Genomic DNA, 57671 nt, shown 5'->3' on the forward strand with positions numbered 1-57671 from the left:
AGGCAACAAACTCCATTGAGGGCTTTTATACCCAGGTGAAATGGAGTTGTCCTGCCCTGCCTTCATTGCTTTCAATGGGTAAAACCCATGCATATAAATTTTATAACAAAAAATTTTTCGTAGGAGGAGGAGTAAGATGAAAAAGTTATTGAGTGTATTCATATTAATAATGATGATTTTAGCGCTTTCTGCAAATTTAATATTTGCAGAGACAGAAGCACCTGCTCAACCTCAGCCAAAGCTTGACACAGGTGATACTGCATGGATGATTGTAGCAACAGCTTTGGTTATGCTTATGACAGTCCCAGGACTTGCATTATTTTATGGTGGCTTGGCAAAAAGAAAAGATGTTCTTAATACAATTGCAATGAGCTTTGTTACCTATTGCATTGTAAGCTTTTTATGGGTATTTTATGGATATAGCCTCACTTTTTCAGGAGATATCGCAGGAATAATAGGATACCTTGACAAGGCATTCTTAGAAGGAGTTAAAGTAGACTCTCTTCAGGGAACAATACCAGAAGCTCTCTTTTCTGTATTCCAGCTTACCTTTGCTGCTATCACAGTGGCATTAATAAGCGGTGCATACATTGAGAGAATGAAGTTTTCAGCATGGGCGCTTTTTTCAGTTTTGTGGATGAGTCTTGTTTATGTTCCTGTTGCTCACTGGGTATGGGGTGGAGGATTTCTTGCAAAGATGGGAGCTCTTGATTTTGCAGGGGGAACAGTTGTCCATATTAACGCTGGGATAGCTGCACTGGTTGGAGTATTAATACTTGGCAAAAGGAAAAATACATTACTTGTTCCAAATAACTTAACTTTGGTTGCAATTGGTGCTGCACTATTATGGTTTGGATGGTTTGGATTTAATGCAGGAAGTGCTGTTGCATCAAATGGACTTGCTGCACAGGCATTCATTAACACAAATACTGCTACAGCAGTTGCAGCTCTTGCTTGGATGTTTACAGAGTGGGCAGTTACTAAAAAACCTACTGTACTTGGTATCGCATCTGGAATGATTGCAGGACTTGTCGCCATTACTCCAGCTGCTGGTTTTGTAAACATTGCGGGGTCTGTTATAATTGGTGCAATTGCAGGATTTATATGCTATTTCAGTGTTACTGCAATGAAGCCAAAGCTTGGTTACGATGATGCCCTTGATGTGTTTGGAATTCACGGTGTAGCAGGAATAATTGGTGCAATTCTTACAGGAGTTTTTGCAGATCCTGCAATTAATGAAGCTGGCAAGGGGCTTATTTATGGGAATCCGGGTCAGCTATGGACTCAGACAGTTGCAGTGCTTGTAACAATAGTTTACACAGCCATAATGACTGCTATAATATTCTTAATTATAAAGATATTTATGAAAGTGCGAGTTTCAGAGGAAGAAGAAATTACAGGACTTGACTCATCACAGCACAGTGAAAGAGCATATAATCTATAATTAAGATTCCTCGGCACTTTAGCCTCGGAATGAGAAAAAGTATGAAAAGGAGGAAGCAATGAAAAAGATTGAGGCAATAATTAAGCCATTCAAATTTGAAGAAGTAAAAGAAGCCCTTGTTTTAGCAGGTATTCAGGGAATGACTATTACAGATGTAAAGGGTTTTGGAAGACAGAAAGGTCATGTTGAGATATACAGAGGTTCTGAACTTGAAGTGCTATTTGTTCCAAAAATAAAAATTGAGGTTGTTGTTCCTGATAGTCTTGTTGAAAAGGTGGTCAAAGTTATACAGGAAAAGGCTTACACAGGTAATGTAGGCGATGGAAAGATATTTATTATACCAGTTGAAGATGCAATAAGAATCAGAACAAAAGAAAAAGGTGAACAGGCTATTTAAAGAAATAAAATTCAAAAATAACTTATATTCGATTAAGAGGTTGCAGAATTTATCTGCAACCTCTTTTTTTATTTATTCTTTTATATTTTCTTCCAAGAATTTTTGAAACTTTTCTATGTCTTTTTCTATTTTTAGCCAATTTTTTATCATTTTATTCTGAATTTCAAAAACTTTCTTTGAGTCAAGTTCATATCCATAGGCGTGCCTGAATATATGTCTAAAACCTCTTAGCTCATCAAGCAACCTAAAAGTCTCACTTGACCATAATTGTGGTCTAATACCCCTGACATTAAGTAACATTTTTTTAAGAAGTTCTCTATGATATTTTGAAGTGTCATCAAGGGTATTTTCAAAAGTTTTTGCTGTCTCCTCCATTAAGTCTTCCAATGCGCAGTATAAGTTATGTAATAAAAAACCTATGTATACAGTATCTTTCTTGTCAGAGATTTTGAGGGATTTTAGTTCATTAAAAAGTTCTTTTAATATTTTGTTTTGTTCTTCAAAATATGCTAAAAGTAAAGCTATCTTTTCTTTTTTCATAAAATTTTAAAACCTCTCTGAAGGATTAATTGTTTAAAAGGACAAATCTCAAGCTCAATAAGATCAACCCTATGAGACAAAAGCTCCTCAAGTTCGCAAAGAATTTTAAAATAATCCTCCCTTAAATTTTCAACTGCGATGTCTATATCTGAAAAATCGTAAAAATCTCCTTCATTGATTAAAGAACCGGTCAGATATACAGCTTTAACTTTCTTGTTTGAAAAGTATACCTTAAGAATTTCACAGGTTTTTTTTAGCAATTTTTTTCTCTTTAGCTCTCTATTCAAATATTTTTCTTTGATTAATTTTGTCCATAAATCTATTTTTACAGCGTTTTGCATATTTTCATTATAATTAACACAAAAAAAGAATGCAATAGATTTTTCCTAAAATTGCCGATAGAGATAAAGGCAATATTTCGTTTAGCAGTCATTCCGAGGGGTTTAATACCCCGAGGAATCTCTCATTAAAGAATCTATCTGGTAAAAAAAGGAGGAGATTCCTCAGTCGCTTACGCTCCTTCGGAATGACAAAATCATTGTTTTTTCTATCGGCAATTTTGAGATTTTTACTCCAAATTGACACTAACTCTAATAAATGGTATAATTAATCATCGGCAATTATTTGCCGTATATAAGCTATATGAATAAAAGAAACAACAGAGAATTAACTGCTCTTTTTGAGGTAAGTAAGGTTTTAACCTCTTCCTTTGATCTTGAGAAAAATCTTTATTCTGTAATGGAAATTCTCTCAAAAAAGCTTGATATGACAAGAGGTTGTGTTTTTCTCCTTGATAAAAAAACAGATGAGATAAAAATTGTCACAGCCTATGGACTTACTGAAGAAGAAATCCAAAGAGGTAAGTATAAAATTGGAGAAGGCATAGTTGGTAAAGTTATTGAAACAGGATTACCTATGTTTATCCCCGATATAGAAAAAGAGCCACAATTTCTCAATAAAACAGGAAGTCGTCCTGATAAAAAGGGTATTTCTTTCCTTTGCGTTCCAATTAAGATTGAAGAAGAAATGCTCGGAGTTATCTCAGCTGATAGAATATATACACTAAGTCAGGGAGATGTTGATGATGACTTAAGAGTTCTTTCAATAGTTGCCTCTTTGATTGCCCAGTTTCTCAAATTATGGGAAAGCTATAAAGTAATGGAAGATGAAAATCTGCTATTAAGAATTCAGCTTAAGGATAGATACAATTTTCCAAATCTTGTTGGGCAGTCTCCTTCTTTTCAGGCAGTGCTTAAAACTGTTATGAAGGTAGCAGGAACTGATGCTACAGTATTGCTTTTTGGAGAATCAGGAACTGGAAAAGAATTGATTGCTAAAACAATTCATTTTCAGAGTAAAAGAGCAAAAGGTCCTTTTGTGGCAATAAACTGTGCTGCAATTCCTGAAAATCTTCTTGAAGCAGAACTTTTTGGATCAGAAAAAGGGGCTTTTACTGGTGCAGTAAAAAGAATTGGGAAGTTTGAGCAGGCAAATGAAGGAACAATATTTCTTGACGAAGTAGGTGAATTACCCCTTTCGCTTCAGCCAAAGCTTTTAAGGGTTTTACAGGAAAGAACAGTGGAGCCTCTTGGCTCATCTAAAACCGTAAAAGTTAATGTAAGAATAATCTCAGCCACAAACAAAGACCTTTCAGAGGAAATAAGAAAAGGTAGTTTCAGAGAAGACCTTTTCTGGAGACTAAATGTAATCCCAATATACATTCCACCATTAAGAGAGAGAAAGGAGGATATTCCCCTGCTAATAGAGTATTATTTAAAGAGCTTCTGTAGTATTTATAAAAAAAATGTATCAATTGATGAAGATACATTAAAAATACTAATTTCCTATGAATGGCCTGGGAATGTAAGAGAGCTTGCTAACACAATTGAAAGGCTTGTTGTTATGTCAGAAGGTAGAATCATCAAACCCTATGACCTTCCAGATACTGTTAGAGGAGTTATAAAAATGAATCCCAAGCTATCTGGTGAATTAAAGCTTCCCACAGAGGTTGAGGAAATTGAAAGAATAAGGATTGTTGATACTCTTCCAAAGTTTAATTTTAATATACGAAAAACAGCGCAGGCACTCGGTTTAACTGAACGACAGCTAAATTACAGAATAAAAAAATACGGAATTTCAATTAAAAAAGGAATTTAGCAGGATAGATACAATGATAGCGATAATAAAAAATGTTAAAGAAGAAGGTCCTGGAAACATAGAAGATTATCTTCGAGAAAATTCTATCCCCTATAAAATTTTTGAAGCTCAAGATGGTAAACTACCCTCAACACTTGATGGATACACTGGATTAATAGTCATGGGAGGACCAATGGGAGTTTATGAGATGGAACAATATCCTCAATTAAGGATTACTTCAAGACTTATAAGAGAGGCAATAAACAGAAATTTAAAAGTTCTTGGCATATGTCTTGGTGCTCAATTGATTGCTCATATACTTGGTGCAAGAGTTTATAAAGGACATGGTGAAGAAATTGGTTGGCTTGATATTGAATTAACCTCTGAAGGATTAAGAGACTCTTTAATGATTTCACTTGCAAAACATCCATCTGTTGGAGATGTATGGAGAAAATTTAAAGTCTTTCACTGGCACGGAGATACCTTTGATTTACCCTTTGGCGCGATACATCTTGCAAAATCCGCTCTTTATGAAGCTCAGGCTTTTAAATTTGGACAAAAGGTTTATGCTTTGCAGTTTCATATAGAAGTAACTGAGGAGTTACTCAGTCAATGGTTTGAAGAACATCCCCTTCGAGAGCAGATCCTTAAAGAAACTCAAAAGCTTTCTTCTGAGTACTCAGCAAGAGCAAAAAATTTTTATAAAGTTTTTTTCAGTGATTTATAGATTTTTTATCTACGTACCAATGAAACTTATCATCTACTCTTCAGCAAATTTATGTTCACATAGTTCAGATGAAACCTTTACAGATTTTGCCCAGACAGCTGTTTATAAGCCACATTTATATCCCACATGGTTCAGATGAAACTTATGAGAATAAGGGTTAAATACATTAATGAAGATGATTTATATCCCACATGGTTCAGATGAAACTCATAATTGTTAGCCCTAATCATCTGCCTAAATACAGCATTTATATCCCACATGGTTCAGATGAAACTGGTTTCTCATCTCTATCATCAGGATGTATTTCTTCATTTATATCCCACATGGTTCAGATGAAACAAACTACCGACTCCAGTCATAGCAGATTGTCCATAAATTTATATCCCACATGGTTCAGATGAAACCAAACTTGTCAAAGAGCTATTTTATAATTATGAAAACTTTTATTTACAACAATTTTATCATTTTTAACGAAATTTTCCAAAATTAGAAAAAACAATTTATACGCATCGATCCTTGCATCATTTTTTTCAACTTCTACGAAAATTCTTTAAAAATTTTTCATTATCAAACATTTTCCTATATAATTAAAAAAATCTGGTTTGATGCTAAGTTGAAGATTAAATCACTTCATAATTTTTTCCTACCTTAAAGCACATTTCCTGTCATTTCTTTTTCCACTCCGATAACTGTTTTTCTGTAATTCAATCGGTTTTCAAGGCTATAAAAATAAATGGAGTCAACTTCCTTATCTATAACTTTTTCAAGTTCAAACTTACATTTAACCAGTTTCCCCTCTGAAATTTCTCCTTCAAAAACGGAGTTTTGTACCCACATAAAATATTTTTTTAGTATTTTTCTTACTTTGTTAACCCTTTCTTCAGAAATGTCATAAGTCACTATAAGATAAGGCATTGCTACCACCATGCTTTAAAAGGCTTGTATTCTTCATCATTTATAAAATGTTTTATTAATTTATAACATTCAAGTCTGATTATTTTTCTGTAGGAAATATTTCTTTTTAATTTTCTGTGCTTTATAGTAGTAGAAAGTTTATGATCAAATTCTTTTATGAATTTTTTTCTGCCTGAGTCAGTTAAATAGCAATAGTTTACATCTTTTTCAAAATCTTCAAGTTTTATCATGTTGTTGTTTATAAGCTTAAAAATTACAGGGTCTGCTATAAGGGGTTTAAAAATCTCGGCAATATCAAGACTAAGGGAATATCTTCTTTGTCCAGGTTCATGAAGATAACTTATGGTTGGATTTAATTGGGTGTGGTATATTTCATTAAGAACTGTGGTATAAATCATGCTATTTGCAAAGGAAATCAAAGCATTGATTGGATTTGTAGGCGGTCTTTTTTCCCTTTTTTCCATTTCAAAATCTGAACGAAGAATCATATTGAAAGCCTCATAATAGGCATCTCTTGCCCTTCCTTCATTTCCCATTAAATCTGCTATTTTATTTTTCATCAGTGCAGAATCATATTCTTTTTTAATTTTTTCCTGAAAAAGCTCTGTATTTTTGTATTCTCTCAAGTTTCTCAGCATATGAAATATTGCACCTTCTACAAAACAGTAGGCAAAATAAAGTCTTTTTTCATAATCAAGATAGTGTTGAACTTGCCTTACTATAAGTTCTCCAGAAACATTCCTTTCTCTTGGCATAAAACTTCCAGAATAAAAACCATAATAATTATAAAAATGAACAGGAATGCACTGTTGAGAGAGAAAATTAAGAATTTTACTATTTAAATCTATCTCACCAAAAATATGAATGGCATCTATATCTTCAACAGGGATTGCTTTCTTGTCTCCCTGTTCATTTTCAATGTATACTGTATTTTCCTTTCTTTTTATCCTTCCATTTGAAAAGATATAGTAATTTCTTGCCATCTCATTTGTCTCCTGAAAAACAAAATTCATAGTAAGCACATTTTGTGCAATAAGGTTTTTTCTTTATAGGAGGCGGAACAGCAAAACTTGTAATCTCTTTAACTTTTAGGAGAGCCTGTTCAACCTCTTTTTCTGATTCCTCTGTAAGTTCTATTTCTTCCTTTTTCCTCATCTTAGGATAATTTATAATGCCTTTTTTGTATATGCCTAATTGTTTAAGATAGTAAAGATAATAAAGGAGTTGAATTCTATCTGCATGGGCAAGACGGTTACTGTATTTAACTTCTCTTATTTTGTCTTCTTCAGCAATATCAATGCTGATAAGGTTGTCAATCAGAATATTTTTTGTCTTTTCATAAGGATAGGAATAATCTCCAAGAATCTTTCCCATTAATACTCTATCTGAATTTGATTCCATCTGAATTCCTTTGTCAAAAAACCATAGTTTTCGTTCGCATACATAAAGATAGTTAACTTTTATACCATTGGTCTTTATAGATTGAAAGTCAAGCTCAGTCATCAGCCCTTTTTCCAGTAACTCTTTTTACCTTTACCATATTTTTCAATAATGCCTTCTTTCTCTAAATCTTTTAAAACTTTTCTGATAGTTGTTTGGGGTGCCTCAGGAAATATTTCTTTTATCATTGAAAATTGAAATTCTTCAAGAAGGTCATTCACTATCTTTTTCTTTATCTCAAAATAGATTCCTCCCTTTGCATCTGGACAGGTGCCATAATTTTCAATTAAATTTGAGATTGTCTCATGGGGAGTGTCATTTTCATGGGCATTTATAGCACAGAAAAATCTATAGGTCCATTCATTTGCAAGCTTGCGATTACCAGCAAATACAATAGTCAGTTTAGGATGGAGTGCATACAATTCAGCAATTGCCTTCGCAGTAAATGAAGGAGTGTAAAATTTGACCTTATTTGGATTTAAAAAATCTGAGTAATTTGCCTCAATCACAAGGGCTGAGTTTTTATAAGCAGAAAGCTCTCCAAGTTGTTGATGAAAGGCTTGCATTCTGCCAAATTCTGCAAGAAGGTTATCGAAGGTCTTTCTTTCTACTACAGCCAGAATTTCATTCTCACCTTTTAATGCATAGTCTCCAACAGGCAACTTTCCTTTTTCAATATTGCTCTCTGGAAATCTCCATGGATATCTTTCATTGTTATCAATTATTACATTTAATCTGTCTTTGTAATAGGTTGTAAGCTTAACTCTTGGCCTTCTTTCTATTAATGCTTTCTGTGTTCTCCAGAATATCTGCTCATATTCTCCCTCTTTGGTCTTATACTTCTTTGTAAGAAACAAAAATTCACATCGTTTATTTATAGGTCTGTCAAGGACGATTGCAAGTCTTTTCCCGTAACGCTTGAATGAAATTATCGGAACTCTCTCAATTTCTTCTACGGGAGGGTCTAATTCCTGATTAGTTTCTCTTATGCAAAAGATGTTGCCCCTTTGTCCGGGCCATCTATCCTGCACCCTTAAAGCAAGCAAAACCTTATCTCCCTGCTTTATTGTAAGGCGATAGGGAAATTTCGGATTATTGACGGATTCGAGAATGTAAAGAGTCTTGGTCATAATAATATTTGAGTTGAATTGCTAAGCATAAAATTTTCTTTCATATATCAACTATTCCTGAATCATGACTTTCTATTTTTCGGTTTTCCATGTTAAAAATAACTCCCATATCATTGGTATATTTGCCAGCAAAAACATAAATTCCACTTAACCATTTTTTTATTCTGTGTATTTGCTCCTCACTAACGCCTTTAAGTTCATAAGCGAGATAAGAGACATCATTTAGATTAAGTGAGTTGTTATAAAGATATTTTCTAATGTCAATATTAACGACATGCTTAGACAGGACTTCAGATTTAAAAAGTGTATAGCTCAAATTATTTTTTGCTAAAAAACTATTTATGATGTCATTTTTAAATTCTTCTTTTCTATCTTCCGTTATAGCTGGTACAGTGTAAATCTCTCTAAATATTTTCAATGCCTCTTGTTTTCTATCAGACATATAACCCGCATCAAGGATATCAAGGGTTTCATAAAATCTTTGTAAATAACTTGATGTTGACGGAATTGTGCTGTAAAGTTCTTCTACCAATGCATTTTTGTCAATCTCGGCTAAAGAAAAGACAAACCTTGTTTGAGTTTTGCTAGTGCCAAAATTTTTTAACAATTCTTCAAGAAACTCTTTTAATACATTTTTTACTTTTGCTTTTTTCCTTTTCTCTTTTTCTTCTGTCCAGTATTTATTCTTTAATTCTGTTATCTTATTGTCAATTTCGGGTTTTGCACCTTTAAATAGCAAGGCAAGAGAAAAAACTAATAAATCGTTTTGATAAACACTTCCTGCACCCGAAGATAGTTTTATGTTATCATCTGGTTTTTGATAAAAAATGATAATATTAGGGGATGTGGGTTCTTTAACATCTAAATATTTTTTATAAGATTCTTCATCCTTGATTCTTCTTAATACCCTGCCCATCCTTTGGACAAGAGAATCTATCGGTGCAAGCTCTGTATAAAGAATGTCTGCATCTATATCAAGAGAGGCTTCCACAACTTGAGTTGCAACGAGTATTTTTCCCTCTTTTTCACTGTCTGGTTTTGGATTAGAAAAGGTTCCTATTTTATCTTTAGTGCCAACTATTTCATCTTCAAGTCTTTTTCTATCATTAAAAGTAAATCTTGAATGAAGAAGTTTCAAATAGATATTGTCTTTGTCAGTTTCTGAAATCTTTTTATAAATCTCCTGAGCTTTTTCAACAGTATTAAGGATTACCAGCACTCGTTTTCCTTCTTTTGCCTTGCTCAATATCTCATCAATATTTTTCTCAATATCAACTTCTCGGATTTCAATTTTATGCTTACATATGTTTTCATATTGATTGTATCTATTGATGACTTTAAAATTTTCTTCCCCGATTCTTTCCTTTATTGCCTCTTTAACAAAAGTAGGAAGTGTTGCCGTCATTAGTAGGAATTTTCCACCAAGTTTTACAATATCTTCAATAAGTTTAACAATAATTGCTACTGCTCTTGGGTCATAAGCCTGCACTTCGTCAATTACAAGTTTTGAATATCCAAGTGTTGAATATATTTTTTCATAACCTGGATATTTTAATGCCGACGGGAAAACCTGGTCTCCAGTAGAAACCAATACAGGAAGAGATAAATGTCTTGCTAATTCAAGAACTCTGAATCTTTCTCCTTCATAATTTACTGATTTTTCAAAAAGATAAACATCAGCATCAGAGTGAAGCAATCCAACATTCTCTTGTCCAAAAATAATCTTTGACCTTTCATAAATAGAATTTACTGCAGATCTTAAAGGCAGAGTGATAAATAATTTATTTCCTGCTCCCCATAAGTAGGCAAATTCTGTTTTCCCAGAACCTGTTGGTGCTATGAGGATTATATTTTTGTCTCGTTTTTCTTTCATTAAATTTATCTGCCATATCTCATTATCTTTTATTGTATCTTTACTAAGTTTTTTTGAGATTTCAACTTTTATGTTTTCTTCAATTTTCATATATTCAGGAGTGGGCTTCTCTATCTCTTCTGATAATTCTTCTTCTTGTATATAAGAAGTAAAATGGTCAATTCTCATTAAAAACCCTGCAGTGTATACCCACTTCCTTTTATACTCCTCATTTAAAGTTATCCGCTGTGGTAAAAAATAATTGTAATAAGGCGGAATGATATAAGAGAACAAATCATTCCCATCATGAATTGTCTGAGCTATATCTTCATCAAAACTCAAGATATCAATATACTTCTCAAAATTTTTAACATTAAATTGAGATTTCAGATTTTCTAAAAGTTTAATCCTTAAATCTTCATTTTGCAAAACCAGATCTATAGCCCTCTTAAAGTCAGGGTCCTTACCAAGTATAATATTATGGAAATTATCGCGCCAGTGATGAAATGCTACAGCCGATAGAAGTATTTTAATGTCATCAGTATTAGATATAATTCTTGCAAGATTATCCTTATCAATCCACAATAATGAAAAAATACTATGAGGTATGTCAGGAAAAAGTATCTTGGGTGAGTAGTCCCAGTTTCCTACAGAGATTTGAAAGGCAGGAGATACTTTCCCAATATCATGGGCAAAGACTGCAAGTTTCAGCAATTTAAAATCAATATTATAATTGCATAGCATATTCTTTAATTTTTCAAGCTGTTCAAGCAGTCCTTTTGTGTGCTCCGCGAGGGTAATAACCTTTTCACTATTTATTTTACTTTTAGCCAGAATTTCTTGCATCTTTATTACCTCTTAGTATTGTAAAGATGACTGGTATGTTTTCATTAGAGTCTACATAGAATTTCATCTTTTTAAAGCTTTCACCTTCGTATAATTTAACTGTTACATATTCCTCAAATACCCGCTGATTGGTGTCAGTTATCTTATAAAATGTCGGAAGCCTGAAAATGTTTCCGTTCAGTCCGTCAAAAAAGTTATCGTAATCTCCATCAATGAAATTTTTGTCTACATATTCTTTAGCAGGTATCCATGCAAAATACTTTATGCTCATTGCAGATTTTTGTATTAATTCAACAGATTTTATTTCTTGGAAAACTAACCAATCCTCAGACCTGCCAAGATGAATTGGTGAAAGTCTCTCTGAAGGATCTTCGAAGGCTTTTTTAATACTTTTTAAAAAATTTTCCTCTGGATGGTATATGTATATTATAAGATTCACATCTTGTAAAACATCCACTGTTACAGGCATCTGCCCTCCAGGATGCTGTGGTATATTATCTATAGTTCTATTTGTTACTGAATGGAATTTATCAACATGACTATTTTTGCTCAAATTTCTAAACCAGATATATTCTTTAATTAAACTTTCATATCTCCCATAAATTGCTAAAGACAATCCCTTTATTTTTGTTAGCCTTTCATCACCTTCATCTCTTATGCCCATTAAATTGCAAATCAATCCTTTTATAGTAGAATATGGCGGTATTGGGTATGTAAATCTTCTTTGATAACTAAAAGGTATCCTGTAATGGGCACTTGGCTGATGTATTTTAATTTTGAGAACTTGTTTGGTATGTTGCATTTTTTTGTTTAACTCCTATGCTTTGTAAAAATGCATACCAATCTGTGAATAAATTAGTGGTATCAATGTTCCCAACCAAATTTTTAGGATTATAAACATAAATAAGTTTTTTATTGCTGCCATCGCTAAGTATATATTCATTATTCATAATAGAGCTTTCAAAGCTTCCCAATTCAACAAATGAGTGGAATAGAGGAACTGGAAGCTTTAACCCGGCAGCAATCATAAACTGAGGAACAATGCCACAATTCTCTCCACTACTGTGGTATATGAGTCCATTTTTTAAAACATCAAGAATTTGAGATATTCTTTTTTGTTTTTCATTTTTTTCTAATTCGAAAATGGCTTTTTTCTTGTTATTCTCTTCTTTAATTATTATTTTCCCAATTGGACAAGTTCCCTTTTTGACAATATATTCTTTCTCTTTTTCTCCCTTATCTGCTTCTATAGAATGATTTATTTGATTTGAAAAAGATAATGTAAGCTTTTTCTCCCCATCATTATAATTTATTTCATTAATCCACCACTCATCATATCCAAGCTTATCAATATCTATTGTAAAGGAAACCTTAAAAAATGATTGATGTTCTTCTTTGTTTACTGGATTAGGATTGGCTCCACATCTGGAAGCAAGGTCATGATTGGCGTTAAACTGCATATCACCTTCCCATGTCTCAAGTGCAATAGCTTTTGTAATACCAACAGGAGCTTTTCGGGTTATGCTCTGTTGACCACCTATTGTAAACATATAACCAAAGGCATCAAGTTCAGCATGTGTTAGAATATTTTGAGTTGTTAAATCAAATTGAACTACTCTATTATCACCTGCTCCAGATTCAAAACATACAGCTGAAGTCCAATCATCTTTATAAATTCTTGAGAGGGTTTCAAATAGATAATGTCTTTCTGCAACTCTTGATAGATAACTGAAGGTCTTATTTCCAAACCGTGTAAGTTTCTTAATTGACGGAATATTACCTCCAAGTTTTTCATCCCTATTTAATGCCGATGCCTCAAAAATCAATGTAAGTGTTATTGCACTTAAATCTTTCAGATTGTCATTTTTATTCATTTCTAACCTCCTCCTTTATTCTTCTGTTGTTATAAACCCACTTAAAAATGCATAAATAAAAGCCCTGAATTGGTTTATATCATACTTTGGTTTTAATGCCTCTATCAGTTCTTGAGGAATTTGAGCATTTCTTATAGTAAAAATTCTCATTAACATACCAATAACAGCTTCTCTTTTTCCAAGCCTGGCTAGCTCCAGCATACGCAATGCTTCCTTGTTTATAGCATCTTTTATTGATTTGTTATTTTGGGCAATTCCATATCCAACGCGTTTCAAATTTTCAATTAGGAAATCTGGTTCACTTTTCTGTAAGTCCTTTAATAACCCTCTTACTATCTTAATCTCACTTGTTTTTGTGCCGCCCTTTTCAAGTTCTTCTTTAACACATTCGAGTGCCTTAATAAAATCCTTCAACTTTTCAAACTTAATAAACAGTGATAGTGTCTTTTGTAAATCTTCTATCCAGCTAAAATCATCCGGGGTTATTTTCTGATAAAGTTCGTCAAGTTTGTTATTAATGTCATTGTAAATATTCATATCATCACCTCTCGACTTATTATAGAGTTTATTCTTGTATATAGTTCAGGAAGAATATTTGAAAGAATCTTTAAACTTTTAGTGTCTTTGTTTCTTAATTGTGAGAGATATTTATCATTAAATGCGTTTGTTTCTGTAATTGAATATCTTAGGATTTTATGCGAAAGGGTAAGTAGATGAGAAAATTTTCCATTAAGGATAATTTCCAAAATCAGAGGCTCTTTTGTTGCACTAATAAGGCTTGCAATATCTTTTTGAAGCAAAAGGCGCGATATCTCATAAGGCAGTGAATAATATTCTATTTCATTACCCCTTTTAATCACCATCTCAATGTTCATTATGCTCCATGCCCCTAAAGTTACAGCAACCTTCTGTGCAAGTTCTATAAAACTAATTCCTAATATCTGTCGCACCTGATAGCCTTTGCTCTTACTGAATATCTGTTCTACAAATTTATTTAGATGCCACATTATTTTGAAGGATGGTGCATTTATAAAGATTTGTCCATTTTGTGTTTGAGCACTCTCAAATGGGATATGATGATGTATTATAAGATAAGCACAAAGCGGACATATTGATATTGAATAGTTTAGATTCCAAAAGGAATTCGGAAATTCTCCTTTTGAAGGTCCTATAAGACTGTTATGTATTACTTGTATATTTGAAGTTATTCGCTCTGCAATCTTTTTTGTTTTATCATTAAACTGTGAGAAATCAATCGAAAAGTTTCGTGAACAAATACCACATGCTATGCCTTCCTCTTTTATATTGCTAAGATTTTTTGAATAATCCTCAAAGGCTGATTCCTCTCCTGATTGAAGATAGTTGGGATAACGTTTGTTTTTTCCAACAAGTGGAAGTTCTTTTTCTCCTTTATGTTTATTATACCCTTTATAAAAGGCTACACTCTCTGAAAAAATTCCCCGTTCAATTGTTACCGTTCCATTGTCACTTAACCATTTATCAATAACTTCTTCACCTTTGCCATATGCAATAACTCTCAAAAACCCAATCACTGCTGCATTATACAGCCAGTTTGCTGGATACAATGTTATAAATTTATTCATACCAACTCCCCCAATATCTCTTTCACCCACATTGGCAATTCTGGGTAGTCTTCAAAGTTTAAAAGGTTCCCAAGATAGATTTTGTAAGATTGGGTAGGAAATTTTTTTCAAAGTCATTAGCAGTGCCACTGGCAAGATAAAAATCTGTGCAAATGTTTTGAACTTTAAGGGCTAATTCAAAGAGTCTTTCCATTTCTTTATCCAAAATTTAACTCCTCTTTTTGTATCAGGATATTTAAGGGCTATTTTATATACTTTATCGGGATACATTTCATAAATCTTTCTAATCTCCTCAAAATTGCCATATTTAAGAACTCTTCTTATTAAAATCTCAAGGGGTGCTATATCTTCATATTCCCATAGATAAATTTTAAATTCTTCAGGAATTTTTACCTTTTCTTCATAATCCCATTTAATTCCCTGAATTATTCTCTCTTTCTTCATACTCCGCCTTAATTTAACTTTCCAAAATGAAACATAAAATATTTTTTTATCTTACTCCAATCGGTCTTTTTTATCATCATCAAATCAGGCTCATTATCAGCATCATCAAAAAAAACAAGTGCTTTATGAATAATGAGAGGATTGAATTTGCCATATTTTTTTGTAAAAAGTTTTATCAAATCATTTATAGATAGGTTTAATGTATTTATAATGAAATAAAGGTCTACAAAATCTTTTTTACTTCCTCTTTGAATTATAGAGAGCACTTTCATTGCCCCAATATCCTCAAGGGAGGCGACCTTTACAATTTCAAGATTATTTAGTGGTTTCAAAAGGGGATAGGGGTAGTGAAAGAATGAAACCTTTATATCTTCAATGGTGGTATAAATAGTGTTATGATTTAAATGTGAGGTCTCAAATTGGTTAAACAATTCTTTAAAGTTCCTGAAATCAAAAATCTTATTGGTAAAAAAATCAAGGTCAAGAGATTTCCTGTGTCTCAAATAATAATATACAGCAGTTCCACCCGCAAGATAAAACTCGCCTAAATTTAGAAAGTCTGAAATCTTTAGTATTACCTTTTTATGTTGAAGTTCAAGTTTTTTTAATTCCATAATAGATTTGCCAGAAATTTAAAGATTTTTTTGACAAGAGCTTTTTCGCTTTTTCACTTTTTATAAACTCTTTGATCTTTTCATCGGATACTGCATTTCTAAAAACCTCAAACTGATCGGGATCTGCAAGCTCAAGAACCCTTGAAATAACAAAAGCAGAATCAAGATGTTTTTTTACTGATTCGATTTCATAATCCCAGAAAAGAGGCTTAAGTTTGTTAAATTTGGTACGGGTAACAGTCTCTTTTTTTGTTTTCATCTCTTTATACCACCTCTACCATGCCAAATCCCTGACCTGTTCTTAATCCAATGCCAATTTGATAAAGCATTTTTAGGTCTTCGGGTTCACCTTTAAGTTTAAAACAGCCTTCAAAGCAAGTTAGCATCATATAGGGTTTGCCGGTCTTTTCTCTAAAGCCTTTTAAGGTGTGCTTAACAACTTGTTTTCTGATTTTTAGGGGCTCAAATTCTAATTCTCCTTTTACCCCTTCTCCTCTAATATCCTTTAAAATTCTACTGTGAATAGCATTAAATTGTTCATTAAAATATTCAATATCTGAGTCTATAGGAAGTATCGGGTTTTCTTTTGAGTCTTCAATAAGTATTGGTGAGTTTGTTTTAAATATTACTTCATCAGTTAGTATTCTTCTCTCATTTAGCATAAATATTCTGTTTAATTTCAAGGATATGCCGTTTCCAAAATCAAATTCTTTTATCTCAAGCAGTCCATTATAAAGGTTTACTATGAATTGATAATCAAAGGAACTTATGTAGAAATTTATATAACTGTTTTCAGGAAAGTAAAAAACTATGTCTTCAATCTCTATGCCTTCATCGATAACTATTTTTTCTTTTTTTATGGTTTTTTCTTTTGGCATAGAGATACTGAAGCAGAATGGTTTGGCTATTTTTGATCTTTTTACAGCTTCTTCAGGATAAAGACTTTTTTTATAGTTAAAATCAGATTTTCCGAGAGCCTCCTTTATGAGAGATATAAATCTGTGTCTGTAAAGAATAGGAAGTTTTGGAATTTTATAAATTATACCTAATCTCAAGATATCTCCAGTTCAATTTTAATACCTATACGTTCCCACGGGTCATCATCAATTTTAAGCCATGTAATTGTTGTAAGAAGTTTTTCTCCTCTGTCAAGCATCTGTGAAATTACAGAGTTGTCTACTCTTGGAACATATCCAAGTTTCCATTTCTTCCAGTAAATCTCTATTGCATTTTCATCATAGGGATTTGTGGGTTCCCTTTTTAAAACAAGCTTGTCATTTTCCTTAAGTTTTTGCCATACCTTTTCACCGTCATAGTAGCTAAAACCAGCTACAACTGTTTCAAGAAGGAGGACTCTTTCTTTTTCAGAAGATTTTTTAAAAAATGGAAGCGTAAATGGGAAGAATAAAAGGGATTTTATGAAACTTCGCCGTTCCATATTCCATTTTATACTTTGTTTTTTTCTATGTCAATATCTTTTACAAGAAATACCTTTAGATTACTACTTTCTTGAGAGATTTTGTCATTCTGCCCTTAGCTTTGTTCAAAACCAGTGATGGAAAAGGAGGAGCCCCTTCGGCTTCGCCTCAGGGTGACAATATGAGGGTCATTCTGAGGGAGCATAAGCGACTGAAGAATCTCCTCCTTTTTTTCCATATCCAGAGAATAATGAGACATTCCTCGAGGCATTGAACCCCTCGTCAATATGAACAAAAGTAAATTAACTAAATATTTTCAACCATTTCCCAAACACCGCAGGGGCATATTCCAACACAGAATCCACAAGCGATGCATTTGTTTTCATCAACCAAATATTCATATCTTCCATCTGACTTTTCAACTCTGATTATTGCACCCCAATAACAGGTCATCTCGCACATATGACAGTCTCTGCAAGAACCACAAGACAGACACCGCTCTGCTTCTTGTTCAAGAGATGAGACAGCACGACATCTTTCATAATAGTCAATTTTGATTTTTTCATAAGGTATTCTTGCTCTTAAATCTCTTGTAACAGGAGCATGCATCAATTCTCCATGTAAATATTGAGCAAGGATTCTTCCATGACCAACTGCATGGGTTACAAGTCCTAATCCTGTAACATCTCCGATAGCAAAAACCTTAGGATTTGATGTCTGGAAAAATTCATTTATAACAATCCATCCCTTCTCAGTATGAATCTGTGGTGGAACAAAATCTAAGTTAGGCATATCTCCAATTGCCATAATTACAAAATCAGCATCCAGAGTAGTTCCATCTTTAAAATAAATTTTCTTTTCCTCTGGAACATACTTTTCTGTGAATTTAGGCCATAGTATTTCAACACCCTTTTGCTGTGCCTGTTCGAGCTCTGATCCAAAGGCTGCTGGTTTTTGAATATCAATGGCAGTTACTTTTGATGCACCACATAAATAAGCTTCAACTGCTGCATCCATCCCAACATTTCCAGCACCAATTACAACAACCTGCTTGTCTTTAAGATTAAAAGTTTTTCCTTCGTTTATTGCTCTTAAAAATTCATAGGCTGAAATTGTGTGTTCAGAACCAGGAAATGGAATCTTCCTTGGCTTATGGGCTCCTACTGCTATTACAACAAATTCATATTCTTTACATATTTTTTCAAAAAGTTTCTTTGTCACCGGAGTATTAAGGCGAATATCTGGCACAACTTCTTTAAATCTCTCTATCTCCATGTGAAGAATTCTTTTATCAAGTCTATGTTCTGGAATACAGAGTTCTATTTTACCTCCAATTTTATCTGTTGCTTCAAATATTGTAACAGAATGACCTTTAAGTGAAAGTTGCCATGAAACAGACATTCCAGCAGGTCCTGCACCTATTACTGCAACTTTGTGCCCAGTTGTTTCTGCCTTTTTTGGAGGTGGAAGCAAAGCAGATGCTTTACCAAATTCTTTTACAGAAATTGGTTCATCAATTTTTCCACGTGTACATGCCTGCATACAGAGATTAGGACAAATCATACCACATACTGTGGCAGGAAGAGGGCTATACTCAAGCACCATTTCAAGAGCTTCTTTTACTTTGCCAAGTCTTATTAATGCTGTTCTTTTATGAGTTGGAATATGAGTAGGGCAACTATAAGCACAAGGAGGTGCATATTTTTCATTTGCCCAAATAGGTTTAAACCTACGATATTTACCAGTAACTATGTAAGGTATAACAGTTGGTTCATGGTCAATGTATTCTGCAAAAATTCCTCCCTGCCCAACTTCCTTTTCCCAGTAATTTTTCCTGAATTCTTCCATTTCTATCTTAAACCATCTTTTCCTTCTTCTCTCCTGTGGTGTATAAGGAACAAGCTTACGCCATTCATTAGGATTTTTAGTGAGTTCATGATAATGCTCCATTCTATCTATTGCTGTAAGAAAGGGATTCAAGTTTTCTGTAAGCCACTGCCAATCCTGTTCACTTAATTCAAGCAGTTTTACATCTCTTTCGGAGTAGCCATCAATTCTTCCACGAAAGTAAATAACTCCACCAACCATTCCAACACAGGGTCTGTATCCCAGCACTGTTCTTGAATTCCTTGGATTAACTCCGCAGATAACTGCAATACCGCCTGCTTTAAACTCCGCAAAAGAATCTCCCACATCACGGAAATACCATGACTGAGGGGGATCAAATCTTGGATTATGCTTAGTCATTGTATCACAACGAGCACCACCACTTCCCTGAACATAAAGAATTCCTTGTGCAGCTGCATTCCAGGCTCCGTTTGTAGCATCTCCTAAAACTGTAATCTTTGCCCCACAGTTAAGCCAGCCTACATCATCAGAAACTCCTCCCTTTACAACTATCTCTGTTCCAAACATGCCCATTGAGCCACATCTTTGTCCTACAGGTCCCTCTATTGTAATTTTTACATTTTCCCCTCTTGGATATATTCTTCCACCAATTCCATGTTGTCCATCAGCATAAATGTGAAGATTCCTTGCACCTTCACGAACAGCTTCCTGAATATACTCCTCGAGAATCCTTGAAGGAATCCTTTTTCCTTTAACATTTCCGTAAATAATAACAGATTTTTGATCAACTCTCTTTACAACCTCATCATAGGGAATGAGGGTTTCATGTAAACCAATTTTTGGTATTTCTTTTTGTATTGTTTTTTTAGCAGGCATAGCTTATCTCCAACCTTTCTGCCATTGCTTTATCATCTATACTCAATCCATCAGACATTCCAATTGGAAGCTCTGTGCTTCTTCCCATAGGTGCGAATATTTTGCGCAACTCCACATCTGCAGATTTAATTACTTCCACAAGTCTTTCAGCTACTTTATCAGGGTCAAGACGCCTGTAAAGCTTGGGGTCTTGAGTTGTTATTCCTCTTGGGCATTTTCCTGTATTACAAATATTACATCTATTATACTCATCACCAAGACAATCAGCGGTAGCTTGCATTATGTATTTTCCAACAGCCACTGCTGAAGCACCAAGCATAATAAGCGCGGCTGTATTTGCTGCAAGATTACCTTTTTTACCAATTCCACCTGCTGCAATTAAAGGAAGCTCATTCTGTTTACCCTGTTTTACAAGATCAAGATAACACTCTCTTATGTTAGATGCAATTGGATGCCCCATTTTATCAAGGGATACATTGTATGCTGCTCCTGTGCCCCCATCTTCTCCATCTATACATAAAGCTGCTGCATAGGGATTTCTTGCAAGATTATTTAAAACAGCCTTTGCTGTCTTAGTGCCTGAAATTTTAGGATAAACCGGAATTCTAAATCCAAATGCCATTGACATTGACTGAATCATTTTCATAACAGACTCTTCAATTGAGTATTTTGTTTGATGAGTTGGAGGAGATGGTAAATCAACATATTTAGGCACACCTCTGATTTCAGCAATAAGTTTTATAACCTTTGGAGCCATTAAAAGTCCTCCATCACCTGGCTTTGCTCCCTGACCGTATTTTATTTCAATTGCTGCTGGGTCTTCTGTCATATACGGTAAAGCATGAAGGATGCTGTCCCATCCAAAATATCCAGAGGCAATTTGTAAAATAAAATATTTCACATATCTTGATTTGAGCAATCTTGGCGGGAAACCTCCTTCACCAGAACACATTACAACAGGAATTCCTTCAACTTCATTTAAATAGGCAACTCCCATGGCAAGTCCTTCCCACATTGGTGGTGAAAGTGCACCAATTGACATACTCCCAATCATTATAGGAAATATTTCTCTTACAGGAGGAATAAACTTTCCAGAAGATTTATCAACAACCAATCTTCCATCTTCAACCTTCAGGGGTAACTCCTCAGGTGGAAGAATTCTTCCTATGTAAGAACGAACTCTAAATTCATGTCTTCCAGCATCCAAAGCAGGATCTGTAAGCATTGAAATTCTTGTAAATTTGAGTCTGTCAAGGGTTGATGCTCCTGGGTCATTTCTTCTTCCACCTCTTTTGTATCCCTCTCCACCACGATTTTTATAAAAAAGAAACTTATTCTGAGGATTATACTCTGGCTCTATAGCATTATTTGGACAAACAAGAGAACACATTGCACATCCTGTGCAGTAATTTTCAATATTGTCAACCTGTTCAATTACATGAATTATTCTTCTTACAGGTCTTGGTTTTGGAGTATCTCCTCCTGATTCAATAACTCTCATGTATTTTACTGCAGGCTTAATTGCACCATTAGGGCAGACTGCTGTACACTGTCCACATCTTTTGCAACGGTCTTCTCTCCAGCGAATTATATAAGGAAACTCCTTTATTGTTAATTTATGATTGAAATCAAGCCTTAACCCTGTAGCTGGTTCCATACTTTTACCTCCTTTGCACCCGGTGATACAATCACCATGTCATACTTCATTGGATATATATCTTTTGATTTATCTCTCTCGGGAATTACTTTGTCAAGTCCGCAAAGCTCTGACATTAACGCATATTTGCCTTTAACACCTCCAACAACTCCGGGTCTAAGTTTTTTAGCATCCTGAACCATAAAACATGTACCATCAGGAGTAAAACCGATTACCATATTAGGACCATCTATACAAAGTGGACGAAGAGACATCTTAACAAGAGACAATGCTTCTCTGTCAGGTCTTTGTTCAATTTCTTCCCATTTTAAAGGAGTAATTATATCTTTATAATAAGTCAATGGGAATCCTAATTGTCTTACTGAATAGTGAAGTATATGGGCAAATACCTCACTGTCTGAATTGTATCCCATATATCCCGGAAATCCTCTGCTCATGAGAAACTCTTTTATAGGCACAAAGGCAGTGTTCTCACCATTTGTCATTGTGCAGTATCCCTGAATGAAGAAGGGATGGCAGGCATAAAGATATATCTGATAATTGGTATTTTGCCTTCCCTGTGCAAAAATAATTTTTGCCTCTAAATTGTCTTTATCAAGTCCAAAAAACTCAGCAAGTTCAAGAGGATCTCCTACTTCTTTAAGGGTTATCACATCGGGATAAAAGGAAAAAACAAATATTGATTCATCCTGTTCTCCCATTCTTCTTAAATTAATTCTTATATTCATTAAGAAGTCTTCTTTTTCTCTATCTGTTTTATCTTTCCATTCATCGGGATAATCATAGACTGCTGCAAAGTAGTAATCACGTCTAAAAACTCCTTTGACAGGCTTAATTTTAGGCCTCCACTTGTGAATGAGTTTAAAACCAACCTCCTCCATATAGGCATCAAGAATTTCCCTACCTTTTCGGGAACATATACCCGACAGTATAGGATACTGTTTTAAATCCTTAAATTCCCCTCCGAGGTCTTTAAGGGTTAAGCCAAGACCAGAACCATCATGCCCTTCTTTCATTGTTTCAAGGGCAAGAATGTTTTCTATTGGCGAAAAATACTTTGATGAAGTAATCGCTGATAATCTACACATATTTTATCTCCATCGGCAAAAGGTTACCATTTACTTTTTATAATATCCATTATGTTACATTTTTGTCAATTTAATATTTATCCACAAGAAAACAATTTATAATTATTAAACTTGTTCTGGCTAACAGATTGTCTCTATGGTTTTTAACAAATCTGTTGGTTGGGTTCCAATTTTTACTGTTTTTACTTGTAGTATTTTCTCTATATCTGAAAGGGTTAGATCATCTAAAAATCTATTGTCTGTGTCTTTCATTGTAACATCTGGAATTAAAACTATATCGTTTTTTTCAATATGAGATGCGAGACCTTTTATTATATCTTCTCCAGATAAAAGACCGGTAACTGTCACGCTTTCACCAAAGAGATTATTTTTTATAGGAATTAAATTTATAGGAATATCTTTTTTTTGCATCTTTTCAATGAATTGATTTAGATAAGGAAAGAAAGATTCTCCTGTAAAAGTTACTAATCTTTTTTTTACTTTCAATTGCGGAATATTTACTTTTTTTGTCTCTTTAACAAAAAGCGGAACCATCCCAACGCCATTTTCAATCTGGAGAAAATCATCATAAATACTTGGAGAAGGAAAATTTTTCTGAGCTTTGATATAAAATTCATCGGCAAGATAAACAATTGCCATTCCGTGTTTCTTCTTAAATCTCTTTTGAAAGGCTTCAACAAGACTTATCACTTCCTCTGCTTTGCTTTTTGTAACTGGTTTTAAATTATTTTTATGATATTTTGTTAAACCCAAAGGTACAACTGCTATTGATGATACATAGGGGTAGAGTTTATATAAATCTAAAATTGTTTTTTCAAGAACATATCCGTCATTTATATCAGGGCAAAGTACAATCTGAGTGTGCATTCTAATTTTATTTTTTGCAAGCTTTTTAAGTTCCATTAAAATTGGTGGAGCTTCGAAGTTACCCAACAATAGATTTCTAACTTCAGGGTCTGTAGCATGAACAGAAATATATAAAGGAGATAAGAAAAGTTTTTTTATTCTATCGTAGTCTTCTTTTTTTAAATTTGTAAGAGTAATATAATTTCCATAAAGAAAACTTGCTCGGTAGTCTTCGTCTTTAAAATATAAAGATTTTCTTAAACCCTTTGGAAGTTGTTCTACAAAGCAGAAAAGACATTTATTCCTGCATCTTTTTATTCTAAAAGGTTCAACTTCAATTCCTAATTGTTCATCATATTTTTCAATAATCGAGGTATTTTTTTTGTTTTCTCTTAAAAATTTAACTTTTAATATATCTTCAACGGAATAATACATCAAATCGAGAACATCCTTTATCGCATGACCATTAATTGACAGTATTATGTCACCCTCTTTAAGTCCTGCCCTTTGTGCTGGACTTTGAGGTTTAATATATTCAATTCTAACTCCTCTGTGAATCATTAGATAATCTTACAATAGTATACTGAACAAATGATAATATGGATAGCAAGCTTACTCCTATGTACCATAAATTAGAGGGAAGAGACAGTTTGAAATTAACTGCTAAAATCACATATCCAAAGATAATTACCTGAGAAGCATTGTATATTTTCCCTAAAATTAGAGGTTTCATAATCTTTTTCTTTCTCAAGTAAGCTTCAAGCCATCCAAGAGCTACCAAAACATCTCTTATAAAAACAATTGAGACAAACCACCTCGGAACTAATTCCTGGATATAAAATATTGCCATAATGCTCAAAATAAGAAATTTATCTGCTAAAGGATCAAGAAATGTCCCAAACTTTGAAATTTGATTAAATTTTCTTGCTATTATTCCATCAAGACTGTCTGTTATGCCTGCAATGATAATTATTTTTAATGCCAAGGAATAATCTTTTGCATTCATTGCAAAGACAAGAAAGGGAACAAGAAAAATTCTAAGTGTTGTTAACATATTTGGAACTGTTATAATTTTATTGTTTGCCATCATAAATTATACTCTATGGAATGTTATAGGGCATTAAAAATTTTCTATTTAGTAGTCTCTCAATATATTTTTTTTCTAAGGCAAAATCAAAAATTTTTGTCTTCTCATAAGCTTTTTTGAATATTTTCTTTCCTATGCTCCTTTTTCCTTTAAGATAGTTTATCATGCCTCTTAAGAGAATACAATAAATAAGTCCTCGGGGATCATTACATTTTTTAAAATTTTTCTCTGCCTTATGAATGTAGTTAATTGCATTAGTGTAGTCTTTTTTATTTTTTTTACTTCTGTAAGTTTTTAATATCTCTAACATTGCCATGCTCCACAAGGTATAGGAAGAACTTACAATATCACCTATTTCTTCGTAGATTTTTAAAGCTTTTTTGAAATTTTTCTCTGCCCCTTTTATATCATCAAGCATTCTATAAGCATTCCCTACTCCGCAGTAAGAGTATGCAGAACCAAATTTATCATCTATTTTATTGAATATTTGATTAGCTTTTTTATAAAATTTTAATGAAATTAGAAAATCACCATTTACTCTTGAACTACCACCTAACCCACAATAGGTATAACCAATAGCGGATTTATCTTTTAATTTTCTGAAAATTGCCAAAGCCTCCTTAAAACTTTTTAAGGATTTTTTAATCCTTCCACCAAATCTCCATATTGTTCCTTCAGCCCAGAAAGTAAAAGCAATGCCTCTTTTATCCCCATGAGATTCGTAGAGTTTTCTTGCCTTTTTTATAATTTTTAGACCTTCCTTCCATTGACCTGTTGCTTTATAACATAAAGCTAAACCACTTAAACTGTCTGCCAAAGAAGTTTCTTCTTCCAATGCTTCAGCAAGCGCTATTGCTTCTTCATAAAATTGGATTGATTTTTCAAAATTACCAATTATTCTATTTAAATCGCCAAGAGCTATCAGACAGTCAAGAGTAAGTTGGAGGGCATTCTCCTTGATAGCCTTTTTATAGATTCTATTCCATAGAGCTATTGATTTTCTAAAAAATCCGTTACTTCTAAATTTTTCAGCTTTTTCAATAAGTTTTTCAGTTCTCACTTAATATTTTCCTTAATTTTTGCATAAATTTTTTATAATCTTTTTGCCCAAAAAATTCTGAGCCTATTACCAAAATATCAGCTCCTGCCCTGACAACTGTAGAGGAATTGTTAAGTTTAATCCCTCCGTCAACTTCAATTAAAACTTTTTTATTTCTATTTTCGATTAAATTCCTTGCCTTTTTAATTTTCTCCATACAGGAAGGAATAAAGGATTGCCCACCAAAACCAGGGTTAACAGACATTATAAGAAGAAGATCAATATCATTAACAATTTCTTCAATTGTATGTAAAGTTGTTGCAGGATTAAGAGATACTCCTGCTTTTGATCCCTTTTCTTTAATGTTTCCTATTGTTCTATGTAAATGAACAGAAGCTTCTACATGAACAGTCAATATATCAGCACCTGCTTTAATAAAATCATTAATGTATTTTTCTGGATTTACTATCATTAAGTGAACATCAAGGGGAACCGTTGCAACTTTTTTGATTGCTTCAACTATAAGAGGACCAACTGTTATATTAGGAACAAACAGTCCATCCATTACATCAATGTGAATCAGATCTGCTCCAGCTTCTTGAGCAAGTTTTATTTCTTCAGCAAGTCTTCCAAAATCTGCAGATAAAATTGAAGGCGCAATTAATACCACCTTTAATCCTCCCTTCTCCCTTTACTTACAAGTAATTTGATAGATTTTCCACCTTCCTGGGGTTCAGGTCTCTGAGCAATTACAATTTTTTCAGGATAAATCTCTGAATGAATATAAATAATTTGTTCTATCGGAATTCCCTTTTCATTTAATATTTTCTCAGCTTCCTCATAATTAATTCCTGTAACATCAGGAAGTATATTGAATCTTAAGCCTTTACTTACAATCACTCCAATTTCTCTGCCACTTTTTATTTTTGCTCCTGCAGGAGGATTCTGTTTTGATACTGTTCCAGTAGGTGCTTCAGAATATTCATAACCTTCTATTCGAATATAAAATCCTTTTTCCTTCAATATCTGATTAGCAACTACGATATCCTTACCTATTAAATCAGGAACTTCTGTGGTTCCTCCTAATACAATAAATGTTAAAAGTAGATACCCGCTTAAAAAACCTCCAGCAATGGCAATAATAATATACAAAAATTTTTTTAGCATCGCAAAATCCTTGCCATGAAAAAACCATCCATATCATGTATGTGTGGATAGGTTCTTATCATCCCTTTGTCAATATAAAGATCTTTAAAAAAAGAAATCTCACTATTTATAGTATAAAATTCTTCATGATTATGTAAAAACTTTTCAACTACTCTTTCACCTTCCTCTGGTTCTGTTGAACAAACACAATAAAGAAGTGTACCTCCTTTGGTCAAATACTTGGAAACATGATCAAGCATAAGAAATTGCATTTCTGAAAGTCTTGCTATTTCTGACTCACTACATCGATATCTTACATCGGGATTTCTTCTAATGACTCCAAGGGAGGAACAGGGAGCATCGAGAATAATTTTATTAAAATTATTTTTATCCCTGAATTCAAATATATCCATAAGTAAAGATTCAATTTTTATGTTAGGAAGAAACTTTTTTACTCTTTTAATGTTCTGGTTTAAAATTTTTAATCTTTCTTTATTTTTCTCAAGACAGAGTATTCTACCCTTTTCCATCAAAGCAGCAGAAAGCAGAGCTTTACCTCCTGGAGATGAACAAACATCTAAAATTGTATCATTTTCATATACTTCAAGAAAAAAACAGGCAAGTTGAGATGCTTCATCCTGAATTAGCCAAAAAAAGGGTAATTTTTGAAGAGCTTTTCTAATTTCATATCCTTTACCTTCTATCTTTAAACCTGATGGAGCATATTTTGTTGGATAAACTAAGAATCCTTTTTTATTCAAGTATTCGGCAATTTCATTTCTTTCTTTAGGTTTTACAGCTATTGTGAACGGAGGTTTATCATTGTTTGCCTTTAAAAAAGGTTCTATCTCTTCTTGAGTGAATCTTTTCAAATATCTTTTAACAAGCCATAGGGGATAAGAATATTTTATTGAAAGATATTTTTCAATATCAGTAAATTTTTCAGATAAAGGCAAAGGATACTCTCCAGATGGATATTCTCTTAAAAAATTTCTTAATATTGCATTCACAAGGGAAGGAAAACCCCTTAATGATTTTTCCACTTTAACAGATTCATTCGTTACCGCATAAGATGGGAGTTTCATAAAAATTAATTGATATATTGCACATCTTAGATTATTGATTGTTTTTGGAAGCAATCTTTTTTTATTTCTATAAAATTTAGCAAGAATCCAGTCAATAAAATAAAGGTTTCGCAAAACACCATGTACAATTTCTTTTAAAAATGCTCTATCATTTTCATTAAACTTGTTGAGAAGATTTTCAGTTAAAAGAATTTTTAAAGGTTTTCTTTTTTCAAAAAGATAAGTAAGAATTTCTACAGCTTCTTTTCTTGGATTTTGCTGTTCATAAACCATTTGAGAGCATCCTCAACTTTTTTTAAATTTACTGTAGTATCTATACAAGGACCAAAGGGTCTTTCGTTCAAAATTCCAATGACTGGTATTGGGTAAGTATCTACAATTCCACTTGAAAGGTCTCTTTCACAGGCAACTGCAATAATCGCATCGGGACGGAGTTCTTTAACAACCTTTCTTGCAATAGTTCCTCCAGTAGCAATTGATATGGCTACATCGTATTGCTCAGCAAGTTCGATAAGATCTTTTATTTTACATTGCCCACATCTTTTACATTTGAAAACATCAAAGGTAAGTCTTACATCACATTTTGAATTTTGAAGACAGTGAGGAAGAAGAAGTAAAATTTTATTAATTTTATAATTTAACTGCTTTACAAGAAAATTATTAACATTGACTATATGAGACTGAAAAATCACTTTTTTACTCTTTAAAAAAGCTCCAATCAACATTAACAAAGGATAGTAAATTTTAAGAACAAAACCCCTAAGAAAAATAATCCACACCCTCATTTATTTTTCTTCCACAAATAAATTCCTTTGCTGTCATTATTTTTTTTCCTTCAGGTTGTATAAGTAAAATTTTAATTGTACCTAAGCCTGTTCCTATTATCAACTCATCTTTTGCTTTAATAATTAAACCAGGGGGAGCTTTCTCTTCTAATGGTTGAGCTTTAATTATTTTTAATCTTTCCTTTTTAAAATAGCAGTATGCACAGGGCCAAGGATAGGTGCCACGGATAAGATTAAAAATTTCAATTGCTGATTTTTGCCAGTCTATTTTCCCATCTTCTTTTTTTAAAAGAGGAGCATAGCTAATCTGTCCTGTCTGCGGAGTTGGAGTAATAAGCCCCCTTCTCATTTTATCAATAGTCTCGATTACTAAATCTGCTCCAATTACTGCAAGTTTTTCTGAAAGACTCTGAGCATTGTCATCATCATCTATAGGGACTTCTTTTTGTAAAAGTATAGGTCCTGTATCCAAACCTTCATCAATAAGCATGGTTGTAACTCCTGTAATTTTTTCCCCTTTTATTAATGCCCACTGAATGGGGGCTGCACCTCTGTATTTTGGCAAAAGGGAAGCATGAAGATTAATGCACCCAAGTGCTGGTATTTCTAAGACCTCTCTTGGAAGTATTTTACCATAGGCTACAACAATTGCAATCTCAGGATTAAGCTTTTTCAGTGTTTCTATAAACTTTTCATCCTTTATTTTTTCAGGTTGTAAAACTTTTAATCCCTGCTTAATAGCTATTTCTTTTACAGGTGGTGGCTGAACATTTTTTCCCCTTCCCTTTGGTTTGTCTGGTTGGGTTATTACGAGTAAAATATTTTCATTATTTGCTATTAAATATTTTAAAGTAGGAACTGCAAAATCTGGTGTACCAAAAAATACAATTCCTTTTTTTATATCAGGCATGAGGATTTTATTTTCTTATTTTCTTATATTTTCTTCTGAAAAGTTCTCTTTTAAGGGGGCTTATTCGGTCAATAAGTAGAATTCCATCGAGGTGATCTATTTCATGTTGAAGGGCTCTTGCTAAAAGACCTTCTGCCTCAATTTCTATTTCTTTACCATTTTTATCTAATCCCTTTACAAAAACTTTTTGTTTTCTCTGTAATCTTGTAATAAAGCCCGGAATGCTAAGACAACCTTCTTCTGAAATGATTTCACCATCGGAGTTCACTATTTCAGGATTTACTAAAACAATAAGTGATTGATTTTCTTCTCTTGGTGATGTATCAACTACAATTATTCTCTTTGATACTCCAACCTGTGGTGCAGATAAACCAACTCCATTTGCCTTATACATTGTTTCAATCATATCATCAATCAATTTCTGGATATTTCCATTAATTTCATCCACAAAGGAAGCTTTTACCTTGAGAATGTCATCGGGGTATTTTTTGATTTCTAAAATTGCCATAAAAAATTATAACCTAAAAAACACTAAATTTGAAAAATTTTTTAGGATTTTTTTTAATTTCTTCAATCAGTTCCTTGATTTCTCTTACACTTTGTTTTAAATCTTCTGCTGTTTGTTTGTCTCTTAAAAGAAGAGAGAGAGTCCCTTGAGATTTCTCTATTTCATTGAGGAGGTTATCAAGTCTTTGTGATATATTAACCAAACTATTATATAACTCCGGTTCATTGATTAATTTACCAAGACTACCATGTGAGGAAGAGATTTTGTTGGAAAATTCTTCTAAGTTTTTTACTGTATTTGTAATGCTTGAGTAAAGTTCTTTATCTCGAGAAAGCTTTCCTAAACTTCCTTGTTTAATTTCTTCAGTTAATTTTTTTAATTCCGTAGCTACAGCATTTAAGTTATTGTAAAGAGATGGGTCTTTTATTAACTTTGGAAGAGTTCCTTCTGATTGTTCGAATTTTTGTATAAGGGAATCAATTTTCCCAATTAGTCCGTCTATTTTATTCATTGCGGTAACAGCTGTCGCGATAATATCTCTGATTTCTGTCTGTGGATAACCGTATATAACTTGACTTGGTTCAAAGGATTGTTTGGACTGTCCTGGTGAAAGCTCTAAATATTTATCTCCTAAAAGACCCAAAGTTTGAACAGTTGCGGTTGCATCGGATTTTAGGAAGTTTAGGATTTCCCTGTCAACTGATATTTTAACTATTGTGCCATGTTGTTGACTTAGTTTTATTTCTTTTACTTCTCCCACATCAACTCCAGCAATTCTTACTGGTGCTCCTGGTCTTAATCCCTTAACATCAACTATACTTACATTTAAAAGAATACGAGTAGTAAAGATAGATTGAATTCCCCCAGAAAATACGATAACAAAGAAAATTATCAAAAGGGTTAATGTGATGACAATTCCTACTTTCAAAGAAGCCCATTTAATTTGTTTCTTTCTATCAAACATTTTGTTTATTTTAATCGAGAATGAATAAAAAATGGTAGCCGACATTCCGAAAGGTTTAATATCCCGAGATATTATTCTCTTTTCTGTCACCTTCCTCTGTCACTCCTTCACTTTACTCCGTGAAGAGTCTCTTCCAGTATAATCTAATAATGAGAGAGAAATGGAAGGACAGACTAAGCGAATTGTCATTCTGAGGCACGAAGTGCCGAAGAATCCCCTCCTTTTCAATCGGAATGAGACCCTTCGGCTTCGCCTCAGGGTGACAATGTGATGGTCATTCTGTGGAGCTCAATGTTCCAAAGAATCTCTCGTTATTCTCCGGATATGGGAAAAAGGATGAGATTCTTCACTCCGCTACTGCTTCGTTCAGAATGACAAAAAAGGTAGAAAAATCTTACAAATACTTCTTGCTTGCCTGAATGATTTTCATCTGAGAGACTAAATCATCCTTTTTTTCTTCAGCAAGGTTTTTTATGTAATTGATTAAATTTCCAATTGCGTATAATTCCTCAATAGGCAAAGTTGCAAGCTCATCCATTTCTATTCCGCTTAAAATTGCCAAAGCCTCATCAAATTTGTTTTCCTTTAAAGCTAACTCTGCCTGTATAAGGATGCTTCTAATCTTAGATTGCTCCTGCAAAGGTTCTTTTTTGTTCATTTGGGGGTTCCTTTAATTGCTTTTTTACATCTTCCCAGGCTGATTTTAAATTGTTAAGTATATCAATACATTTTGAAATTGTCTCAACATCATTAAATAAATTAGCCCTTACAAGCTCACCTGCTAAGGTTGTGTAAATTAAACTCAGATTTTCAGCAATCTGCCCACCCCTTTGTCTGTCAAGGATATCATTAAGATAATACATTATATCTGTTGCTCTGCTAAGCTCTGTAGCTTTCTTCTTTACAAGTTCTGGGTCATCAAGTCCCTTAATTATAGACTCCTTTGCAATGTGAAGGGATACTATTGCTTTATCATAAAGCATTGTTATAAGTTCTAAAGCATCTGCTCCCATTACTTTACTCTGTAAATAGGCATCTACATAGGTCATTTTTTCCCTCCCCTTGTCATTTCTGATAGTGTTACAATAAAGTCCTGAATTCTTGAATTTATTTGATTCATCTGAGAAACAAAGGCTTCTAATGCTGCGTATTCTTTGCGAAGCCTTTCTTCATATTGAACAAGTGCGGTCTTTAAGTTTGATATTCTCCCCTCTATCTCATTAATCTGGGATTCTCCTGTACTTTTGTAGGAATTTACTGTTGATACATAAACATTAAGTTGTCTGCTGAATGAATCTTTTATATTTGTCAAAAGCTCTCTTAAACTATCAGGAGAAGATGCCTTCAATTCTGAAAGCCTGCTTGTATTTATGGAAATTGTTCCATTTGTATCTGAATAATTGATTAATCCAGCTCTAATGAGTGGGTCAATAAGATTGGAAAATCCTGTTTTAATTGTTGTTATGGTGCTATCACCCTGAAACTGGGCACCTTTGCCAGTCATCTGATTTACAATATTAATTACTCCATTGTACTGACTTGCAAATTCATTGAGAGTGCTGTCAATTTTTGAAAAATCATCACTTACTGTAACTGTTGCTTTACCTTCAGACTGCACTGTAATATCCAATCCTGTCAGTATTCCTTTAAAGGTGTTTGAAGGGGATGTAACTGGATTTGTAGAATTTCCTATTGTCAAAGAAGCATTCTGAGCATCCTGTAAGGTTTCAAGGCTTCCAAGTTCAGCTGGCAGAGCCTCTGCTTCAATAACAAAGGAAGAACCTGTTCTATCTGTTTCTTTTGTTGATGCACCCGCATCTGCCTCTGAAAGAAGAAGTCTGTAATCAGTTCCTGTGTAGTAAACTGATGCTTTAACAAAATTCTGGGAAGAATTAATATTTTTTACAAGGTCTTGTAGGGTTTGTCCTACTGAGTAATTTATATTATAGGTTACATTTTCTGTCGGAGATTTCCAGTATTTCAATGTGAAAGTGCCTGATGATGAAAAGGTGCTTGTAAGGGAGCTTAATCCTAATGTGCTTGCTCTCATTTCCGTTTGGGCAAGTTTATTTACAGTAAGATTCATTGTAATATTTGGTGTATCAGCTGAAGCAGTAGCTGTAAGCACCGATGTATTTGATGATGTAGCCTTCTTTGTTTTAAAAATACTGTCAATATTAAGATTACTTAAAAAACTCTGGATGCTGTTTAAAGCTCCAGAAAGATTAGAAAGACTTGATACTTTTGCCTGAGTAAGTGCCTTTTTCTGGGTAAGCTGTGTAATGGGCTGTTGTTTTATCTGAAGTAGTTTGTCAATAATTGTGCCTGTATCAAGAGTTCCTGTTAGCCCAGAAATATATAGGTCTGCCATTTTATGCCTCCTTAGAGTAAAAGACGCCTCTTAATTCTTCCATTCTTCTTAATATATCCACAATCCAGTCAGGTGGAATCTGACGGATTATTTCTTCTGTTCTCATATCAATAATTTTTGAAATAGGGATTTGAAGCTGTTCATCAATGTCAATCTGTAAATATTTTTCAAGCATGCTAAATTTATGTCTTATTTCCTCCATCATCCTATTAAGTTCTTCCTGAGACATTGTAACTCTATGAGTGTTCTGTTGCTGTTTTTCTGAATCAGTTTGAATGTTGATTTGATCTGTATTTGTCTGGATGGGTTGGGAGTTTTTCTGGTCAATAGTTTCCAATTTTCTATATGGGTTTATTATCATTATTTCCTTATCTATTCCATCCAGCCTCATCTTTCACTCCTTTAATTCCTTTTTTGAAAAGTTCCTTCGACTTACATCTCAGGACAACAATAAAGCTGTCATTCTGACACCTCTTTTCTGTCATTCTGAGCCTGAGCGAAGAATCTCCTCCTTTTACTATAATCAGAATGAGTTCCTTCGGTTTACGCCTCAGAACGACGCCTCGGGACATTTAGTCCCTCGGAATGACAGTAAAGGTGTCATTCTGAGCCTGAGCGAATGCGAAGGCGAAGAATCTCATCCTCCTTAATCCCTCCTTTAAATCGGAAGGAGGGTTTCCCCTCCTTCCATCATCACTTATTACCTCAATAACTGTAGCACAAGCTGAGGTAAGGCATTTGCCTGTGCAAGCATTGCCATACCTGCCTGCATTCTTATCTGCATTGTGGTAAAGGTACTCATTTCTTCTGCAAAGTCTGTGTTACGAATAACATTTTCTGCTTCCTTTGTGTTGTCAAAGGATGCCTTCTGTCCATCCCATATAGCCTGTAGATTATTGATTACTGAACCAATTTGAGTTCTGATTGTGTCAACTCTTTGCAAGGCTGTTTTAACTATATCAAGGGCTAACTCAGCATTTTCATTATTTGTTACATCAAGGGAATAAAGATTTTTCATTGTAGAAATTCCAGTTGCACTTATGCCGAGTCCTTCTGATGTATCTGATATACCTGAAAAGTCGTAGTTATAGTTGTTAGTTCCCATAATTACCAATTTTCCAACCTGAATTGCAGATCCTGTTGAACTATTGGCTACTGTAGCAGATACATTTAAAAATTGTCCCAAATTAATTGGTTGACCTGTATCATTTCCTACTTCTACTCCAATTGTTTCACCTTGTGTTACAAGAACAAGTTTATTATTTTCTGCCCTTGCACTTATATTTACCCCCTTTTCAGAAGCTTTAGAATTTATTGCTGTAACAAGATCAGAAAGAGAAAGAGTAGAGTTTGCTCCAATATTAATTTCTATAGCTGAGGTAGCACTTGTACCTACAAAAAATTTTATTGTAGCACTTCCGCTTGTTCCTGATTGAATATCAGTCCATACAGCAGAAGCGGTACTCATATTTGTAGCTCTTGCTGAAATTCCAGCATTTTGAAGGGCTTTAGAGTTATTGATATTATCAGCTATTGTCTTTGCATCAACGACTGTTAATCCCGTGGAAACATCAATACCATTTACTATAGCTTTATCATTAGCTGAGTCAAAGCCAAAATTTCCAGTATCACTCGTAAGCGTAGCATAACCATTTGTAGAGCTTTGAGCAACAAACTTACCAACAACCATATATGCACCAAGGTCATTGGCTTTAACTGAGTTTATTCCAACTGTAATTGTCTGATCTGCCCTTGCTCCATAGTGGATGACTTTATCAGAGAAGGTTCCATCAAGAAGTTTAATACCGTTGTACTCTGTGTCTGTGCCAAGTTTCTGTATGGCGTCAACGAGGTTTGAAATATCTCTCTGGAGGGCTGCACGGGCATTTGGGTCATTGATGTCATTTGCTGCAGACTGTGCCTTTGTGTAGATTGTTTTTAATTTGTCAAAAATTTGTCCAACATTAGTTTCAGCAATCTGAAGGGCACTTATACCTGTCTGAATGTTACGATTACCTTGCTGTAAAGCTGCTGCAACAACACTTAGCTGGTCCGCAATAAAGAGTCCTGCTGCATCATCTGCTGCAGAAAGGATTCTGTTGCCTGTTGAAATTCTTAAGAGAGACTTGTTCATTGCCCTTTCATTTTGTAAAAGGGCTGTGTGTGTTACTGCTGCTTCTGCGTTAAAATTAATTCTTAATGCCATGGTTTAAACCTCCATGTTTTTTTATTTTTTGGATGCCTCCTGCATCCAGACAGCTTAGGATGAATTTACTCCTTCACCTCCTTTCCATCCTGCTGTCTTAAATTTATATATCGGTGGATTTTTAAAAAAGTTTAGTGGAAGGGGGATTCTTCGCTATCGCTCAGAATGACGGGAAAGAAAATAATAGAGGGGGAGACCCTTCGCTTGCGCTCAGGGTGACAAAAGGGAAAGTCAGGGTGACTCTCCCCCCTTTTTCCGTCACCCTGAGGGCGTAAGCCCGAAGGGTCTTATGAGGTTCTTCGAGGCTAACACCCCTCAGAACGACATTTAGAGGTGTCATCATGAACGGAGTGAATAATCTCAAAGAGGTCCTTCGCTATTGCTCAGGACGACAAAGGGATTTTACAGGACAACAAAAAAAGTCCAAGAAGACATAGGGGAAAAGCAAGGGCGACAAAATAAGGACATCAAGCCCATCGGAATTACAATGTAGGAGTAGATTCTCTATTTTTCTATCGGCAATTTTAATTAGCCATTGAAATTTGACAATTTTTCCTCTCATAGGCAAATATAAAATATGCAGAAAAAGAATGGAAAACCTTATACAAAGGAAGAAGTAAGACAAATCATAATCACAGAGCTTCCAAAACTCATTAAGAGAGATATTAAACTCAGGGAGTTCATATCTCGTCTGTTTGAGGAAAAATTTGCTGACAAGAAAAAAACAGAAGATAGATTTGAGCAATTACTAAAAGAAATACAACAACAGAGACTGGAAAGCGAAAAAAAATGGGAAGAAAATAATAAAAGATGGGAGGAAAACAATAGAAGATGGGAGGAAAATAATAAAAGATGGGAGGAAAACAATATAAGATGGGAGGAAAACAATAAAAGATGGGAAGAACAGAAGAAACTTTGGGATGAACAAAATAAAAAGTGGTGGGAAAATCAAAAGAAAATTGGTGCAATCCTTGAAGAAATTAAACTTCTTCATAGAAAACATGACACATCAATTGGAGCTCTTGGTGCAAGATGGGGATTCAGGGCTGAATCATCTTTCAGAGATGCCATAAAAGGAATTCTTGAAGAGAGTTTCCCTGTACAGGTGCAGAGATACAAAGCAAAAGATGAAGAGGGTATTGTTTTTGGAAAACCTGACCAAATAGAGCTTGATTTAATAATAAAAAACGGAGAAGTTATAGTAGCTGAAATAAAATCATCGATAAGTAAAGGTGATGTAGCAACCTTTTTAAGGAAAATAGATTTTTATGAACAAAAAGAAGGCATCTCAGTTAAAAGAAAAATAATGATATCTCCTATGTTTGACTATGGAGCAAGGGAGTTTGCTTTATCATCTGGCATAGAAGCTTATGGTTATCCAGAAGAAGTTGATTTCAAAGATTTACAAAAAGATTAATAAATTATCTTCCCAAAAATTTTCTTGGTTTGCCTGCGCCCTGTGGAGGACCTACAAGTCCATCCTGTTCAAGTAAATCCATTATCCGAGCTGCGCGATTGTAACCAATCTTGAATCTCCGCTGTATAAGAGATATGGATATCTCACCTGTCTGTGTTGCATATTCAATGACCTGTTCATAAAGTTCGTCCCTTTCTGTTTCCTGTGTTTTACCATTGTCTTTTTTGTTTTCTGGTATCTCTATGGATTCAAAAAGGGAATAATCAGGGCTACCCTGACTGCGTAGGTATTCAGTGACTGATTTAACCTCTTCTTCACTTACGTAGGCACCGTGAACTCTTATTATTTTTACACCTGAAATCATAAAAAGCATATCTCCCATGCCAAGAAGTTTCTCAGCTCCCTGACTATCAAGTATTGTTCGGGAATCAATCCGAGATGATACCTGAAAGGCTATTCGTGCAGGAAAGTTAGCTTTTATTATTCCTGTTATTACATCAACGCTTGGTCTTTGTGTGGCTACAACAAGATGAATTCCCGATGCCCTTGCCATCTGAGCAATTCGGGTAATTGATTGTTCTACTTCTGTGGGTGCTGTAAACATTAAGTCTGCAAATTCGTCAATAAATACAACTATGTATGGAATCTTTTCTTCAATTGGAACTGACTGGTTAAAGCTATCTATGTTTCTGAATCCACGAGATGCAAAGAGTTTATATCTTCTTTCCATTTCAACAATGACTTTTTTCAATGCCTCTGAGGCTTCCTTTGGTTCTGTGATTACAGGATACATAAGATGGGGAATATTTTCATAGGTTGAAAGTTCAAGAAGTTTTGGATCAATAAGAAGCAATCTTACATCATGGGGTGTGGCTTTGTATAGGAGACTCAGTATCATTGTATTTAAACAAACACTTTTACCTGAACCTGTTGCTCCAGCAACCAAAAGATGGGGCATCTTTGCAAGGTCTGTTACAACGGGATTACCGTAGATGTCTTTGCCCAAAGCAAGGGTAAGATAGGATGAAGAGTTCTGAAATTTTTCTGAGGAAATTATCTCACCAAGCCTTACGATCTGACGTTTTTTATTGGGGACTTCAATTCCAATGGCTGATCTACCAGGAATTGGATATATTCTTATGCTCTGGGCTTTAAGGGAAAGGGCAAGTTCATCACTTAGGGTTATTATTTTGCTTAGTTTTATTCCACTTGCTGGCTCAAATTCATACATGGTAACAACAGGTCCGGGATGAACCTCTTTAATACTGCCATGAATACCAAATTCAGAAAATCTTGCTTCAATACTTCTTGCTGAGGCAATAATTTCATCCTTTGAAATAGTCTCTTCTGTTTTTTCAATCTTAAGCAAGGAAAGAGGTGGGACAAGAAACCCCTTTTGTTCTGCTTCTATTTTTTGCTTTTCATCAATATCTTTGCTCTTTAAAATCTTAGGTGGTTCTTTAAGAGGGGGTCCTGGTTTTGAGACCTTGACTACTTTAATTTCCGAAGAAGTCTCAGACTCTAAAGGAGTTTCCTCCTTTCTTCTTTTGATTATTTCGGGTTTTATTAAAATAATTGATGCAATGAAAACAGAAGCCCATAAAATATAGGTTCCTGTAAGGGATATGAATTTTTCACTCTCATAAAAGGCAATGAAAGATAATCCTTCTGGAATCTTTATATATAATTCAACTTTTTCCCTCAGAGGTTCCAGCATAACAGAAGAGGAAAAGAGTATTATCAAAACCCAAGGGAGCTTTATAATCTCCATTGGATTGCCGATAAATCTTTTTATTCCCAAAAAAAGAATCAATGGCGGGAGTAAAAAACCTCCAACTCCAAAAATACTAAGTATAAGGTCAGACAGATAGGAACCTACTATTCCTCCGTAGTTTAGAGGTTTTGCTTTTGTATAGGTTAAAAAGGAGGGATCAAGATAGTAGTAGCTAAGCAGACTTACAGCAAGGTATACGGCAAAGGCAATTAACAAGATTGATTTAAAGACATCGGAGGCGGAAAAACTCTTAGAATTCTTTTTTATTGATTTAGGTTTTCTGTAATAAGCAACTTTTTTAATTTTTCTATCTGCTATTTTTTTTTCCATTAGCTTCTAAAAGAATATAACAAAAAAATCACTCCTGCTAAAACCCATCGATAATATATGAAGAGGTTTAGAGGATATTTTTTTAGGAAATTAAGAAGAAATTTGATTGCAATAATTCCTGTAATAGCAGCAGAGATTAATCCTACAAGAAAAAGAGAATAATCATAGGAATACCCAATTTTTACGGATTTATAAAAATCAAGTGTTGCAGCTCCAGCTATTGCAGGAGCAGAAAGTAAAAAGGAGAACTTTGCAGCATAATCTCTTTTAAGTCCTTTAAAAAGTCCTGCTGTTATAGTTATTCCAGAACGAGATACACCAGGAATAAGAGCTATTGCCTGAGCTGTTCCAATTATAATTGCATCAGAAAGAGTAATGGAGTCACGTTGTCTTTTACTAACTTTTTCAGCAATTAGCATCAGTACTCCAACTGTAACAAGGGTAAAAACAATAATTAAAGGATTTCTCAAAGAGCTTTCTATTAAATCATGGAAGACTAAACCAGCAACAGCAGCAGGTAGTGTTCCGATTATTAAATACCCAAGCATTTTTCTGTCTTTAAAAAATATATCGATCCAGTCTCTCCAGAAGCAGTAAAAAAGAGAAAGTAAAGTACCAACATGAACAGCTATATTAAAACTTAAAGAATTAAGCGGACCAGTCCATCCAAAAATCCATGGAGTAATAACAAGATGAGCAGTGCTACTTATAGGAAGAAACTCTGTAATCCCTTGAATAATTCCAAGAATCAATGCCTTGATTAATTCGTCCACAGCCTCCTCCATTTATTATTTCTTTTAAGTGGTTTAAAAATTTAAGACTTAAAAAAAAGAGTAACACAGCATTGGATTTTTATTCAAATCAAAGCCGAAGAGGAGAAATCTCATTCCGATTTTATTTTTTTCATTCTTAAAACTACAACCTGTTATTCTGAACGAAGCATAAGAGGAGCAAGGAATCTCTTACTTTTTTCCCTTGATAAACTGAGACCCTTCACTGCATTCAGGATGACAGTGAAATGGTCATCCTAATCTTCCTATTCTGTCATTCTGAAGGAGCGTAAGCGACTGAAGAATCTTTTCAACCTACACAACCTATAGAAAGATATTTTTCGGAGTATTGAAAACTTCACAATGAGACAGTAATTGACTTATTGTAAGATATACAGAGATAATATCTTTATATGGCATACAATGATTTAAGAGAATTCTTACAAGTTCTCGAAAAAAAAGGATTACTTCATAGGGTTACTGTAGAAGTAGACCCTATCCTTGAAATTGCCGAAATTACTGATAGAATGTGTAAAAGCCCAAATGGTGGAAAAGCCCTGTTTTTTGAAAAAGTAAAGGGATCACAAATTCCAGTTGTTACAAATATATTTGGCTCCTTTGAAAGAATGTGCCTTAGCCTTGAAGTTGAAAGCCTCGATGATATTGGAAAGAGAATAGAACAGCTTTTACACCAAAGCCCGCCAAAGACTTTCAAGGAGAAAATTAAGGCACTTTTTGAATTAATTGAAGTAAGTAAGTATCTTCCAAAAAGAGTAAGTAAAGCTCCCTGTCAGGAAGTAATAAATCATGAACCAGACCTCAATAAACTTCCGATTTTAAAAACCTGGCCTAATGACGGAGGCAGATTCATAACTTTTCCAATGGTCTTTACTCGGGATCCTGACACAGGGATTCAAAATTGTGGAATGTATAGAATGCATGTCTATGACGAAAGAACAACAGGAATGCATTGGCATATTCATAAAGACGGTGCAGTGCACTACAGAAAATATAAAGAACTCGGTAAAAGAATGCCTGTAGCAGTTGCAATTGGCAGTGACCCAGCTGTGATTTATTCTTCTACTGCACCTCTTCCCTACGGAGTTGATGAGATGGTTTTTGCAGGATTTTTAAGAAGGAAACCCGTTGAAATGGTAAAATGTATTACCTCTGATATAGAAGTTCCGGCTAATGCAGAAATAGTCTTAGAAGGATATGTTGACCCTCATGAATTAAGAGATGAAGGTCCCTTTGGTGACCACACAGGGTTTTACTCCCCAGTAGATAAATTTCCTGTTTTTCATATCACTTGTATTACCCATAGAAAAAATCCAATATATCCTGCAACAGTTGTTGGTAAACCTCCAATGGAAGACTGTTATATGGGTAAGGCAACAGAAAGAATTTTTCTACCACTTTTAAGAATGCAATTTCCTGAAATAAGAGATATGAATCTTCCTATGGAAGGAGTATTTCACAATGCTGCTATTATATCAATAAAAAAGCAGTATCCAGGACACGGGAAAAAAATAATTCACGGACTATGGGGCATGGGTCAGATGAGCTTTTCAAAACTGATAATTGTTGTAGATGAAGATGTAAATGTTCAGGATTTATCAACAACTGCATGGAAAGTCCTCAATAATGTAGACTGGCGAAGGGATGTAATTATTTCTGAAGGTCCTGTTGATGAACTTGATCATGCATCAAGTTTTCCAAGATTTGGTGGCAAAATGGGAATTGATGCAACCCGTAAAATGCGCGAAGAAGGAATGATGAGAGACTGGCCTGAGGAAATTACTCAGGCAAAGGAAATAAAAGAGCTTGTTACAAAAAGATGGCATGAATATGGATTCTAATCTTTCCCTCGGAATTGATGTAGGAAGTGAAACAGCCAAGATTGCAATTATAAATAAAGAAGGACATCTCATTGAAAAACGTTATTTGAAACATTTTGGCAAACCCGGTGAAATAGTATCAAACCTTTTAAAAGAGATTTTTTCTATTTATAAAAATCTAAAAATATGTTTCACAGGAGTAAGCGGAAGATTTATTGCCAAGAAGGTTTCTGCTCCCTATGTAAATGAAATTGTCTCCCAAGCTACTGCAACATCCTTTTTTTATCCCCAAGTAAGAACAATTATTGAAATTGGTGGAGAAGATTCAAAGCTTATTTTTCTTGATACTGGAGGAAGAATAAAGGATTTTTCATTAAACAGCATTTGTGCTGCTGGAACAGGCTCTTTTCTTGAACAACAGGCAGAACGCCTTGGATTAAGCATAGAAGAATTCAGTGAACTTGCAACAAAATCCTCAAGACCTTCAAAAATTGCAGGTCGTTGTAGTGTTTTTGCAAAATCGGATATGATTCATCTGCAACAGATTGCAACACCTATAGAGGATATTATTGCTGGCTTGTGTTTTGCCCTTGCAAGAAATTTCAAGGCTACAATGTTTAAAGGAAGAGAAATTAAACCATTAGTTGCCTTTCAAGGTGGAGTTGCTGCTAACAAGGGAATGATAAAGGCTTTTAAGAAAATTCTCAGGATAAATGAAATTCTTGTGCCAGAGCATTTTGAGGTCACTGGTGCAATAGGTGCAGCCTTAAAGGGCTTTTCAGGAGAGGTTTATTTAAATGAAAAAATAATTGAAAAACTTAGTGAAATCAAAGCAGAGATTGAATATGGACTACCTCCCCTGAAGCCTCCTAAAACCTCTTATTCTGATGCACCCTCACACTCTTATTTTAAGGCACCATTGCTATGTAATTCTGAGTCCCCATCACCCTCTTATTTTGAAGCATCATCGCTCTGTCATTCTGAGCCACCCCCATCCTGTCATTCTGAGCGAAGCGAAGAATCTCCTCCTTCAGCATATCTTGGAATAGACATTGGTTCAGTTAGCACCAATATTGTTTTATTAGATGAAAAGGGAAATCTTCTTATAAAAAAATATCTTCCTACTGCAGGAAAACCCATTGATGCAGTAAAAAGAGGTTTAAGAGAAATTTCAGAAAAATTTCCATCAATTGTGATAAAAGGAGTAGGTGTTACTGGTTCAGGCCGTTATATGATTGCAGATTTTGTAGGAGCCGATGTAATCAAAAATGAAATTACTGCCCATGCCCGTGGAGCTTTTCATTATGACCCAACAGTTGATACAATTTTTGAAATTGGAGGACAGGACTCAAAATATATCCGTCTTAAAGATGGAAATGTAATAGATTTCGAGATGAACAAAGCCTGTGCAGCAGGTACAGGTTCATTTATTGAAGAACAGGCAGACAAACTTGGAATAACCCTTGAAGAGTTTCAAAATCTCGCATTTTCCTCTGAAAAACCCTGCAGACTTGGAGAAAGATGCACAGTCTTTATGGAAAACTCTCTTGTTATTAATCTTCATAAAGGTGCTAAAAAAGAAGATATTGTTGCAGGACTCTGTTACAGCATAGTGGAAAATTATATAAACAGGGTTGTTGCAGGAAAATCAATTGGCAAAAAAATATTCTTTCAAGGCGGTGTAGCCTTTAATAAAGCTGTTATATCTGCCTTTGAAAACTTTCTAAAAAGCAAAATTGGGGATTCCTTTGAATTAATTATTCCTCCAAACCATGAAGTCATGGGGGCAATCGGTTCTGCCTTAATTGCTAAGGATGCGATGAAAAATGGTAAGGCAAGCAAATTCAAGGGATTTACTTTAAAAGATAAAGATTATAAAATTTCCTCCTTTGAATGTAAAGGCTGTCCAAATTATTGCGAAATAAACAGAGTAAAAATTCAAGGAGAAGAAAATTACCTTTTTTATGGAGGCAGATGTGAAAAATACGAAAAGCAGGATTACCTAAACATAAATTTAGTTAATCCTGTAAGTATAAGAGAAGATTTACTATGGAAAACACATAAAGAATATGAGGAAAAGTATGGTAATAGGAAAGCTCCTACAATAGGAATTCCCTATATATTTTACTTCTTAGAACAGCTTCCCTTCTGGAGTACACTTCTTTGGGAGCTTGGATTTAAAGTAAAAGTATCAGAAAAAACCAACAAGGAAATAATCAATAAAGGAGTTGAAAAAGTATTATCTGAGGCATGTTTTCCTCTTAAAGTTGCCTATGGACATATAGCTGATTTAATTGAAAAGGGTGTAGACTTAATTTTTCTTCCAAGTTTTATAAATTTAAATCTCCATGACGAATATGAAAGAGGTCTTGCCTGCCCTCTTGTGCAGACAATTCCCTATGTAAGTAGAGGAATGTTTAAAGAGGCAAAGATAATTATACCGAGGATTGATTTTTCAAGGGGTTTTGATTATCTTAAAAAGGAACTTCAGAATGTTTTTAAAGGAATTGTTAATTTAAAAAATCTGGACACAAAAATAGATGTTGCAAGGCAAAAACAAAAAGAATTTGTTACTAACCTACAAAAGGAAGGATTAAAGTTACTTGAATCTTCAAAGGAAAAAACTCTTGGTCAGGTTACCACTGTTATTATTGTTGGAAGAGCCTACAATTCTTTTGATAAAGCAGTAAGTCTTGATATATCAGGAAAACTAACAAAAATGGGAGTTCTTCCCATACCATTTGATATGCTTCCCTTTGATAATATCAACATAAAGGATACATGGAGCAATCTTTATTGGCGTTCGGGACAGAGAATTATAAGGGCAACAAAATTCATCCAAAAATTAGACTCCCTCTATCCTGTTTTTATCACCAATTTTTCCTGCGGTCCTGACTCCTTCATAATCAATTATTTCAAAGAAGAAATGGGTCAACATCCCTATCTTATTTTAGAAATCGATGAACACAGTGCCGATGCAGGTATTGTCACAAGGTTGGAGGCATTTATAGATAGTATTAAAAACAGAAAAGACGATAAACCAATTGAAAAATCTGTATTTTTACCTCTGTTATCAAAAAGTTCAAATTCTGATCTATCAAAGAGAACAATATTCATTCCAAGAATGTCTGACCATGCCTTTGCCTTAAAGGCAGCCTTTAATTACTGCGGAATTGATGCAGAAGTTATGCCTCCTTCAGATAAAACATCTATTGAGCTTGCCAGAAAACATGTTTGTGGAGGAGAATGTTTTCCCTATTTGGTAACCCTTGGAGATATGCTAAAAATTGTATATTCAAAAGATTTCAATCCTGAAAAAACCGCCTTTTTCATGCCTTCTGGAGCAGGTCCCTGCAGATTTGGACAGTACAATATCTCCCATAGAATGATGCTTAAAAAATTGGGATTTGAAAATGTTCCTGTCTATTCACCTCAGCAGGATGCTCAGTTTTATAGAGATTTAAATATTGCAGGCGGTGATTTTTCTTTAAGAGCCTGGCAAGGAATTGTTGCTTACGGAATCCTCACAAAACTACTTCTTCAGTGCAGACCCTATGAAAAAAACAAAGGAGAAACAGAAGCTTTATATGAACAGTATCTTCAAAAAATTTTCGAAGTCTTAAAAAGTAAAAATGGTAACTTTGATACTTTACTGAAAAATATGAGAAAGGATTTTGAAAATATTCCGAAATATAAAGATAAAAAACCACTTATAGGAATTGTAGGAGAAATATTTGTTCGTTCCCATGCCTTTTCTAATGAAAACCTGATAAAAAGGCTTGAATCCTTAGGAGTAGAGGTTTATTTAACACCTATTGAAGAATGGATTCACTATTTAAATAAAATGGCATTGAGAAAAGCCTTGATAAAAAAGGATAAATCTGCTATTATAAAAATTCTTATTAATAAATTTTTCCAGTGGAGGGTTGAAAAGAAATTTTTGAAAAATTTCAAAGGAGAATTAAAGTTTATCAAAGAACCCTCAATTAAGGAAATTTTTAAATTTGCATCGCCCTATGTTCCTGATAGTTTTGAAGGAGAAACCGTTTTGAGTATAGGTAAAAGTATAGATTTGATTAAAAAAGGAGCAAGCGGATTAATAAACACAATGCCCTTTGGATGTATGCCTGGTGCAATTGTAACTGCTTTATTAAGATTTATTCAAAGAGATTACAATATACCTGTAGTATCCCTTGCCTTTGATGGACTTAATTCAACGGTAAATGAGCTTTGGCTTGAAGCTTTTATAGAGACAATAAAAAATAAAGGAGGTGAATAGAGTGGGAAGTGTTCTTAAGTGGAGGAAGAAAAAGATTAAAAAGCACAAATACAGAAAACTCCGTAAAAAAATGAGAGCATTAAGAAGAAATAAATAAAAGGAAGACTTATGAAAGAATTAATTAGTTTAAAAGAACAGATTGCTTTAATAGAGGCAGAAATTAAGGTTCTCTCTGATAAAGTTACTGAAATAAATAAACAGATGGATAAACTTAATGATGTTGCCCTTGAAATTAAAGCAATCAAACTTTTTTTAAAAAGAGCTTTTCCTGATTTTTCAAAGGAGTATCCTGAAATACTGAAAAAATTGAGCAAAAGGGAGTAATTAAGGGTGATCAAACCTTTCAGCACCACTGGTATCGGAAGTATGCCACACAGTGCGCCTTTTAAAGCCTGTGAGTTGATTATTAGCTCCTTTGATATACCATTCTGGCCTCAACTTCCAAAATACTCATCAAAGGAATTGATGATTCCTCAATTTTCTGAAGGATTACCATGTATTGTAGTTGAAGGTGATAAATTTTATCTAAAAAAGAATGATGAATTAATTACAGAATGGCTTACAAACTATTCTGAACAGAAAGAATCACCTATCAGTAAAGACTTTGCCAGTGGAATCTATAAAATGAGGGAAATCTTAGAAACTAAAAAAGTTGAAATATTCAAGGGTCAAATTACAGGTCCTTTAACGTTTAACCTTTCTCTTAAAGACGAAGAAGGAAAGCCAGTTTATTTTGACGAAACTTTAAGAGAACTCATACTAATGCATTTAAAAGCAAAGGCTAAGTGGCAGTTTAATTTTTTAAGAACCTTCTCAGAAAGTGTTATAATTTTTATAGATGAACCAATACTTCAGGCATTAGGTACCTCAGCTTATATTTCAGTAGAGCAGGCAGAGGTGATAAGACTTATAGAGGAGTTAGCTTCTTATATTAAAAACTTAGGTGCTAAAGTAGGGCTTCACTGCTGTGGAAGGGCTGACTGGAGAGAGATTTTAAATTTAAGTATTGACATATTAAGCTTTGATGCTTATTTCTTCTTTGATTTTTTTAAAATATATAAACAAGAAATTAATAATTTTCTCACAAAAGGCGGATACATAGCCTGGGGATTTGTACCAACAACGGATGATTTAAGGGAATTAGATGACGAAAAAATAATCACAACAGCCTTGTTAAAAATAGAAGAAATTGGGAAGGAAATTCCTCTAATTTATCAAAAATCCCTTCTTACACCATCTTGCGGGATGGGATCCCTTGATGAAAAAGACTCCCTTAGAGTCTGCAGTATTCTTAAAAGTTTAAAAAGTAGATTTTAAATGACAGAGGGAATTTTTATATCCTTTGAGGGAATAGAAGGTTCGGGAAAATCAACTCAGGCAAAACTTCTTGAGGTAAGACTACGTGAGAATGGATTAAAGGTTATGTATACCTTTGAACCTGGCGATACTGAGTTAGGCAAAAGGTTAAGGAATGTGTTATTAGATGAAGAATTAAAAATCCATTCAATTAGTGAACTTTTACTATATTTTTCAGATAGAATTCAGCATGTAGAAGAAAAAATAAAGCCTCTAATTGATGAAGGATTTATAGTTATATCTGATAGATTTACAGATTCAACCTTGGCTTATCAAGGATATGGAAGAGGTGTTTCCTTAGATTTAATCAATACACTAAATAAAATCTTACTAAATGAATTCAAACCCCATTTGACTGTACTTTTAGATTTACCAGTAGAAATAGGGCTCACAAGAAATAAAAAAATTAATAAAAAAGACAGATTTGAAATTGAAGAGATTTCTTTTCATAATAGAGTAAGGCAGGGTTTTTTAGAGCTTGCATCAAAAGAGGCAGAGAGATTTATTATTATTGATGCTACCCAACCAATAGATGAAATAGCAAAGGAAATATACGAAAAGGTAAAAGTAAAATTAAAAGTGTTTTAAAAATGAGTTTTAAGAAGATTGTCTCTCAAGAAAGGGCTATCAGAGTTCTTCAAGGAACAATAAAAAAAGAAAGGATTCCCTCTGCTTTTCTTTTTATAGGTGAACCATATATTGGTAAAACTACAACAGCAATAGAGTATGCAAAGGCTTTAAACTGTCTTGATAATGATAATTTTGATAGCTGCGATTTCTGTAAGTCCTGTAAAAAAATAGAAAAGGGGATTCATCCAGATCTTAAAGTTGTCACTGCAGAAAAGGATACTATTACAATTGATAATATTCGAGATTTGGAAGAATTTGTATCCCTTCAATCCCTTGAAGGTAAATATAAAGTAGTAATAGTAAAAAATGCTGACAAAATGAATCAATACGCAGCAAATGCGATGTTAAAAACCCTTGAGGAGCCTCCTCCTAACACTGTACTCATACTTACCTGTGAAAACATTGATGCTTTGCCAGAGCCTCTTGTATCCAGAACATTTAAGGTTTTTTTCAATCCTCTTTCTAAAGAGGCAATTAGCAGATTAATAGATGAAAAACATATCCTCTGTAATTCTGATATACTTCCCTCTTGTCATTCTGAGCGAAGCGAAGAATCTCCTCCTTTTAATATAATCGGAATGAGTTCCTTCGGCTTACACCTCAGGACAACGCCTCAGAGCATCGAATCCCTCGAAATCACCCTGAGCAAAGGCGAAGGGGAAGAATCTCTCAAGGAAGAACTTATTAAATTTTCAATGGGAAGACCAGGACTTTTTATTTCAATGGATATACTGAGAAAGATAAAAGATTTTAAAGAAACCCTTAATTTTAATAAAATTAAAAAATCACCATGGAAGCATAATGAAGATTTAAAATGGTGGCTTGATTTTGTTTTTATAATGTTAAGAGATAGAATATGTCAAAAACTTTTCGGTGATAAGATTACAACCTATTTCTCCTTTGAAAAAAGTTTTTACAGAGAAGAGATTACATTAGAAGAACTCTTTATCTGTTATGATCAACTACAAAATATAAGAAAAAATGTAGATTTAAACCTAAATAAATCGATATTATGGAACTATATAAATCAAATCATGAGGAGAGTTTTAAATGAGTAAAATAGTCTATGTCAGATTAAGACCCTTTGGAAAAGTTTATCGTTATTTTACCAATATAGAAGAAATACAACAGGGGAATAAAGTAGTAGTAGAGGGTGATTTTGGACTTACTATTGGGACAGTTTTAGCTATCTCTCAAGATAATGCAGATTCTCTTAAACCTGTAATAAGAGTTGCGACTGATGAAGATATTGAAAATTTTGAAAAAAATCTTATTCTTGAAAAAGAAGCAAAAAATTTCTGCCTTGAAAGAATAAATGAAAGAAAACTTCCTATGAAACTTCTTGTAGTTGAGTGCGCCCTTGACAGAAGAAGAATAATTTTTTACTTTACTGCGGAAGGTAGAATTGATTTCAGAGAATTGGTTAAAGATTTAGCATCCAAATTTAAGACAAGAATAGAAATGAGGCAAATTGGTGTAAGAGATGAATCTAAGTATCTAGGCGGAATAGGTGTCTGTGGAATGGAGATATGCTGTAAAAAGTATATAAGCTTTTTTAAACCAATCTCGCTTAAAATGGCAAAGGAACAAGAAATTACCTTAAATGTATCAAAACTTTCTGGTGTTTGTGGAAGACTTAAATGTTGCTTAAGATATGAATACTTTGGCGAAATAGAGGAAGTTGTAGATGAAGAAATAATAACTCAGGATGAAAAGGAACCTGAAATAAAAAGAATTTCCCATATTCTTAAAGGAACTGAAGATGAAACATTTGAGGAATCACGGGGAGGAAAAAATGAATCAAAATAAAGGATTTTACATTACAACGCCAATTTATTATGTTAATGACATTCCTCACATTGGACATGCTTATACAACCTTATCTGCAGATATACTTGCAAGATATATGAGGATTAAGGGTAGAAAAGTATTTTTTTTGACAGGAACTGATGAACATGGACAGAAAGTTGAAAGGGCAGCTCGTGAAAGAGGTAGATTTCCAAAGGAGCATGCTGACATTATGGTTGAAAATTTTAAAGACCTATGGAAGGTATTAAACATACAAAATGATGCTTTCATAAGAACAACTGATGAAGAACACAAAAAAATTGTTCAACAGCTACTTCAAAAACTCTATGATAGAGGAGAAATAGAAAAAAGAAAGTACTCCGGCATGTATTGTACCCCCTGTGAGAGATTTTGGACTGTAAAGGATTTAATAGAAGGAAAATGTCCTGATTGTGGTAGAGATGTTGAATTTATCGAAGAAGAAAACTATTTTTTCCTTATGTCAAAGTATCAAAATTCTTTGATTGCACATATTGAAAAAAATCCTTCCTACATTCTTCCTGAAACAAGAAAAAATGAAGTACTATCCTTCCTTAAAAATAAACCCCTTGGAGACCTATGTATATCAAGACCAAGGCAAAGGCTACAGTGGGGAATTCCTCTTCCCTTTGATGAAAATTATACTACCTATGTCTGGTTTGATGCATTAATTAACTATTATTCGGCTCTTCAATATCTTGCTCCAAAAGATACAGAATGGTGGCCTCCTGACCATCACTTAATAGGTAAGGACATTCTTATAACCCACGCTGTTTACTGGTCAACAATGCTTTTAGCTCTTGAAATACCCCTTCCAAGAAATATATTTGCCCATGGTTGGTGGACTGTAAAGGGAGCAAAAATGTCAAAATCTCTCGGGAATGTAGTAAATCCCTATGAGGTTGTAAAAAAATATGGCGTTGATGCTTTCAGATACTTTCTTTTCCGTGAAGTTTCCTTTGGCTTAGATGGAGACTTTTCAGAAGAGGCAATCATAAGAAGAATAAACAACGACCTTGCTAATGATTTGGGTAATCTTGTAAATCGTTTTATTGTAATGAATGAAAAATACATGGGAGGAAAAATAAAGCCTCAATGGATAGATGAAGATTTTACAGTAGAAGTTCAAAAAATAATTTCTGAAATAGAAAAGGAGTCTCTATGGGATGAATTTAAGTTTAACATTATTCTTGAAAAAATATGGGAACTAATATCCCTAACAAACAATTATATAGCAAAAACAGAGCCATGGAAGGTAGCTAAAGAAAATTCTGAAAAACTACCTCATATACTATTTAATATTTGGAATGCTATTAGAGTAATTGCGGTTTTTCTTTACCCCTTTATGCCAGATTCAGGAAAAAAAATCTGGAATGCTCTGGGATTGGAATCCTATAAAATTGATTATAATATGTTTAAATGGAAAACAGAAATAAAAGAAGTTGAAACAAAAAAAATTGAACAGATTTTCCCAAGAATAGATGTAACAAAAGAAAATAAACAAGAACAAAAAAACAGGGAGAACAAAATGGAAGAGCTTATAGCAATAGATGATTTTTTGAAAATAAAACTAAAAGTAGGAAAAGTCATTGAAGCAGAGAGGGTAAAAGGCTCAGAGAAACTTATAAAACTTATAGTAGATATAGGAGAGAAAAGACAAATTGTTGCAGGAATTGGAAAGTCCTATTCTCCTGAGGAACTCTTAGGTAAATCAATTATTGTTGTGTCCAATCTTAAACCAGCCAAATTAATGGGCTTAGAATCTCAGGGCATGCTTCTTGCTGCAACTTCTTCTGATGGAACAATATCAATACTTACTGTTGACAGAGAGGTTAATCCTGGTTCAGGAATAAAATGAAATCTATTAAAGAATGGCCAGAGACAGAAAGACCAAGAGAAAGACTTATAAAAGAGGGAGTTCATAGTCTTTCTGATGCCCAATTACTTGCCATTATACTTAGGACAGGTTCTAACAAGAAAACCGTATTAGAGACTGCTATAGAGCTTCTGAATAGATTTGGTGGTTTAAAAGGAATTGAAGGAGCATCAACTAAAGAGCTTCAATCTGTATCTGGATTAGGAATTGCAAAGATAGCCCAGATTAAGGCATCCTTTGAATTAGGTAAAAGAGCATTAAGCCAGCCAGAAGAAGAAAAAAAGTTTAACTCTGCCAGTATTGTTTATAATTATCTTTATCCTAAGCTTGATGGTTTAAAGAAGGAGGTCTTTGTATCTTTATTGCTTGATGCCAAACTCAAACTTATAAAGGAAGTGAAAGTTTCAGAGGGTATACTAACTCAGACACTTATTCATCCAAGGGAAATTTTCAGAGAAGCAGTAAAAGAGTCTGCCTATGCATTAATACTTGTTCATAATCATCCAAGCGGAGACCCTACACCATCTGAAGAAGACATTGAAATATCAAAGAGGCTAAAGGAGGCTTCTCAGATACTTGAAATTTCCCTTTTAGACCATGTAATTATAGGTAAAGGAAGATATTTTAGCATGAAAGAAAAAAATATAATTTAGGAGGTAGCTTATGCCTTTGTATGAGTTTCAGTGTCAAAATTGCAATGAAACTTTTACAAAGAAAATGAGCGTAAGCGAAATGGAAAAAACAAAGGTAAGATGTCCAAAATGTAACTCTGAGAATGTAAGGAAAAAAATATCCAACTTTTTCTCAATAACTTCAAAAAAATCTTAGGAGGAATTTAAAAATGGATAATTCATTAACACCTGAAATTTTAAGAGTTTGTGAACTTGCAGCAATTGCCTCAGCAAGGCTTATGGGGAAGGGTAATAGAAAGGAGGCTGATCAGGCTGCTGTCACAGCTATGAGGAAAGCCTTAAATGACTTACCGATTAAAGGAAGAATTGTGATAGGTGAAGGAGAAAGAGATGAAGCTCCAATGCTTTATATTGGAGAAGAAGTAGGAACCGGTACAGGTCCTGAAGTTGATATAGCTGTTGATCCACTTGAAGGAACAAATCTTTGCGCAACAGGATTGCCAAATGCTTTAACTGTTATGGCTGTAACAGACAGAAATGGACTTCTTTACTGCCCTGACACCTATATGGAAAAGCTTGTTGTTAGACCACAGGCAAAGGGAATGGTTGATATAAGAAAACCCGTGAAGGAAAATCTTGAAGCCCTTGCCAAGGCATTAGGAAGAGATATAGATGACCTTGTAGTTGTAGTTTTAGATAGGCCTCGTCATGAAAATCTAATTAAAGAAATCCGTGCAGCAGGAGCAAGAATTAAATTAATATCAGATGGTGACATAACTCCAGCAATTGCAGCAACCGTTGAGGGAACAGGTATTCATGCATTGATGGGTATTGGAGGTGCACCAGAGGGAGTTCTTTCAGCAGCAGCAGTTAAAAGTCTTGGTGGTGAAATGCAAGCAAGAATGAGATGGCGTAAAGAAGAAGAAAAAGAGAGAGCAATAAAATATGGAATGGATATCAGTGAAGATAAAGTTTATACCCTTGATGACCTTGTCCCCTCTGACAACATTGTTTTTGTTGCAACAGGAGTAACAAAGGGAGATTTACTAAATGGAGTAAGATTTTTCGGAGGTGGTGCAAGAACTCATTCACTTGTCATTGATTCAAAGCAAAGGCTTATAAGGTTTGTGGATACAATTCATATATTTGATAGACTTGTTAAAATAACGCTTTAGTTTTAAAATTTTTTAAAAAGAAGGAAAAATTGATTTTATTAAGAAAGAAAATTTTATTATTTTTGATAACTTTTATTATACCCTTTCTCTTTGCATGCTCAGACAAGAAAACTGTTTTAATCCTTTCAAGCTATGATGATAAAGATGTATGCGGAGAGCCTCAGGTTCAAGGTGCTGTTGACTATTTAAAAAAAGAAATAGAGAATTTAAAAATTGATATAACCTATCTTGATGCACGGAGAATTAACAAGGAAGAATTAGAAAAAAGATGTAACGAATTTAGAAAAAAAGTTGAATCAAAAAAAGTCTCCTTAATTATTACAGCCGATGATGCAGCCTTTCAATGTGTTGCAAAGCATTTCATGAGGACAAAAATTCCAGTTGTCTTCTCAGGAATAAATATTACACCAGAGCATTATAATGAAAAATTTCATTTTCTTGAAGGAAGAAAGCCTGTTAAAAACTTTACGGGTGTTTATGAAAAACTCTTTATACCCAAACAGATTGAGCTTCTGGAAGTCTTAATCGGCAATGTTGACAAAATTGCTGTTCTTTATTCAACTGACTTTATAGGAGAAGCTCTTAAAGAACAGGTTATTTATGAACTTAAAGCTTCAAATTTTAAAAATAAACTTGTTTTTTATCCTGTAAGCAATCTTTCAGAGCTAATAAAATCTGCCCAAGAAATAAATAAAAGGAAAGATATAACAGCCTATTTCCCTTTTGTAATGTCAATAAAGGATGGAACGACTTTAACATTAAAAGATGTTGCTCCAATTATAACAGAGAAAATTAAAAAAATTGATTTGGCAATTAATAAACAGTTTGTGGAACTTGGTTTCTTTGGTGGTGTATCCGTAGACTTTTATCAAATGGGATACAATGCAGGTGCAATAGCTTCTTATATTATAAGGACAGGTGTTATTGCAGATATAGAAGTAGAAGATGCAGAAAAGTATGTTAAAATTATTAATCTAAAAAGGGCAAAGCAGATAAAGTTTAATATATCTGATAAACAACTTTCTTTGTTTGATGAAATTATGAAATGAATATACAATATATTGATGATTTATCAAATTTTTTAAGAGTCTCTTTTCTTTTATTTCATTCATTAGTGTTTTACTATATATTTTTTTGGCGTACAAGGATAGAACCTCATACTGATAGAAATGCTGTCAAATACTTCTTTATTGTTACTTTTCTTCATTTTACTTTAAATTTCATTATTCTTTTTAAAACTTACATTGGAGAAAATTATCTTTATTTAATTTATGTTAATACTGTCTTGCTTGGAGCAATTATTTTTTATGGATATAAAAGTATTTTGAATTATAAACTATACTATCTTTTACTCATACCTGTATTTTCTGTTCTATTGCTATTCAGAAAAGATGTTCTTCTTATATTTTTAGCACTTTTTTTAGTAGGTATATCTTATTTTCATATTTGGTATAAAGAAAAGGTTTCATTAGTTAAACCCTCAAAAATTCTTCCGTCACTTATAAGAAGAGGAGTAAACTTATCGTTCGTTTTTTTCGGTTTATATGTTATTTTTCTATCGTTTTACTTAGTCACTGAATCATTAATTTTTAACATTTCTGCAACTATTTTGGTTTTAATAAGTCTCTCAAGTAGAGTAAAATCTGCTTATGAAGAAAAATTTCAAGGATATCTTTTTTATATTTCTGTGTTCATAGTTTCATTTTTAGTTTTATTTTACTTTTCAAACAAATACATTAACGATATAAAAGATATGGATATCTATCATAAAAAATTAAATCTTGAAAGAATTTCCCTTGCAATTAAAAATAAAATAGACTTTTATAGTAAATTTATCAAAATAATCTCTTCGTCAGAGGATTTGAAAAATAATATTAAAAAAGACAAAGAAGAATTAGATAAATATCTCTCCTCTCTCAATCAATCACTTGATACAGCTTTAATATTTTTTGTTGATAAGACTGGAAAAGTAATAGCCTGCTCTGCTGAATATAGAAAAATCATGATTAACAGGGATGTAAGTTTTAGAAAGTATTTTAAAGAAGCTATTAAAGGAAATTTATCAGTTTTTATAGCAAGAGGTGTTTATACAGGAAGGGATGATATAAGAATTGCTTATCCTGTTTATGATAAAGAAGGTGTTATCGGAATCCTTGTTTTTCAGTTTTACATAAGTGAGGATATCAAAAAACATATAAAAATGGAAAATGCCATTGTAATGCACTCTTCAGGAGGCATTTTAATTGGTAAAGATGAACTAAGAAACAGATTGATTTTTAATCCGCCAGAAGAAGAACTTAAAAAAGTTTATGAAGAAAAAATATTTGGAAATGACACACTTTTACCTTCAGGTTTTAAACAGATTGATAATGATGTTTTTGAAGATTATAATGGCAAAAAATGGCAGATTATAAAACATGAATTTATAAAAGATTGGTCTCTTGCAGGTTTATTAAATCTTTCTAAATATGATGGATACAAAGCCATTTCTTTTATTTTTTTATTAATCCTTACCCTTATCTCCAATTCCTTTGCAATAAAAAATTTTGAGAGATTGAGAACTGTATTCCTTAACCTTGCTGAAGAGGCTGAAGAAAAAAGAATTGCCTTTGATTCAATAGACAGTGGAATAATCTATACAGATGCGAAGGGCAAAATAAAATACATGAATAAAGAAGCAATGAAAATTCTTCAAGTATCTGAAGAATCACTTGGAAGAGATTTAAAAGAAATATTAAGTCTTAAAGAACATGATAATCCAGAATACAAAATATTAAAAATAGGAGAAGAACAAATTCCTGTAATTTATACAGAAAATCCAATATTAATAAAAGATTTTAAATTTGGCGCAATTATAACAATTAAAGATGCTACAGAAATAATTAAAAAGGAAGAGATTGAAAAGAGAATTGAAAGAGTAGAGGTTATTTCAAAAATTTCAGCTGGAATAGTCCACGATTTAAACAATTATTTGATGGTATTAATGGGGAATCTTTCTTTGCTTAATGAAATTGAAAAAGATGAAAAACATCGTAAATTAATTCAAAATATTCTTGAGGCAACAAAATTAATGAGAAATACAATTGAAGAGTTAAGAGATCTAAGCCCTGATTTTGTATCCAAAAAAGAACCTGTAAATCTTGTTGAGATAGCAAAAAAATCCCTTGAATTTCTTCTTAATGGAACAAAGATAGTTTATGAATTAGATGTCGAGAAGCCTCTTTCAAATATTTACGCAGACAGAGGTCAGGTATATAGAATTTTTCAAAATATCATAGTTAATGCTAAACAGGCAATGGGACAGGAAGGAAAAATTATTGTAACAATGAAAAATATTTTTAATAATGGTGAAATTCCAGGCTTATCTAAAGGAAAATTTATTTTCGTTAGCATTTCAGATACAGGAGGAGGAATACCTGACGAATACATAGATAAAATATTTGACCCCTTCTTTACAATGAAAAAGGAAGGTAAGGGATTAGGATTAAGCATTGTAAGAAGCATAATTGAAAAGATGGATGGTAAAATTGAAGTTGAAAGTAAAATTGGTATAGGAACAACCTTTAAGATATATTTATCCGCTTTAGAGTAAAGATAATTTTTTAAGTATTTCCCTTAATTCTTCTATTGTATAGGGCTTATTTAAAATTCCTTTAAACCCCAATTTTTCGTACTCCTTTATTGTAGTATCATCAGAATAGCCACTTGAAATTATTGCTTTTATGTTAGGGTCAATTTCTTTAAGTTTTTCAAAAACTTTACTGCCAGGGATTTCAGGTAATACTAAGTCGACAAAAACAACATCAAAGGGATTATTTAACTCAATGGCAGATTTAAATTGTTCTTTAGCCTTATATCCATCTTCAGCAACAACTACATCAAAACCTAAAAATTCAAGCATTGCTTTTAAAGTTTCACCGACAAGTCCATTGTCTTCTATAACAAGTGCTTTTTTAGACATATGAAATTA

Annotated in this window: 56 protein-coding genes and 1 CRISPR repeat array; of the genes, 18 read left to right on the forward strand and 38 right to left on the reverse strand. The window is 33.6% G+C overall.

Going from position 1 to position 57671, the window contains the following annotated elements; all coding sequences use genetic code 11:
• The first annotated feature begins 136 nt into the window (after positions 1-136).
• Together QI155_RS03790 and QI155_RS03795 are read left to right on the forward strand one after the other, a co-directional pair.
• On the forward strand, positions 137-1444 hold the full coding sequence (locus QI155_RS03790; RefSeq protein ID WP_281321142.1) for an ammonium transporter: 1308 nt from the start codon (positions 137-139) through the stop codon (positions 1442-1444).
• A 58-nt stretch (positions 1445-1502) separates the two neighbouring features.
• Positions 1503-1841: a P-II family nitrogen regulator gene (locus tag QI155_RS03795; protein ID WP_068861072.1), complete on the forward strand. Its 339-nt coding sequence runs from the start codon at positions 1503-1505 to the stop codon at positions 1839-1841.
• 72 nt (positions 1842-1913) lie between these two features.
• Here QI155_RS03795 and QI155_RS03800 read toward each other — a convergent pair whose 3' ends face one another.
• Both QI155_RS03800 and QI155_RS03805 read right to left on the reverse strand, forming a co-directional pair.
• Positions 1914-2381: a hypothetical protein gene (locus tag QI155_RS03800; protein WP_281321143.1), complete on the reverse strand. Its 468-nt coding sequence runs from the start codon at positions 2379-2381 to the stop codon at positions 1914-1916.
• Complete coding sequence (locus QI155_RS03805; RefSeq protein ID WP_068861068.1) at positions 2378-2722, reverse strand: nucleotidyltransferase domain-containing protein; 345 nt, start codon at positions 2720-2722, stop codon at positions 2378-2380. Before QI155_RS03805 ends, QI155_RS03800 begins: the two co-directional genes overlap by 4 nt.
• Before the next feature lie 301 nt (positions 2723-3023).
• Here QI155_RS03805 and QI155_RS03810 point away from each other — a divergent pair, with 301 nt between their 5' ends.
• Together QI155_RS03810 and QI155_RS03815 are read left to right on the forward strand one after the other, a co-directional pair.
• Positions 3024-4538 carry a sigma 54-interacting transcriptional regulator gene (locus tag QI155_RS03810; protein WP_068861066.1) on the forward strand — a complete coding sequence of 505 codons (1515 nt, stop codon included), beginning with the start codon at positions 3024-3026 and terminating at the stop codon, positions 4536-4538.
• 13 nt (positions 4539-4551) lie between these two features.
• Positions 4552-5244 (forward strand): type 1 glutamine amidotransferase, encoded by a 693-nt coding sequence (locus tag QI155_RS03815; RefSeq protein ID WP_068861064.1) that lies wholly within the window; start codon positions 4552-4554, stop codon positions 5242-5244.
• A gap of 46 nt (positions 5245-5290) precedes the next feature.
• A CRISPR array of direct repeats spans positions 5291-5648; the repeat unit is 29 nt; unit sequence ATTTATATCCCACATGGTTCAGATGAAAC.
• A gap of 244 nt (positions 5649-5892) precedes the next feature.
• On the opposite strand, the gene cas2 is transcribed toward QI155_RS03815, so the two are convergent.
• The 33 genes from cas2 to QI155_RS03980 form a co-directional block, all read right to left on the reverse strand.
• On the reverse strand, positions 5893-6159 hold the full coding sequence (gene cas2, locus QI155_RS03820; protein WP_281321144.1) for a CRISPR-associated endonuclease Cas2: 267 nt from the start codon (positions 6157-6159) through the stop codon (positions 5893-5895).
• Between the two features lie 2 nt (positions 6160-6161).
• Positions 6162-7142, reverse strand: a complete 981-nt coding sequence (gene cas1b, locus QI155_RS03825) for a type I-B CRISPR-associated endonuclease Cas1b (protein ID WP_281321145.1) — start codon at positions 7140-7142, stop codon at positions 6162-6164.
• A 1-nt stretch (position 7143) separates the two neighbouring features.
• Positions 7144-7662 (reverse strand): CRISPR-associated protein Cas4, encoded by a 519-nt coding sequence (cas4, locus tag QI155_RS03830; RefSeq protein WP_281321146.1) that lies wholly within the window; start codon positions 7660-7662, stop codon positions 7144-7146.
• A complete protein-coding gene (locus QI155_RS03835) occupies positions 7662-8729 on the reverse strand; it encodes an ERCC4 domain-containing protein (protein ID WP_281321147.1) in 1068 nt (355 codons plus the stop codon). Before QI155_RS03835 ends, cas4 begins: the two co-directional genes overlap by 1 nt.
• Before the next feature lie 40 nt (positions 8730-8769).
• Entirely contained in the window at positions 8770-11427 is a 2658-nt protein-coding gene (cas3, locus tag QI155_RS03840; protein WP_281321148.1) for a CRISPR-associated helicase Cas3', read from the reverse strand.
• On the reverse strand, positions 11408-12229 hold the full coding sequence (gene cas5b / locus QI155_RS03845) for a type I-B CRISPR-associated protein Cas5b (RefSeq protein ID WP_281321149.1): 822 nt from the start codon (positions 12227-12229) through the stop codon (positions 11408-11410). Before cas5b ends, cas3 begins: the two co-directional genes overlap by 20 nt.
• Positions 12198-13301, reverse strand: coding sequence for a type I-B CRISPR-associated protein Cas7/Cst2/DevR (gene cas7i / locus QI155_RS03850; protein WP_281321150.1), 1104 nt, complete (start codon positions 13299-13301; stop codon positions 12198-12200). Before cas7i ends, cas5b begins: the two co-directional genes overlap by 32 nt.
• Positions 13302-13316: 15 nt before the next feature.
• Complete coding sequence (locus tag QI155_RS03855; RefSeq protein WP_281321151.1) at positions 13317-13838, reverse strand: hypothetical protein; 522 nt, start codon at positions 13836-13838, stop codon at positions 13317-13319.
• Entirely contained in the window at positions 13835-14905 is a 1071-nt protein-coding gene (locus tag QI155_RS03860) for a Cas8a1 family CRISPR/Cas system-associated protein (RefSeq protein ID WP_068861572.1), read from the reverse strand. The genes QI155_RS03855 and QI155_RS03860 overlap by 4 nt, the downstream gene beginning before the upstream one ends.
• Before the next feature lie 58 nt (positions 14906-14963).
• On the reverse strand, positions 14964-15098 hold the full coding sequence (locus tag QI155_RS03865) for a hypothetical protein (RefSeq protein WP_281321152.1): 135 nt from the start codon (positions 15096-15098) through the stop codon (positions 14964-14966).
• On the reverse strand, positions 15077-15349 hold the full coding sequence (locus QI155_RS03870; protein WP_281321153.1) for a hypothetical protein: 273 nt from the start codon (positions 15347-15349) through the stop codon (positions 15077-15079). The genes QI155_RS03865 and QI155_RS03870 overlap by 22 nt, the downstream gene beginning before the upstream one ends.
• 8 nt (positions 15350-15357) lie before the next feature.
• Positions 15358-15963: a nucleotidyl transferase AbiEii/AbiGii toxin family protein gene (locus tag QI155_RS03875; RefSeq protein WP_281321154.1), complete on the reverse strand. Its 606-nt coding sequence runs from the start codon at positions 15961-15963 to the stop codon at positions 15358-15360.
• Complete coding sequence (locus tag QI155_RS03880; protein ID WP_068861576.1) at positions 15944-16222, reverse strand: hypothetical protein; 279 nt, start codon at positions 16220-16222, stop codon at positions 15944-15946. The genes QI155_RS03875 and QI155_RS03880 overlap by 20 nt, the downstream gene beginning before the upstream one ends.
• 4 nt (positions 16223-16226) lie before the next feature.
• Positions 16227-17018: a CRISPR-associated endoribonuclease Cas6 gene (gene cas6, locus QI155_RS03885; RefSeq protein ID WP_281321155.1), complete on the reverse strand. Its 792-nt coding sequence runs from the start codon at positions 17016-17018 to the stop codon at positions 16227-16229.
• Complete coding sequence (locus QI155_RS03890; protein WP_068861578.1) at positions 17015-17401, reverse strand: HIRAN domain-containing protein; 387 nt, start codon at positions 17399-17401, stop codon at positions 17015-17017. The genes cas6 and QI155_RS03890 overlap by 4 nt, the downstream gene beginning before the upstream one ends.
• A gap of 286 nt (positions 17402-17687) precedes the next feature.
• On the reverse strand, positions 17688-20105 hold the full coding sequence (locus tag QI155_RS03895) for an FAD-dependent oxidoreductase (RefSeq protein WP_083200174.1): 2418 nt from the start codon (positions 20103-20105) through the stop codon (positions 17688-17690).
• Entirely contained in the window at positions 20095-21762 is a 1668-nt protein-coding gene (locus tag QI155_RS03900; RefSeq protein WP_281321156.1) for a glutamate synthase-related protein, read from the reverse strand. The genes QI155_RS03895 and QI155_RS03900 overlap by 11 nt, the downstream gene beginning before the upstream one ends.
• Complete coding sequence (locus QI155_RS03905) at positions 21741-22850, reverse strand: glutamate synthase (protein WP_281321157.1); 1110 nt, start codon at positions 22848-22850, stop codon at positions 21741-21743. The genes QI155_RS03900 and QI155_RS03905 overlap by 22 nt, the downstream gene beginning before the upstream one ends.
• A 120-nt stretch (positions 22851-22970) precedes the next feature.
• On the reverse strand, positions 22971-24257 hold the full coding sequence (locus QI155_RS03910) for a DUF512 domain-containing protein (protein ID WP_281321158.1): 1287 nt from the start codon (positions 24255-24257) through the stop codon (positions 22971-22973).
• Positions 24238-24783 carry a CDP-alcohol phosphatidyltransferase family protein gene (locus QI155_RS03915; protein ID WP_173894048.1) on the reverse strand — a complete coding sequence of 182 codons (546 nt, stop codon included), beginning with the start codon at positions 24781-24783 and terminating at the stop codon, positions 24238-24240. The genes QI155_RS03910 and QI155_RS03915 overlap by 20 nt, the downstream gene beginning before the upstream one ends.
• A gap of 13 nt (positions 24784-24796) precedes the next feature.
• A complete protein-coding gene (locus tag QI155_RS03920) occupies positions 24797-25843 on the reverse strand; it encodes a tetratricopeptide repeat protein (RefSeq protein WP_068860554.1) in 1047 nt (348 codons plus the stop codon).
• Positions 25833-26492, reverse strand: coding sequence for a ribulose-phosphate 3-epimerase (gene rpe / locus QI155_RS03925; RefSeq protein ID WP_068860552.1), 660 nt, complete (start codon positions 26490-26492; stop codon positions 25833-25835). Before rpe ends, QI155_RS03920 begins: the two co-directional genes overlap by 11 nt.
• 2 nt (positions 26493-26494) lie before the next feature.
• Positions 26495-26989, reverse strand: a complete 495-nt coding sequence (locus QI155_RS03930) for a PASTA domain-containing protein (protein WP_068860550.1) — start codon at positions 26987-26989, stop codon at positions 26495-26497.
• Positions 26983-28326, reverse strand: a complete 1344-nt coding sequence (rsmB, locus tag QI155_RS03935; protein ID WP_068860548.1) for a 16S rRNA (cytosine(967)-C(5))-methyltransferase RsmB — start codon at positions 28324-28326, stop codon at positions 26983-26985. The genes QI155_RS03930 and rsmB overlap by 7 nt, the downstream gene beginning before the upstream one ends.
• On the reverse strand, positions 28287-28838 hold the full coding sequence (locus QI155_RS03940; RefSeq protein WP_068860546.1) for a DUF116 domain-containing protein: 552 nt from the start codon (positions 28836-28838) through the stop codon (positions 28287-28289). The genes rsmB and QI155_RS03940 overlap by 40 nt, the downstream gene beginning before the upstream one ends.
• Positions 28813-29748, reverse strand: a complete 936-nt coding sequence (gene fmt, locus QI155_RS03945) for a methionyl-tRNA formyltransferase (RefSeq protein ID WP_281321159.1) — start codon at positions 29746-29748, stop codon at positions 28813-28815. The genes QI155_RS03940 and fmt overlap by 26 nt, the downstream gene beginning before the upstream one ends.
• 7 nt (positions 29749-29755) lie before the next feature.
• Positions 29756-30256 (reverse strand): peptide deformylase, encoded by a 501-nt coding sequence (def, locus tag QI155_RS03950; protein ID WP_068860544.1) that lies wholly within the window; start codon positions 30254-30256, stop codon positions 29756-29758.
• 13 nt (positions 30257-30269) lie between these two features.
• Positions 30270-31220 carry an MlaD family protein gene (locus tag QI155_RS03955; protein ID WP_143600730.1) on the reverse strand — a complete coding sequence of 317 codons (951 nt, stop codon included), beginning with the start codon at positions 31218-31220 and terminating at the stop codon, positions 30270-30272.
• 394 nt (positions 31221-31614) lie between these two features.
• Positions 31615-31878, reverse strand: coding sequence for a hypothetical protein (locus QI155_RS03960; protein ID WP_281321160.1), 264 nt, complete (start codon positions 31876-31878; stop codon positions 31615-31617).
• Positions 31844-32269, reverse strand: coding sequence for a flagellar export chaperone FliS (gene fliS, locus QI155_RS03965; RefSeq protein WP_068860537.1), 426 nt, complete (start codon positions 32267-32269; stop codon positions 31844-31846). Before fliS ends, QI155_RS03960 begins: the two co-directional genes overlap by 35 nt.
• On the reverse strand, positions 32266-33591 hold the full coding sequence (gene fliD / locus QI155_RS03970) for a flagellar filament capping protein FliD (protein WP_281321161.1): 1326 nt from the start codon (positions 33589-33591) through the stop codon (positions 32266-32268). The genes fliS and fliD overlap by 4 nt, the downstream gene beginning before the upstream one ends.
• A 1-nt stretch (position 33592) precedes the next feature.
• Positions 33593-33982, reverse strand: coding sequence for a flagellar protein FlaG (locus QI155_RS03975; RefSeq protein WP_281321162.1), 390 nt, complete (start codon positions 33980-33982; stop codon positions 33593-33595).
• Positions 33983-34291: 309 nt separating this feature from the next.
• Positions 34292-35797 carry a flagellin gene (locus QI155_RS03980; RefSeq protein WP_281321163.1) on the reverse strand — a complete coding sequence of 502 codons (1506 nt, stop codon included), beginning with the start codon at positions 35795-35797 and terminating at the stop codon, positions 34292-34294.
• Between the two features lie 577 nt (positions 35798-36374).
• Between QI155_RS03980 and QI155_RS03985 the strand changes: the two genes are divergently transcribed.
• Positions 36375-37214: a DUF3782 domain-containing protein gene (locus QI155_RS03985; RefSeq protein ID WP_281321164.1), complete on the forward strand. Its 840-nt coding sequence runs from the start codon at positions 36375-36377 to the stop codon at positions 37212-37214.
• 4 nt (positions 37215-37218) lie between these two features.
• On the opposite strand, the gene QI155_RS03990 is transcribed toward QI155_RS03985, so the two are convergent.
• Complete coding sequence (locus QI155_RS03990) at positions 37219-39318, reverse strand: DNA translocase FtsK (RefSeq protein ID WP_083200097.1); 2100 nt, start codon at positions 39316-39318, stop codon at positions 37219-37221.
• On the reverse strand, positions 39318-40091 hold the full coding sequence (uppP, locus tag QI155_RS03995) for an undecaprenyl-diphosphatase UppP (RefSeq protein ID WP_143600728.1): 774 nt from the start codon (positions 40089-40091) through the stop codon (positions 39318-39320). The genes QI155_RS03990 and uppP overlap by 1 nt, the downstream gene beginning before the upstream one ends.
• A gap of 410 nt (positions 40092-40501) precedes the next feature.
• Between uppP and QI155_RS04000 the strand changes: the two genes are divergently transcribed.
• The 13 genes from QI155_RS04000 (at position 40502) to QI155_RS04060 (ending at position 57293) form a co-directional block, all read left to right on the forward strand.
• Positions 40502-41947 (forward strand): menaquinone biosynthesis decarboxylase, encoded by a 1446-nt coding sequence (locus QI155_RS04000; RefSeq protein WP_068860524.1) that lies wholly within the window; start codon positions 40502-40504, stop codon positions 41945-41947.
• Positions 41937-46205: an acyl-CoA dehydratase activase gene (locus QI155_RS04005; RefSeq protein WP_281321165.1), complete on the forward strand. Its 4269-nt coding sequence runs from the start codon at positions 41937-41939 to the stop codon at positions 46203-46205. The genes QI155_RS04000 and QI155_RS04005 overlap by 11 nt, the downstream gene beginning before the upstream one ends.
• 108 nt (positions 46206-46313) lie before the next feature.
• Positions 46314-46529: a hypothetical protein gene (locus QI155_RS04010; protein WP_068860522.1), complete on the forward strand. Its 216-nt coding sequence runs from the start codon at positions 46314-46316 to the stop codon at positions 46527-46529.
• Positions 46530-46535: 6 nt separating this feature from the next.
• Positions 46536-47522, forward strand: coding sequence for a hypothetical protein (locus tag QI155_RS04015; RefSeq protein WP_281321166.1), 987 nt, complete (start codon positions 46536-46538; stop codon positions 47520-47522).
• Complete coding sequence (tmk, locus tag QI155_RS04020) at positions 47523-48149, forward strand: dTMP kinase (protein WP_068860518.1); 627 nt, start codon at positions 47523-47525, stop codon at positions 48147-48149.
• A 2-nt stretch (positions 48150-48151) separates the two neighbouring features.
• Positions 48152-49249: a DNA polymerase III subunit gene (locus tag QI155_RS04025; protein WP_281321167.1), complete on the forward strand. Its 1098-nt coding sequence runs from the start codon at positions 48152-48154 to the stop codon at positions 49247-49249.
• Positions 49242-50000: a regulatory iron-sulfur-containing complex subunit RicT gene (gene ricT, locus QI155_RS04030; RefSeq protein ID WP_068860514.1), complete on the forward strand. Its 759-nt coding sequence runs from the start codon at positions 49242-49244 to the stop codon at positions 49998-50000. Before QI155_RS04025 ends, ricT begins: the two co-directional genes overlap by 8 nt.
• On the forward strand, positions 49987-51876 hold the full coding sequence (gene metG / locus QI155_RS04035; protein ID WP_281321168.1) for a methionine--tRNA ligase: 1890 nt from the start codon (positions 49987-49989) through the stop codon (positions 51874-51876). The genes ricT and metG overlap by 14 nt, the downstream gene beginning before the upstream one ends.
• A complete protein-coding gene (gene radC, locus QI155_RS04040; protein WP_068860510.1) occupies positions 51873-52547 on the forward strand; it encodes a DNA repair protein RadC in 675 nt (224 codons plus the stop codon). Before metG ends, radC begins: the two co-directional genes overlap by 4 nt.
• 10 nt (positions 52548-52557) lie before the next feature.
• Positions 52558-52722: a zinc ribbon domain-containing protein gene (locus QI155_RS04045; RefSeq protein WP_083200094.1), complete on the forward strand. Its 165-nt coding sequence runs from the start codon at positions 52558-52560 to the stop codon at positions 52720-52722.
• Positions 52723-52735: 13 nt separating this feature from the next.
• Positions 52736-53701, forward strand: coding sequence for a class II fructose-bisphosphatase (gene glpX, locus QI155_RS04050; protein WP_068860508.1), 966 nt, complete (start codon positions 52736-52738; stop codon positions 53699-53701).
• A 29-nt stretch (positions 53702-53730) separates the two neighbouring features.
• Positions 53731-54750, forward strand: a complete 1020-nt coding sequence (locus QI155_RS04055) for an ABC transporter substrate binding protein (protein WP_068860506.1) — start codon at positions 53731-53733, stop codon at positions 54748-54750.
• Positions 54747-57293: an ATP-binding protein gene (locus QI155_RS04060; protein WP_281321169.1), complete on the forward strand. Its 2547-nt coding sequence runs from the start codon at positions 54747-54749 to the stop codon at positions 57291-57293. Before QI155_RS04055 ends, QI155_RS04060 begins: the two co-directional genes overlap by 4 nt.
• On the opposite strand, the gene QI155_RS04065 is transcribed toward QI155_RS04060, so the two are convergent.
• Complete coding sequence (locus QI155_RS04065) at positions 57285-57662, reverse strand: response regulator (RefSeq protein WP_281321170.1); 378 nt, start codon at positions 57660-57662, stop codon at positions 57285-57287. The genes QI155_RS04060 and QI155_RS04065 overlap by 9 nt on opposite strands.
• Positions 57663-57671: the final 9 nt, after the last annotated feature.

The organism is Thermodesulfovibrio sp. 1176 (genome assembly GCF_029946585.1).
GTDB lineage: Bacteria > Nitrospirota > Thermodesulfovibrionia > Thermodesulfovibrionales > Thermodesulfovibrionaceae > Thermodesulfovibrio.

Bases quoted from the DNA above. Each gene is read 5' to 3' on its own strand.
- QI155_RS03930 (WP_068860550.1), bottom strand. From the start codon at position 26,989: ATGCTAAAAAAATTTTTGTATATTATTATTGCCATTGCTGGAGGTTTT.
- QI155_RS03975 (WP_281321162.1), bottom strand. From the start codon at position 33,982: ATGAGGCTGGATGGAATAGATAAGGAAATAATGATAATAAACCCATAT.
- glpX (WP_068860508.1), top strand. From the start codon at position 52,736: ATGGATAATTCATTAACACCTGAAATTTTAAGAGTTTGTGAACTTGCA.
- QI155_RS03985 (WP_281321164.1), top strand. From the start codon at position 36,375: ATGCAGAAAAAGAATGGAAAACCTTATACAAAGGAAGAAGTAAGACAA.
- tmk (WP_068860518.1), top strand. From the start codon at position 47,523: ATGACAGAGGGAATTTTTATATCCTTTGAGGGAATAGAAGGTTCGGGA.
- cas1b (WP_281321145.1), bottom strand. From the start codon at position 7,142: ATGGCAAGAAATTACTATATCTTTTCAAATGGAAGGATAAAAAGAAAG.
- QI155_RS03855 (WP_281321151.1), bottom strand. From the start codon at position 13,838: ATGAATATTTACAATGACATTAATAACAAACTTGACGAACTTTATCAG.
- cas2 (WP_281321144.1), bottom strand. From the start codon at position 6,159: ATGCCTTATCTTATAGTGACTTATGACATTTCTGAAGAAAGGGTTAAC.
- ricT (WP_068860514.1), top strand. From the start codon at position 49,242: ATGAGTAAAATAGTCTATGTCAGATTAAGACCCTTTGGAAAAGTTTAT.
- QI155_RS03955 (WP_143600730.1), bottom strand. From the start codon at position 31,220: ATGTTTGATAGAAAGAAACAAATTAAATGGGCTTCTTTGAAAGTAGGA.
- QI155_RS03910 (WP_281321158.1), bottom strand. From the start codon at position 24,257: ATGATTCACAGAGGAGTTAGAATTGAATATATTAAACCTCAAAGTCCA.
- cas7i (WP_281321150.1), bottom strand. From the start codon at position 13,301: ATGAATAAAAATGACAATCTGAAAGATTTAAGTGCAATAACACTTACA.
- cas4 (WP_281321146.1), bottom strand. From the start codon at position 7,662: ATGACTGAGCTTGACTTTCAATCTATAAAGACCAATGGTATAAAAGTT.
- QI155_RS04060 (WP_281321169.1), top strand. From the start codon at position 54,747: ATGAATATACAATATATTGATGATTTATCAAATTTTTTAAGAGTCTCT.
- QI155_RS03890 (WP_068861578.1), bottom strand. From the start codon at position 17,401: ATGGAACGGCGAAGTTTCATAAAATCCCTTTTATTCTTCCCATTTACG.
- fmt (WP_281321159.1), bottom strand. From the start codon at position 29,748: ATGCCTGATATAAAAAAAGGAATTGTATTTTTTGGTACACCAGATTTT.
- QI155_RS03795 (WP_068861072.1), top strand. From the start codon at position 1,503: ATGAAAAAGATTGAGGCAATAATTAAGCCATTCAAATTTGAAGAAGTA.
- QI155_RS04065 (WP_281321170.1), bottom strand. From the start codon at position 57,662: ATGTCTAAAAAAGCACTTGTTATAGAAGACAATGGACTTGTCGGTGAA.
- QI155_RS03915 (WP_173894048.1), bottom strand. From the start codon at position 24,783: ATGGCAAACAATAAAATTATAACAGTTCCAAATATGTTAACAACACTT.
- QI155_RS03895 (WP_083200174.1), bottom strand. From the start codon at position 20,105: ATGCCTGCTAAAAAAACAATACAAAAAGAAATACCAAAAATTGGTTTA.
- rsmB (WP_068860548.1), bottom strand. From the start codon at position 28,326: ATGGTTTATGAACAGCAAAATCCAAGAAAAGAAGCTGTAGAAATTCTT.
- QI155_RS03990 (WP_083200097.1), bottom strand. From the start codon at position 39,318: ATGGAAAAAAAAATAGCAGATAGAAAAATTAAAAAAGTTGCTTATTAC.
- cas3 (WP_281321148.1), bottom strand. From the start codon at position 11,427: ATGCAAGAAATTCTGGCTAAAAGTAAAATAAATAGTGAAAAGGTTATT.
- QI155_RS03860 (WP_068861572.1), bottom strand. From the start codon at position 14,905: ATGAATAAATTTATAACATTGTATCCAGCAAACTGGCTGTATAATGCA.
- QI155_RS03900 (WP_281321156.1), bottom strand. From the start codon at position 21,762: ATGGAACCAGCTACAGGGTTAAGGCTTGATTTCAATCATAAATTAACA.
- QI155_RS03865 (WP_281321152.1), bottom strand. From the start codon at position 15,098: ATGGAAAGACTCTTTGAATTAGCCCTTAAAGTTCAAAACATTTGCACA.
- cas5b (WP_281321149.1), bottom strand. From the start codon at position 12,229: ATGCAACATACCAAACAAGTTCTCAAAATTAAAATACATCAGCCAAGT.
- fliD (WP_281321161.1), bottom strand. From the start codon at position 33,591: ATGGCAGACCTATATATTTCTGGGCTAACAGGAACTCTTGATACAGGC.
- QI155_RS03880 (WP_068861576.1), bottom strand. From the start codon at position 16,222: ATGAAAACAAAAAAAGAGACTGTTACCCGTACCAAATTTAACAAACTT.
- QI155_RS03980 (WP_281321163.1), bottom strand. From the start codon at position 35,797: ATGGCATTAAGAATTAATTTTAACGCAGAAGCAGCAGTAACACACACA.
- QI155_RS03870 (WP_281321153.1), bottom strand. From the start codon at position 15,349: ATGAAGAAAGAGAGAATAATTCAGGGAATTAAATGGGATTATGAAGAA.
- QI155_RS04005 (WP_281321165.1), top strand. From the start codon at position 41,937: ATGGATTCTAATCTTTCCCTCGGAATTGATGTAGGAAGTGAAACAGCC.
- QI155_RS04045 (WP_083200094.1), top strand. From the start codon at position 52,558: ATGCCTTTGTATGAGTTTCAGTGTCAAAATTGCAATGAAACTTTTACA.
- def (WP_068860544.1), bottom strand. From the start codon at position 30,256: ATGGCAATTTTAGAAATCAAAAAATACCCCGATGACATTCTCAAGGTA.
- QI155_RS03800 (WP_281321143.1), bottom strand. From the start codon at position 2,381: ATGAAAAAAGAAAAGATAGCTTTACTTTTAGCATATTTTGAAGAACAA.
- QI155_RS04025 (WP_281321167.1), top strand. From the start codon at position 48,152: ATGAGTTTTAAGAAGATTGTCTCTCAAGAAAGGGCTATCAGAGTTCTT.
- metG (WP_281321168.1), top strand. From the start codon at position 49,987: ATGAATCAAAATAAAGGATTTTACATTACAACGCCAATTTATTATGTT.
- QI155_RS03905 (WP_281321157.1), bottom strand. From the start codon at position 22,850: ATGTGTAGATTATCAGCGATTACTTCATCAAAGTATTTTTCGCCAATA.
- QI155_RS03960 (WP_281321160.1), bottom strand. From the start codon at position 31,878: ATGAACAAAAAAGAACCTTTGCAGGAGCAATCTAAGATTAGAAGCATC.
- QI155_RS03835 (WP_281321147.1), bottom strand. From the start codon at position 8,729: ATGACCAAGACTCTTTACATTCTCGAATCCGTCAATAATCCGAAATTT.
- QI155_RS04000 (WP_068860524.1), top strand. From the start codon at position 40,502: ATGGCATACAATGATTTAAGAGAATTCTTACAAGTTCTCGAAAAAAAA.
- fliS (WP_068860537.1), bottom strand. From the start codon at position 32,269: ATGACCTATGTAGATGCCTATTTACAGAGTAAAGTAATGGGAGCAGAT.
- QI155_RS03790 (WP_281321142.1), top strand. From the start codon at position 137: ATGAAAAAGTTATTGAGTGTATTCATATTAATAATGATGATTTTAGCG.
- radC (WP_068860510.1), top strand. From the start codon at position 51,873: ATGAAATCTATTAAAGAATGGCCAGAGACAGAAAGACCAAGAGAAAGA.
- QI155_RS03940 (WP_068860546.1), bottom strand. From the start codon at position 28,838: ATGAGGGTGTGGATTATTTTTCTTAGGGGTTTTGTTCTTAAAATTTAC.
- QI155_RS04010 (WP_068860522.1), top strand. From the start codon at position 46,314: ATGAAAGAATTAATTAGTTTAAAAGAACAGATTGCTTTAATAGAGGCA.
- QI155_RS03805 (WP_068861068.1), bottom strand. From the start codon at position 2,722: ATGCAAAACGCTGTAAAAATAGATTTATGGACAAAATTAATCAAAGAA.
- QI155_RS03875 (WP_281321154.1), bottom strand. From the start codon at position 15,963: ATGGAATTAAAAAAACTTGAACTTCAACATAAAAAGGTAATACTAAAG.
- QI155_RS03810 (WP_068861066.1), top strand. From the start codon at position 3,024: ATGAATAAAAGAAACAACAGAGAATTAACTGCTCTTTTTGAGGTAAGT.
- QI155_RS03815 (WP_068861064.1), top strand. From the start codon at position 4,552: ATGATAGCGATAATAAAAAATGTTAAAGAAGAAGGTCCTGGAAACATA.